At 72.0% G+C, this 54,956-nt stretch carries 52 protein-coding genes and 1 pseudogene (1 of these 53 running past the window's edge); 29 read left to right on the top strand and 24 right to left on the bottom strand.

Features of this window, described 5'->3' with window-relative positions:
* The first annotated feature begins 111 nt into the window (after positions 1-111).
* On the top strand, positions 112-1,137 hold the full coding sequence (locus tag ACTWPW_RS36580) for an inositol-3-phosphate synthase (protein WP_443171331.1): 1,026 nt from the start codon (positions 112-114) through the stop codon (positions 1,135-1,137).
* A gap of 27 nt (positions 1,138-1,164) precedes the next feature.
* Here the strand turns inward: ACTWPW_RS36580 and ACTWPW_RS36585 are convergent, their stop codons facing one another.
* The gene (locus ACTWPW_RS36585; protein ID WP_443171332.1) at positions 1,165-1,869 is read right to left on the bottom strand and encodes a TetR/AcrR family transcriptional regulator; all 705 of its coding nucleotides are present in this window, start codon (positions 1,867-1,869) and stop codon (positions 1,165-1,167) included.
* 150 nt (positions 1,870-2,019) lie between these two features.
* On the opposite strand from ACTWPW_RS36585, the gene ACTWPW_RS36590 reads away from it, so the two are divergent.
* The 3 genes from ACTWPW_RS36590 to ACTWPW_RS36600 all read left to right on the top strand — a co-directional run bounded on the left by ACTWPW_RS36590 (position 2,020) and on the right by ACTWPW_RS36600 (position 3,846).
* The gene (locus ACTWPW_RS36590; RefSeq protein ID WP_375117641.1) at positions 2,020-2,607 is read left to right on the top strand and encodes a sugar O-acetyltransferase; all 588 of its coding nucleotides are present in this window, start codon (positions 2,020-2,022) and stop codon (positions 2,605-2,607) included.
* Complete coding sequence (locus tag ACTWPW_RS36595) at positions 2,604-3,161, top strand: TetR/AcrR family transcriptional regulator (protein ID WP_375117640.1); 558 nt, start codon at positions 2,604-2,606, stop codon at positions 3,159-3,161. The genes ACTWPW_RS36590 and ACTWPW_RS36595 overlap by 4 nt, the downstream gene beginning before the upstream one ends.
* A gap of 115 nt (positions 3,162-3,276) precedes the next feature.
* Positions 3,277-3,846 carry a GNAT family N-acetyltransferase gene (locus ACTWPW_RS36600; RefSeq protein WP_443171333.1) on the top strand — a complete coding sequence of 190 codons (570 nt, stop codon included), beginning with the start codon at positions 3,277-3,279 and terminating at the stop codon, positions 3,844-3,846.
* A gap of 74 nt (positions 3,847-3,920) precedes the next feature.
* On the opposite strand, the gene ACTWPW_RS36605 is transcribed toward ACTWPW_RS36600, so the two are convergent.
* From ACTWPW_RS36605 to boxC, 3 genes are read right to left on the bottom strand one after another with little or no spacing between them, the layout of a single operon-like run.
* Entirely contained in the window at positions 3,921-4,790 is an 870-nt protein-coding gene (locus ACTWPW_RS36605; RefSeq protein ID WP_443171334.1) for an amidohydrolase family protein, read from the bottom strand.
* Between the two features lie 49 nt (positions 4,791-4,839).
* On the bottom strand, positions 4,840-6,417 hold the full coding sequence (locus ACTWPW_RS36610) for a benzoate-CoA ligase family protein (protein ID WP_443171335.1): 1,578 nt from the start codon (positions 6,415-6,417) through the stop codon (positions 4,840-4,842).
* 2 nt (positions 6,418-6,419) lie between these two features.
* A complete protein-coding gene (gene boxC / locus ACTWPW_RS36615; protein ID WP_443171336.1) occupies positions 6,420-8,060 on the bottom strand; it encodes a 2,3-epoxybenzoyl-CoA dihydrolase in 1,641 nt (546 codons plus the stop codon).
* A 201-nt stretch (positions 8,061-8,261) separates the two neighbouring features.
* Here boxC and ACTWPW_RS36620 point away from each other — a divergent pair, with 201 nt between their 5' ends.
* Positions 8,262-9,146, top strand: coding sequence for a PaaX family transcriptional regulator (locus ACTWPW_RS36620; RefSeq protein ID WP_375117635.1), 885 nt, complete (start codon positions 8,262-8,264; stop codon positions 9,144-9,146).
* Here the strand turns inward: ACTWPW_RS36620 and boxB are convergent.
* A complete protein-coding gene (gene boxB, locus ACTWPW_RS36625; RefSeq protein ID WP_443171337.1) occupies positions 9,143-10,621 on the bottom strand; it encodes a benzoyl-CoA 2,3-epoxidase subunit BoxB in 1,479 nt (492 codons plus the stop codon). The two genes, ACTWPW_RS36620 and boxB, sit on opposite strands and share 4 nt — an antisense overlap.
* A 288-nt stretch (positions 10,622-10,909) precedes the next feature.
* Between boxB and ACTWPW_RS36630 the strand changes: the two genes are divergently transcribed.
* From ACTWPW_RS36630 to ACTWPW_RS36655, 6 genes are all read left to right on the top strand, one after another.
* Entirely contained in the window at positions 10,910-12,109 is a 1,200-nt protein-coding gene (locus tag ACTWPW_RS36630; RefSeq protein ID WP_375117633.1) for an ABC transporter substrate-binding protein, read from the top strand.
* A complete protein-coding gene (locus ACTWPW_RS36635) occupies positions 12,109-12,981 on the top strand; it encodes a branched-chain amino acid ABC transporter permease (protein ID WP_375117632.1) in 873 nt (290 codons plus the stop codon). Before ACTWPW_RS36630 ends, ACTWPW_RS36635 begins: the two co-directional genes overlap by 1 nt.
* A 55-nt stretch (positions 12,982-13,036) precedes the next feature.
* Entirely contained in the window at positions 13,037-14,059 is a 1,023-nt protein-coding gene (locus tag ACTWPW_RS36640) for a branched-chain amino acid ABC transporter permease (protein ID WP_443171338.1), read from the top strand.
* Positions 14,056-14,832 (top strand): ABC transporter ATP-binding protein, encoded by a 777-nt coding sequence (locus ACTWPW_RS36645; RefSeq protein WP_375117630.1) that lies wholly within the window; start codon positions 14,056-14,058, stop codon positions 14,830-14,832. The genes ACTWPW_RS36640 and ACTWPW_RS36645 overlap by 4 nt, the downstream gene beginning before the upstream one ends.
* Positions 14,829-15,533: an ABC transporter ATP-binding protein gene (locus ACTWPW_RS36650; RefSeq protein WP_375117629.1), complete on the top strand. Its 705-nt coding sequence runs from the start codon at positions 14,829-14,831 to the stop codon at positions 15,531-15,533. Before ACTWPW_RS36645 ends, ACTWPW_RS36650 begins: the two co-directional genes overlap by 4 nt.
* 134 nt (positions 15,534-15,667) lie before the next feature.
* Positions 15,668-16,201, top strand: a complete 534-nt coding sequence (locus ACTWPW_RS36655; RefSeq protein WP_375117628.1) for a hypothetical protein — start codon at positions 15,668-15,670, stop codon at positions 16,199-16,201.
* Positions 16,202-16,225: 24 nt separating this feature from the next.
* On the opposite strand, the gene ACTWPW_RS36660 is transcribed toward ACTWPW_RS36655, so the two are convergent.
* On the bottom strand, positions 16,226-16,630 hold the full coding sequence (locus ACTWPW_RS36660) for a VOC family protein (protein WP_375117627.1): 405 nt from the start codon (positions 16,628-16,630) through the stop codon (positions 16,226-16,228).
* 121 nt (positions 16,631-16,751) lie between these two features.
* Between ACTWPW_RS36660 and ACTWPW_RS36665 the strand changes: the two genes are divergently transcribed.
* Entirely contained in the window at positions 16,752-18,152 is a 1,401-nt protein-coding gene (locus ACTWPW_RS36665) for a hypothetical protein (RefSeq protein WP_443171339.1), read from the top strand.
* A gap of 95 nt (positions 18,153-18,247) precedes the next feature.
* Positions 18,248-18,712, top strand: a complete 465-nt coding sequence (locus ACTWPW_RS36670; protein WP_375117625.1) for a cupin domain-containing protein — start codon at positions 18,248-18,250, stop codon at positions 18,710-18,712.
* Positions 18,713-18,839: 127 nt separating this feature from the next.
* On the opposite strand, the gene hutI is transcribed toward ACTWPW_RS36670, so the two are convergent.
* From hutI to ACTWPW_RS36695, 5 genes are read right to left on the bottom strand one after another with little or no spacing between them, the layout of a single operon-like run.
* Entirely contained in the window at positions 18,840-20,054 is a 1,215-nt protein-coding gene (gene hutI / locus ACTWPW_RS36675; protein WP_443171340.1) for an imidazolonepropionase, read from the bottom strand.
* A complete protein-coding gene (locus ACTWPW_RS36680) occupies positions 20,051-21,397 on the bottom strand; it encodes a formimidoylglutamate deiminase (RefSeq protein ID WP_443171341.1) in 1,347 nt (448 codons plus the stop codon). Before ACTWPW_RS36680 ends, hutI begins: the two co-directional genes overlap by 4 nt.
* The gene (locus ACTWPW_RS36685) at positions 21,388-22,611 is read right to left on the bottom strand and encodes an allantoate amidohydrolase (protein WP_443171342.1); all 1,224 of its coding nucleotides are present in this window, start codon (positions 22,609-22,611) and stop codon (positions 21,388-21,390) included. The genes ACTWPW_RS36680 and ACTWPW_RS36685 overlap by 10 nt, the downstream gene beginning before the upstream one ends.
* Positions 22,611-24,266, bottom strand: a complete 1,656-nt coding sequence (gene hutU / locus ACTWPW_RS36690) for a urocanate hydratase (RefSeq protein WP_443171343.1) — start codon at positions 24,264-24,266, stop codon at positions 22,611-22,613. The genes ACTWPW_RS36685 and hutU overlap by 1 nt, the downstream gene beginning before the upstream one ends.
* Before the next feature lie 19 nt (positions 24,267-24,285).
* Positions 24,286-25,713, bottom strand: a complete 1,428-nt coding sequence (locus ACTWPW_RS36695; RefSeq protein ID WP_443171344.1) for a purine-cytosine permease family protein — start codon at positions 25,711-25,713, stop codon at positions 24,286-24,288.
* 166 nt (positions 25,714-25,879) lie between these two features.
* Between ACTWPW_RS36695 and hutC the strand changes: the two genes are divergently transcribed.
* Entirely contained in the window at positions 25,880-26,641 is a 762-nt protein-coding gene (gene hutC, locus ACTWPW_RS36700; RefSeq protein ID WP_375117619.1) for a histidine utilization repressor, read from the top strand.
* 32 nt (positions 26,642-26,673) lie between these two features.
* Here hutC and ACTWPW_RS36705 read toward each other — a convergent pair whose 3' ends face one another.
* Positions 26,674-28,329: an FAD-binding oxidoreductase gene (locus ACTWPW_RS36705; protein ID WP_443171345.1), complete on the bottom strand. Its 1,656-nt coding sequence runs from the start codon at positions 28,327-28,329 to the stop codon at positions 26,674-26,676.
* Between the two features lie 102 nt (positions 28,330-28,431).
* A complete protein-coding gene (locus tag ACTWPW_RS36710) occupies positions 28,432-29,091 on the bottom strand; it encodes a hypothetical protein (protein ID WP_375117617.1) in 660 nt (219 codons plus the stop codon).
* A gap of 367 nt (positions 29,092-29,458) precedes the next feature.
* Between ACTWPW_RS36710 and ACTWPW_RS36715 the strand changes: the two genes are divergently transcribed.
* Positions 29,459-32,608 (top strand): amidohydrolase family protein, encoded by a 3,150-nt coding sequence (locus tag ACTWPW_RS36715; protein ID WP_443171346.1) that lies wholly within the window; start codon positions 29,459-29,461, stop codon positions 32,606-32,608.
* Between the two features lie 288 nt (positions 32,609-32,896).
* On the opposite strand, the gene ACTWPW_RS36720 is transcribed toward ACTWPW_RS36715, so the two are convergent.
* Positions 32,897-33,496, bottom strand: coding sequence for a TIGR03086 family metal-binding protein (locus ACTWPW_RS36720; RefSeq protein WP_443171347.1), 600 nt, complete (start codon positions 33,494-33,496; stop codon positions 32,897-32,899).
* A 111-nt stretch (positions 33,497-33,607) separates the two neighbouring features.
* On the opposite strand from ACTWPW_RS36720, the gene ACTWPW_RS36725 reads away from it, so the two are divergent.
* Positions 33,608-34,036, top strand: a complete 429-nt coding sequence (locus tag ACTWPW_RS36725) for an MmcQ/YjbR family DNA-binding protein (RefSeq protein ID WP_375117614.1) — start codon at positions 33,608-33,610, stop codon at positions 34,034-34,036.
* 82 nt (positions 34,037-34,118) lie between these two features.
* Here ACTWPW_RS36725 and ACTWPW_RS36730 read toward each other — a convergent pair whose 3' ends face one another.
* Genes ACTWPW_RS36730 through ACTWPW_RS36740 form a run of 3 tightly spaced genes read right to left on the bottom strand, consistent with a single transcriptional unit; the run spans position 34,119 to position 36,147 of the window.
* Entirely contained in the window at positions 34,119-34,556 is a 438-nt protein-coding gene (locus ACTWPW_RS36730; protein ID WP_443171348.1) for an SRPBCC family protein, read from the bottom strand.
* A gap of 59 nt (positions 34,557-34,615) precedes the next feature.
* Positions 34,616-35,494: an AraC family transcriptional regulator gene (locus tag ACTWPW_RS36735; protein ID WP_375117612.1), complete on the bottom strand. Its 879-nt coding sequence runs from the start codon at positions 35,492-35,494 to the stop codon at positions 34,616-34,618.
* A 23-nt stretch (positions 35,495-35,517) separates the two neighbouring features.
* Positions 35,518-36,147, bottom strand: a complete 630-nt coding sequence (locus tag ACTWPW_RS36740; RefSeq protein WP_375117611.1) for a TetR/AcrR family transcriptional regulator — start codon at positions 36,145-36,147, stop codon at positions 35,518-35,520.
* 42 nt (positions 36,148-36,189) lie between these two features.
* Here ACTWPW_RS36740 and ACTWPW_RS36745 point away from each other — a divergent pair, with 42 nt between their 5' ends.
* Positions 36,190-36,978 (top strand): SDR family oxidoreductase, encoded by a 789-nt coding sequence (locus ACTWPW_RS36745; protein ID WP_443171349.1) that lies wholly within the window; start codon positions 36,190-36,192, stop codon positions 36,976-36,978.
* 24 nt (positions 36,979-37,002) lie between these two features.
* Here the strand turns inward: ACTWPW_RS36745 and ACTWPW_RS36750 are convergent, their stop codons facing one another.
* The 4 genes from ACTWPW_RS36750 to ACTWPW_RS36765 all read right to left on the bottom strand — a co-directional run bounded on the left by ACTWPW_RS36750 (position 37,003) and on the right by ACTWPW_RS36765 (position 40,663).
* Positions 37,003-38,052: an alpha/beta fold hydrolase gene (locus tag ACTWPW_RS36750; RefSeq protein ID WP_375117609.1), complete on the bottom strand. Its 1,050-nt coding sequence runs from the start codon at positions 38,050-38,052 to the stop codon at positions 37,003-37,005.
* Complete coding sequence (locus tag ACTWPW_RS36755) at positions 38,049-38,540, bottom strand: MarR family winged helix-turn-helix transcriptional regulator (protein ID WP_443171350.1); 492 nt, start codon at positions 38,538-38,540, stop codon at positions 38,049-38,051. Before ACTWPW_RS36755 ends, ACTWPW_RS36750 begins: the two co-directional genes overlap by 4 nt.
* A 171-nt stretch (positions 38,541-38,711) precedes the next feature.
* Complete coding sequence (locus ACTWPW_RS36760; protein ID WP_443171351.1) at positions 38,712-40,061, bottom strand: protoporphyrinogen/coproporphyrinogen oxidase; 1,350 nt, start codon at positions 40,059-40,061, stop codon at positions 38,712-38,714.
* Positions 40,058-40,663 carry a TetR/AcrR family transcriptional regulator gene (locus ACTWPW_RS36765; RefSeq protein WP_443171352.1) on the bottom strand — a complete coding sequence of 202 codons (606 nt, stop codon included), beginning with the start codon at positions 40,661-40,663 and terminating at the stop codon, positions 40,058-40,060. Before ACTWPW_RS36765 ends, ACTWPW_RS36760 begins: the two co-directional genes overlap by 4 nt.
* Positions 40,664-40,780: 117 nt before the next feature.
* On the opposite strand from ACTWPW_RS36765, the gene ACTWPW_RS36770 reads away from it, so the two are divergent.
* From ACTWPW_RS36770 to ACTWPW_RS36785, 4 genes and pseudogenes are all read left to right on the top strand, one after another.
* The gene (locus ACTWPW_RS36770) at positions 40,781-41,521 is read left to right on the top strand and encodes an MBL fold metallo-hydrolase (protein ID WP_443171353.1); all 741 of its coding nucleotides are present in this window, start codon (positions 40,781-40,783) and stop codon (positions 41,519-41,521) included.
* A pseudogene (locus tag ACTWPW_RS36775) lies at positions 41,518-42,515 on the top strand (IS5 family transposase). The gene ACTWPW_RS36770 and the pseudogene ACTWPW_RS36775 overlap by 4 nt, the downstream one beginning before the upstream one ends.
* 40 nt (positions 42,516-42,555) lie before the next feature.
* On the top strand, positions 42,556-42,738 hold the full coding sequence (locus ACTWPW_RS36780; RefSeq protein ID WP_443171354.1) for a hypothetical protein: 183 nt from the start codon (positions 42,556-42,558) through the stop codon (positions 42,736-42,738).
* A 49-nt stretch (positions 42,739-42,787) separates the two neighbouring features.
* Positions 42,788-43,630, top strand: a complete 843-nt coding sequence (locus ACTWPW_RS36785; RefSeq protein ID WP_443171355.1) for an endonuclease/exonuclease/phosphatase family protein — start codon at positions 42,788-42,790, stop codon at positions 43,628-43,630.
* 38 nt (positions 43,631-43,668) lie between these two features.
* On the opposite strand, the gene ACTWPW_RS36790 is transcribed toward ACTWPW_RS36785, so the two are convergent.
* A complete protein-coding gene (locus tag ACTWPW_RS36790) occupies positions 43,669-44,250 on the bottom strand; it encodes a TetR/AcrR family transcriptional regulator (RefSeq protein ID WP_443171356.1) in 582 nt (193 codons plus the stop codon).
* A gap of 94 nt (positions 44,251-44,344) precedes the next feature.
* On the opposite strand from ACTWPW_RS36790, the gene ACTWPW_RS36795 reads away from it, so the two are divergent.
* The 6 genes from ACTWPW_RS36795 to ACTWPW_RS36820 all read left to right on the top strand — a co-directional run bounded on the left by ACTWPW_RS36795 (position 44,345) and on the right by ACTWPW_RS36820 (position 49,788).
* Positions 44,345-44,824 carry a hypothetical protein gene (locus ACTWPW_RS36795; RefSeq protein WP_375117602.1) on the top strand — a complete coding sequence of 160 codons (480 nt, stop codon included), beginning with the start codon at positions 44,345-44,347 and terminating at the stop codon, positions 44,822-44,824.
* A 127-nt stretch (positions 44,825-44,951) separates the two neighbouring features.
* On the top strand, positions 44,952-45,917 hold the full coding sequence (locus ACTWPW_RS36800; RefSeq protein WP_443171357.1) for an NAD(P)H-dependent flavin oxidoreductase: 966 nt from the start codon (positions 44,952-44,954) through the stop codon (positions 45,915-45,917).
* A 14-nt stretch (positions 45,918-45,931) separates the two neighbouring features.
* The gene (locus ACTWPW_RS36805) at positions 45,932-46,480 is read left to right on the top strand and encodes a hypothetical protein (RefSeq protein WP_443171358.1); all 549 of its coding nucleotides are present in this window, start codon (positions 45,932-45,934) and stop codon (positions 46,478-46,480) included.
* Positions 46,481-46,588: 108 nt separating this feature from the next.
* On the top strand, positions 46,589-47,266 hold the full coding sequence (locus ACTWPW_RS36810; protein ID WP_375117599.1) for a response regulator transcription factor: 678 nt from the start codon (positions 46,589-46,591) through the stop codon (positions 47,264-47,266).
* Positions 47,263-48,666, top strand: a complete 1,404-nt coding sequence (locus ACTWPW_RS36815) for a sensor histidine kinase (RefSeq protein WP_443171359.1) — start codon at positions 47,263-47,265, stop codon at positions 48,664-48,666. The genes ACTWPW_RS36810 and ACTWPW_RS36815 overlap by 4 nt, the downstream gene beginning before the upstream one ends.
* A gap of 69 nt (positions 48,667-48,735) precedes the next feature.
* A complete protein-coding gene (locus tag ACTWPW_RS36820; RefSeq protein WP_443171360.1) occupies positions 48,736-49,788 on the top strand; it encodes a serine hydrolase domain-containing protein in 1,053 nt (350 codons plus the stop codon).
* A 412-nt stretch (positions 49,789-50,200) separates the two neighbouring features.
* Here the strand turns inward: ACTWPW_RS36820 and ACTWPW_RS36825 are convergent, their stop codons facing one another.
* Positions 50,201-51,166: an OmpA family protein gene (locus ACTWPW_RS36825; protein ID WP_443171361.1), complete on the bottom strand. Its 966-nt coding sequence runs from the start codon at positions 51,164-51,166 to the stop codon at positions 50,201-50,203.
* A gap of 7 nt (positions 51,167-51,173) precedes the next feature.
* Here ACTWPW_RS36825 and ACTWPW_RS36830 point away from each other — a divergent pair, with 7 nt between their 5' ends.
* Positions 51,174-51,299, top strand: coding sequence for a hypothetical protein (locus ACTWPW_RS36830; protein ID WP_443171362.1), 126 nt, complete (start codon positions 51,174-51,176; stop codon positions 51,297-51,299).
* A gap of 780 nt (positions 51,300-52,079) precedes the next feature.
* On the top strand, positions 52,080-54,737 hold the full coding sequence (gene rph / locus ACTWPW_RS36835) for a rifamycin-inactivating phosphotransferase (RefSeq protein ID WP_443171371.1): 2,658 nt from the start codon (positions 52,080-52,082) through the stop codon (positions 54,735-54,737).
* A gap of 180 nt (positions 54,738-54,917) precedes the next feature.
* Here rph and ACTWPW_RS36840 read toward each other — a convergent pair whose 3' ends face one another.
* Positions 54,918-54,956, bottom strand: the end of a protein-coding gene (locus ACTWPW_RS36840) for a GNAT family N-acetyltransferase (RefSeq protein ID WP_375117594.1). Its footprint extends 438 nt past the window's final position; 39 of the gene's 477 nt are visible here — the last part of the coding sequence; the start codon falls outside the window, past its right edge — the gene reads right to left on this strand; it ends in the stop codon at positions 54,918-54,920.

Below are 54,956 nucleotides of genomic sequence, written 5' to 3' on the forward strand. Positions count from 1 at the left end.
GCCCGCCACCGACCGGCCCGCCACCGACCGGCCCGCCACCGACCGGCCCGCCACCGACCGGCCCGCCACCGACCGGACCGCCACCGACCGGCCCGACGTGGACACCTCGACGTGGCATCCCCCCGCCCCGGCATCGGGGACCTGGTCTTCGGCGGCCACGACATCTCCTCGATCCCCCTGGGCAAGAAGGCCGCCGCCCTGGCCGAGGCGGGAATCGTCCCCGCGCAGCCGGCCGAGGCCGTACGCGACGCGCTGTCCGAGGTCGAGCAGGACGTCCGGCCCCTGCCGGTCCACGACACCCAGGCAGAGACCGCCGACGCCATCGGCGCCGACCTGGACCGTTTCCGCCGGCGGCACCGGCTGGACCGTGTCGTCGTGATCAACGTGTCGACCACCGAACCGGCGCGGCCACCTCATCCCGCCCACACCGATCTCGACGCGCTGCGCGCCGCGCTGGCCGGACCGGAGCCCGTCCTGCCGCCCAGCGCCCTGGCCGCATACGCCGCCCTGCGAGCCGGCTGCCCGTACGTCGACTTCACGCCCTCCACCGGCGCCCGCCTGCCCGCCCTCGACACCCTGGCCCGCAGGGAGGGGCTCCCGTACGCGGGCCACGACGGCAAGACCGGCGAGACCCTGGTCAAGTCGGTGCTCGCCCCGATGTTCGCCCTGCGCAACCTGAAGGTGCGCACCTGGTCGGGGATCAACCTGCTGGGCGGCGGCGACGGCGCGAACCTGGCCCAGCCGGCGGCCAACGCGGCCAAGTCCGCCAGCAAACAACGCGTGCTCGCCGAGACGCTCGGCTACGTCCCGCAGGGTGACACCCGGATCGACTTCGTCGAGGACCTCGGCGACTTCAAGAGCGCCTGGGACCTGATCTCCTTCGAAGGCTTCCTCGGAACCCGCATGCGCATGGAGTTCACCTGGCACGGCTGCGACTCGGCGCTGGCCGCGCCGCTGATCCTGGACCTGGCGCGGCTGACCGCGGCCGCGCACCGGGCCGGGCGCACGGGCCCGCTCACCGAACTGGCCTTCTTCTTCAAGGACCCCCTCGGAGACGTACCGCACGGGCTGGCCGAGCAGTGGCAGGCGTTGCGGGCCGCCGTGGACGCACTCGGCGCGCGAGGGGAGGGGCGGTGACGACGCGATGACGGCGCCCGGACCCGGCTAGGAGGCGGGCGGAGCTCCGGGCACCCCCAGCAGCGGCAGCCACACCTTGTCCACGATCTCGACGATCGACTCGTCCGGCACCGCGCGCATCGTCATGAACATGTCGTGGCGCAGCAGGTCCAGCGGCAGGTTCACCACGCGGGACGGGCGTGGCACGTCGGGCAGCTCGCCGCGCCCGACCGCGCGGGCGACGATCATCTCGAAGGCGGTCGCCCGGCCCGGCGGCACGAGGGTGTCGCGCAGCTCCCCGAGGCTGGTGCCGGTGTCCTGGAAGTAGCCTGCCAGCTGCACGCTCATCAGCGTGATCGTGCCGGCACGGTCGGCGTCGGCGTTGCGCAGGAAACCGATCGCGTCGTCGCGGAGGTTGCCGGTGTCGGGCACCTCGATCGGCTGCCAGAACCTGGTGAGCGTGGCCAGCAGCAGGTCGTCGCGCTGCGGCCAGCGCCGGTAGAGCACGGGACGGCTGGTGCCGGCGCGGGCGGCGACCGCTTCGTAGGTGAAGCCGTGATATCCGTGCTCGACCAGCACGTCCCATGCGGCGTCGAGGAGCGCGTCCTCGAGTTTGGAGCCGCGTCTACGGGCTGCGCCGCTGTCACGGATCGTGTCGCCGTCGGTACGACGTTCCGCCGCCTGCGCCCCGATCGCCCCGATCGCGCCGCGCTCTCCGCGCTCGCCCGTGATCCGCTCGTTCTTACGATCCACTCGCGTATCTTATCGCGGGGACCTGCGGTGTCCACCGAGCTCCGCGGCGGACCCCGGCGGCCTCGAGCAGGCCCTGGTCCGCTGGTTCGGCCCCCGCCAATGGCCGGGCCGATACGTACAAGCGTACGTAATATGTGTACGGTTGTACGTATGATGCCCAACCTTGACGGCCGTTCGATGCGGGAGCGGATGCTCGCCGGTGACCTGTACGTAGCCGACGACCCGGAACTGGCCGAGCACCTGCTGCGCGCCGCCGACCTGATGGACGCCTTCAACGCCACGTCGGCCCGCGACCCGCGGGAGCAGCGCCGGCTGCTCGCCGAGTTGCTCGGCGCGGTCGGCGAGGGCACGATGATCCGGCCGCCGCTGCGGGTCGACTACGGCAGCCACCTCCGCATCGGCGCCCGCTCGTTCGCCAACTTCGGCCTCGTCGCCCTGGACGTCGCGCCGATCACCATCGGCGACGACGTGCAGATCGGGACGAACGTGCAGCTCCTGACGCCGACCCACCCGGTGGACCCGGAGCTGCGGAGGGCCAAGTGGGAGGCCGCCCGGCCGATCACCATCGGCGACAACGTGTGGCTGGGCAGCGGGGCGATCGTCCTGCCCGGGGTGACGATCGGGGAGAACACGGTCGTCGGCGCCGGCGCGGTGGTCACCCGCGATCTCCCGGCGAACGTCGTCGCGGCCGGCAACCCGGCCCGGGTGATCCGTACGATCGAGCCGGGCACGGCATGAGCACTCCCGCCACCCCGCGGAGGCGGCGGCACGACCCCGGGCGGCGGGACCGGCTGATCGACGCCGCGCTCACCGTCATCGCCGAGCGCGGCGTCGCCGGGACGACGCACCGGGAGATCGCCCGCGCCGCCGACGTGCCGCTGGGCTCGATGACGTACCACTTCGCGTCGCTGGAGGAGGTGCTCGCCGAGGCGTTCACCCGGCACGCCGACGCCGTGGCCCGCGTCTTCGACGAACGTCTGAGCGCCGCCCGCGACCGTGACGAGGCCGTCGAGGCGGTCATCACGCTGGTGGCGGACGACCTGCTCGGCTCCCGGCACGACCTCGTCCTCACGGCGGAGCTGTACGTGGCCGCGGCCCGCAACCCGGCCCTCCTGGCCGTCACCCAGGCGTGGATGGCGCGCAGTCGGCAGGCGCTGGAACGCCACTTCGACGCCACCACCGCCCGCGAGCTCGACGCGCTCATCGAAGGGCTCACGCTGCACAGCGCCCTGTCGACCGACCCGATGACGCCGGAGCAGATCCGCCACGCCATCCACCGGTACCTGCGCTGACCCCCCTCCCCGCACCCACCCGCCAGGCAGGTGCCGGGAACCGGTGACCGCGTTCCTGCGCGGCCGGACCGAGAATTGAGCCGGATCCGATGGGGAACGAGACAAGGAGTGCCTGATGATCGTTGTGCGGGAGTTCGGGATCCGGCGGCTGCCGGCGGGTGCCGCGGCCGATGACGGGCTGATGGCCGAGCTCGCGGATCTGGTGAACGAGGTGTACGCGGTCGCCGAGGAGGGTTTGTGGGCCGATGGCGTCGCCCGTACGTCCGTGGCGGAGGTCGCCGGTTACGTCAAGGCGGAGGAGATCGCCGTGGCGCTCGTGGACGGGCGGATCGCCGGGTGCGTGCGGGTGCGGGAGGTCGACGGCGACACGAGCGAGTTCGGGATGCTGGCCGCCTCGCCCCGGCATCGGGGCTCGGGGCTGGGGCGGGAGCTCGTACGCTGCGCCGAGCGGCTCGGCCGGGCGGAGGGGCGCGGGGTCATGCAGCTGGAGTTGCTGGTGCCGCGGGACTGGCAGCACCCGTCCAAGGAGTTCCTGGCCGCCTGGTACGGCCGGATCGGCTACCGGCCGGTCGCCACGGGGGTGGTGGAGAGGGACTACCCGCACCTGGCGCCGTACCTGGCCACGCCCTGCCACTTCGTGATCTACCGCAAGGACCTGGAGGCGGATCAGTCCACACCGGTCTAACACGTCGTCAGGAGTATGTGGCATATGTGAGGCCGGTGACCCGGAGGCGGGGATCGCCCGGTGGCGGGTGTGGGTCAGCGCGCCTCCCCGATCGGGGGCAGACCGGCGTACACGTTCCCGGCGTTCCCGGCGAGGACCGCCGCGGCCACCTCGCCGGGCACCAGCCCGGCGACGGCACGCGCGTTGGCGGCGGTGCCGGGCACGCCCGGCCAGTCGGTGCCGAAGATCCACTTGCGGGCGAGGCGGGCCAGGTCGAACTTGGCGTAGTACTCCGGCAGCCGTTTGGGCGGCAGGCCCGACAGCTCCAGCCAGACGGTGTCGTGGGACAGGGCGAGGAAGGCGGCGGCGTCGTACCACCAGCCGCGCCCGCCGTGCGCGAGCACGACGTTGAGCCCGGGGAAGTCACGGATCACCGGGATGAGGAAGCGCGGGTCGGCGTTCTCGTTCGCGGCGCCGGGGAAGGAGCTGGTGCCGCAGTGGACGACGAGCGGGACGGCGCGTTCTTCGAGCACGTGGTACGCCCGGTACAGCGCCGCGTCGTCGCAGCGGAAGCCGCCGTGCACGGGATGCAGCTTGAGCGCGGCGGCTCCGAGGTCGAGTTGCCGGCGCACCTCGGCGGCGACCGGGAAGTGCAGGTGCGGGTTGACGTTGGCGACCGGGCGGAAGCGGGCCGGGTTGTGCTCGACGATGGGCAGCAGGTCCTCGAACGCCTGCGTGCCGGTCGCCTTGGGGCTGTACTCGCAGAACAGCAGCGCGACGTCCACGCCCTCGGCCGTGAAGATCTCGTCCAGGCGAGCCGGGCGCGGCCGCCCCTCGCGGTCCCAGGCGTCCTCCATGACGCCGTCCGCGCCGAAGTCGCGGGCCCACCGCCGCCAGGCCGGCTTGAGGGTGCCGAGCAGCGGCACGTGGACGTGCGCGTCGATGAGCGGGAGGCCGTCGATCACGGCACGGCCTCCGCGGTGACCCGCCCGTGCGCGCCGGCGTCGCGGGCGCTCATCCGGGCGGCTCCCCGCCGGCCAGGTCCGCGACGATCTGGCGGACCTTGAAGCGCTGGATCTTGCCGGTCGCGGTCTTGGGCAGCCGGTCGAGGAAGATCACCTGGCGGGGCCGCTTGAACGCGGCCAGGCCGTCGCGGCACCACTGGACCAGCTCGCCGGCGGTGACCGGGCTCCGGACGACGACGCAGGCGACCGGTTTGTCGAGCCCGTGCTCGTCCGCCAGGCCGACCACCGCGGCCTCCTCGACCTGTGGATGCTCCAGCAGGCGGCTCTCGACCTCCACCGGCGAGACCCAGATGCCGCCCGCCTTGAGCAGGTCGTTGCTGCGGCCCAGGCAGGTGTAGTAGCCGTCGGGGGAGCGGACGTAGGTGTCGCCGGTGTTGAGCCACCCGCCCGCGAACACCGCCCGGCCGGCGTCGGCCCGCCGCCAGTAGCCCAGGGCGACGGACCCGCCCCGCACGTGCAGGGAGCCGGGCCGCCCGTCGGGCACGGGGGCGCCCTCCGCGTCACGCAGCTCGATGTCGTAGCCGGGCACCGGCCGGCCCGTGGTGCCGGGGCGTACCTCGCCGGGCCGGTTGGACAGGAAGATGTGCAGCGCCTCGGTGGAGCCGATGCCGTCGATGATCTCCACGCCGAAGCGCCCGGTGAAGCGCTCCTGCAGGGGCGCGGGCAGCGCCTCTCCCGCCGAGGCGGCCAGCCGTACCGACGTGAAGGCGTCCTCGGGCAGGCCGGCGCCGAGCAGCGCGGCGTAGAAGGTGGGGACGCCGAAGAACAGGGTCGGCCGGTCGGCGGCCAGGCGCTCGGCGGTCACGGCGGGGCTGGGGCGGCGCGGTTCGAGCAGCGTCGCCGCGCCGGCCGCGAGCGGGAAGAACATCGAGTTGCCGATGCCGTAGGCGAAGAAGAGCTTGGCGACGGAGAAGCAGACGTCGTCGGGCCGGATGCCGAGCACCTGGTCGCCGTAGGTCTCGCAGACGTACCGGATGCCGGCGTGGCGGTGCATGGCGCCCTTGGGGGCGCCGGTCGTCCCCGAGGTGTAGAGCCACAGCGCCCAGGAGTCCTCCAGCGTGCCGGCGGGCTCGCGCAGCCCGGCCGGCGCCCGCTCCCCGTCCGCGAGGAGGTCCTGCCAAGTCAGCGAGGTGATCCCGGCGGGCGCGGGCAGCGGGTCCGGGCCGTCGCACACCAGGTGGCGCACCTCGGGCGCCATGGCGAGCGCCTCCTGGACCTGCGGGCCGTACTCGGTGCCCGCCACCACCACGCTCGCGCCGGAGTCGGCGATGATCGTGCCGAGCTCCTTGGCGCCTAACATCGTGGAGACCGGTACGGCGACGAACCCGGCGCAGAAGGCCGCCAGGATGCCGGTGAACATGGGCACGCCGTCTCCGGTGACGAACAGCACCCGATCGTCGCGCCGCAGGTCCAGCCCGCGCAGCCCCGCGGTGGCCGCGGAGACCAGGGCCGACAGCCCGGCGTAGGTGAGCGTGGTCCCGGCGCGGACGGCGACGCGGTCGCCCCGGCCTTCGCGCACGTGGCGGTGGCAGAGCCAGACTCCGGCGTTGAACTCGCTCCCGCTCATGGTCACACCCGCTCGAGGTCGTAGTCGCCCTTGCGGCCGGTGCCGTAGCGGCGCAGGGCGCCGTCGGGGCCGGAGGCGTTGGGGCGGATGAAGATCCAGTTCTGCCAGGCGGTGAGCCGGCCGAAGATCTTGGTCTCCACGGTCTCCGGCCCGACGAAGCGGTGGTTGGCCTCCATGCCGGTCAGCGCGTCCGGCGAGAGCGAGGCGCGCTCTTCCAGGACGATGCGGAGTTCTTCCGCGAAGTCGATGTCGTCCATGGCCACGGTGACCAGGCCGAGCTCCAGCGCGGCGGCGGCGTCCAGTGGCTCGCCGAGCCGGGCGCGCACGGCTTCGAGCGCGGCGTCGTCGCCCCAGAAGCGGGACCGCAGGCGCGACAGGCCGTTGCCCATCGGGTAGTCGCCGTCGTTGGACGGGCTGAGGGCGACGGCGGCGGGGCGGTCGTCGTCGCGGTCCTCGTAGACGCCCTCCAGCATGTACTGCCGGTCGGCGGCCAGCGCCAGTTCGGCCAGCAGCCCGGCGAAGGCCGTGCCCGGGTCGATGACGGCGATGAGGCTGCGGCTGGTGACGTCGAGGCGTTTGAGCGTGCGTTTGTAGTAGTGGCGCACCTCGTTGGCGAACCAGTCGCCCGCCTCGTGGAGCTGGGCGTCGTAGGCCAGCACCCGTTCGGGGTCGCCGACGGTGCGCAGCACCCAGATGCCGAGGTCCAGCTCGTTGGTGCGCAGGTGCAGGATGAGGTCGTCCAGCGCCCGGGTCATGGCCAGCGGCCAGTAGTCCGCGCCCCGGGCGGTGGGGTCGGCGGGCGGGGCGTCGTGGGGGCCGGACACCGTGATCTCGACCCGGCGGTTCGCCCGGTCGATCCGGGCGGACACGTACGGGTAGGTGATGGCGTCGCCCTCGTCCCTGCGGTCGAGCGGCGTCAGGACGACGCCCTTGGCGTCCGAGGGGCGCCGGGACGCCCGCACCGCCTCGCCGGCGCGCCTGGCGACCTCCTCGGTGAAGGCGTTGCGCGGAACGGTGGCGTCGACCAGGCCCCATTCGCGGGCGGTCTTGCCGCGCAGGCCCTCGGACCTGGTGGCGAACACATCGGCGCGGTCCTTGCGTACGTGCCGCTTGTCCACCACGCGGGTCAGGCCGCCGGTGCCGGGCAGCACGCCGAGTAGCGGCACCTCGGGCAGCGAGACGGCCGAGGAGCCGTCGTCGATGAGGACGATCTGGTCGCAGGCCAGCGCCAGCTCGTAGCCGCCGCCCGCGGCGGTGCCGTTGAGCGCGGCGATCCAGGTCTGGCCGGAGTGCTCGGTGGCGTCCTCGATGCCGTTGCGGGTCTCGTTGGTGAACTTGCAGAAGTTCACCTTCCACGGGTGTGAGGACTGGGCGAGCATGCGGATGTTGGCTCCGGCGCAGAACATCCGGTCCAGGCCGCCGGTCACGACGACCGCCTTGACCTCCGGGTGCTCGAAGCGCAGCCGCTGGACGAGGTCGTACAGCTCGATGTCGACGCCGAGGTCGTAGGAGTTCATCTTGAGCTCGTAGCCGGGGACGAGGCCGCCGTGCTCGTCCACGCGCAGGGTGACGGTGGCCACCGCGCCGTCCACCTCGAGCGTCCAGTGGCGGTAGCGGTCCGGCGAGGTCGCGAAGCGGACCATCGGTGAGGTTTCAGCGGTGACAGTCAATGCGTGCTCCGAGGATTCGGGACCTTAGCCCCTCATATTCGACTTGATATAGGAGTAGCGTCAAGGCTTTGTAGTATTTACTGATGCGCTTCCGTGACCCCGGTCCGGATTACGGGCAGGCGTGCCTGACCTGAGAGAATGCGCGTCACGGAGATTCGGACGAGGGAGGGAGCGGTGGCCCCGAGCGAACCGCGCACGCCCGATGGCGGCCGGTCGGCCGTGTCCGCGGAACGCCCGCAGGACAGGACGTCCGCCAGCGCCCGGTCCTTGCTGCTGACCATCCTCGGAGAGTTCGTCATGCCCCGCCGCGGCGAGATGTGGACCGGCAGCCTGATCGAGGCCCTCGCGTCCCTCGGCGTGGAGGAGAAGTCCGCCCGGCAGGCCCTCTCCCGCACCGCGGCCGAGGGGCTGCTGCAGTCGGAGCGGCACGGCCGCAAGGTGCGCTGGATCCTGTCGGAGGCGGGGGACCGGCTGCTGCGCGAGGGCGCCGAGCGCATCTACGGCTTCATGCGCCGGCCGCACACGTGGGACGGCCGCTGGCTCGTGCTCACCGCGGGCGTGCCCGAGACCCAGCGTCAGCTCCGCCACCGGCTGCGCACCAAGCTCACCTGGCTGGGCCTCGGCTCGCCGGCTCCGGGGCTGTGGGTGGTGCCCGACGCCTCCAAGGAGGCCGAGGTGCGCGAGGTCGTCCGGGAGCTCGACCTCGCCGACCGGGCCTACGCCTGGACCGGTCCGTCGGCGGGCATCGGCGACACCACCAAGATCATCACGGCCGCCTGGGACCTCGACGACGTCGAGAAGCGCTATCTGAGCTTCATCGAACGCTTCGAACGCCGCACGGTCTCCTCCGACCGCGCGGCGTTCGTCAACCAGGTGCTGCTCATCCAGGAGTGGCGGCGCTTCCCGTTCCTCGACCCCGACCTGCCCGCCGAGCTGCTCGACCACGCCTGGCCCGGCACCCGGGCGGCCGCCGTCTTCCACGATCTGCACAACCGGTGGCATCGGCGCGCCCAGTCCGAGTGGGACCGCATGGAGGAGGAGGCCGCCGCGCGGCACTAGAGCAGCCCTTCGTCGGCCAGGTGCACGTAGTCGAACTCGACCGGCTGGTCGTTGATGCCGGTCTTCGGCGGGGCGATCCAGCCGGCGAACTCGCCGTACTCGTACTCGGGGACCATGAGGGAGGCCACCTTCTCGCGGTCCTCGGCCGTGGGGAGCCAGGTGCGGGCGCTGGCCTGCCACGTCGCCTCGTCCACGACCTCGCCGTGCGGGGTGACGTGGTGGCCGGCGTAGACGCCGACCTTGCGGTTGAAGCCCTCGTGCGGCAGGTAGAGCCGCTCGTCGAGGCCGGCGTCCGCCAGGGCCTGGTTCCAGCGGCGCACGCCGTGGGCGCAGTCGGTGGCGTACTCGTCGCGCAGGTCGAGGTTGAGGGCGCTGAGCATGGGGACGGTCCTGGTCGTGATCCGGCCGTCCTGGACATGGCGCAGCTCGCGGGTGGCCTCCAGCAGGACGTGGTCGTCCTTGCGCCGGGTCTCCATCCAGCGGCCCTTGAGCCCCGAGGTGTAGTAGTTGCCGGCGTTGGTGGACTGCTCGGAGCCGAACAGGTCCATGGAGACGGAGAACTGGAAGTTCAGGTACTTCTGGATGATGTCGAGCGGGATGCCCCCGTGGGGCAGGATGTCGGCGGTGCCGTGCCGCCTCATCAGCTCGGCCGTGCGCTCCAGCGTGCGCTGCACCCCGGTGGTGCCCACGAACATGTGGTGGGCCTCCTCCTTGAGCATGAACTGGCAGGTGCGCGCGAGGGGGTCGAACGCCGACTCCTTGAGCGTGCCGAGCTGGTACTTGCCGTCGCGGTCGGTGAAGTAGGTGAACATGAAGAACTGCAGCCAGTCGGTGGTCTCCTCGTTGAACGCGCCGAGGATGCGGGGCGCGTCGAGGTTGCCGGAGTTGCGCTTGAGCAGCTGCTCGGCCTCCTCGCGGCCCTCCCGGCCGAAGTAGGCATGCAGCAGGTAGACCATGGCCCACAGGTGGCGGCCCTCCTCCACGTTGACCTGGAAGAGGTTGCGCAGGTCGTAGATGCTGGGCGCGGTGTTGCCGAGGACGCGCTGCTGCTCCACGCTGGCGGGCTCGGTGTCGCCCTGCACGACGATCAGCCGCATCAGGTCGGCCCGGTGCTCGCCGGGCACCTCCTGCCAGGCGGGCTCGCCCTTGTGCTTGCCGAAGCCGACCGTGCGGTCGGGGTCGCGCTCGGCCAGGAAGATGCCCCAGCGGTACTCCTCCATGGGGACGTGGTCGAAGTGCGCCCACCCGTCGCGGCCGACGGCGACCGCGGTGCGCAGGTAGACGTCCTTGGTCGGCAGGGCCGGGCCGAGCGTCTTCCACCAGTCCAGGAACTTCGGCTGCCAGCTCTCCAGCGCGCGCTGCAGGCGGCGGTCGCTCGCCAGGTCGACGTTGTTGGGGATGCGCTCGCTGTAGTCGACGCGGCTGAGCGGGCCAGAGGGTGAGGGTGCGGCGCCGGTGCGGGAGTCAGTGGACATGGCTACTCCTTGCTGATGGACACATCCCTCAACATGCCACATTCTCATCGCGACACAGAAGGTATATGTAGCAAGTATTGTGCGGCCGGGGCGATAACGGCAGCTCAGGGTACGGATCGCCGCCGCGGATCCGGCCGGGGCCGGGACCGCGCCGGGGCCGGCCGTGATGAGCGGGCGTCGAAGGTCTCGATTGGTTACACGCTATTGACGTCACAACAGGCGTCTGTAGATTCTGGGCGCACCGTCTCAGCACGGGGGCGCGCCGAGCCATCTCCCTGGAGTGTTGCCATGCACGTTCTCTCCATCGATCTGCGCACGTTACGCACCAGCACGGCCGTCCTCGCCCTGACGACGGCCGCTGTCGTGCTCGCGGGTTGCGCCGGCTCGAGTCTCGACCAGTCCGGCGGTGGCCAGTCCGGCGACGCGGTGAAGATCGGGTTGCTGGTGCCGCTGTCGGGCGTCTACGCGCCGCTCGGCGAGGACATGCGCAACGGCTTCCAGCTCTATCTCGACCAGCACGCCGGCAAACTCGGCAACCGCACCGTCGAGGTGGTCAGCGCCGACGAGGGCGAGGGCCCGCAGACCGGCGTGCCGGCCGCGCAGAAGCTGGTGACGCAGGACCAGGCCACCGCGGTGGTCGGCGTCGTCAACTCCGCCACCGCGCTGGGCCTGCGCGACTTCTTCCACGAGTCCAAGAAGCCGCTGCTGGTGGCGAACGCGGGCGCGGACGACATCACCGGCGCCCGCAAGTCCGCGTACGTGTGGCGCACCAGCTTCGCCAACGGAAAGGTCGCGGCCCCGCTGGGCCCCGCCGTGGCCAAGGAGGTCAAGGGCGGCGTCTACCTCATCGCCGCCGACTACGCCGCCGGCCGGGAGATGGTCGCCGGGTTCCGCAAGACGTTCGAGGCGGCGGGCGGCAAGGTGGCCGGGGAGAAGTACACCCCCTTCGGCAAGACCCAGGATTTCCAGCCCTTCCTGTCGGCGATCCGCGGCTCCGACGCCAAGGCCGTCTACGCCTTCTACGCCGGCGCGGAGGCCGTGAGCTTCGTCAAGCAGTACCAGCAGTTCGGGCTGGCCGACAGCACACCGCTGTACGGCACCGGCTTCCTGACCGAGGGCGGCGTGCTCGACGCCCAGGGCGACGCCGCGGTGGGCGTGAAGACCTCGCTCCACTACTCCTCGGAACTGGACACCCCGCGCAACAAGGAGTTCGTGGACGCCTACCGCAAGGCCTACGACGAGGCGCCGACGGTGTACGCGGTGCAGGCCTACGACGCCGCGTCGGTGCTGGACAAGGCGCTCGCCAAGGCCCCCGGCGGCACCGGCGACGAACTGGTCAAGGCGCTGGGCACGGTGGGGACCGTCGACAGCCCCCGGGGCGGGTGGAGCTTCGACGCCGACCACGACGCCCAGCAGAAGTACTACCTGCGGGAGGTCCGCTCCACCGGCGGCACCGTGGTCAATGCCGTCCTCAGCGAGCTGAGCTGATGGTCACGTACCTGGTGAGCGTGCTCAACGGCCTGGCGATGGGCTCTTTGCTGTTCGCCATCGCGCTCGGACTGTCGCTGGTGTTCGGCATGATGGACGTGCTCAACCTCGCCCACGGAGCGGTTTACCTGGTCGGCGCGTACATCGTGGTCGCGCTGACCGCCGACGAGGGCGGCCTGCCGGCCTTCGTGCTGGCGGTGCTGGTCGCCGCCGTGGTGGGGGCCGTGCTCGGCGGCGTGCTGGCGGGCCTGTCGCGGGCCACGCCGCACCACCTCGACCAGGCCCTGCTCACCCTCGGCGTCTCGCTGGTGGTCGCCGAGACGCTGTCGGCGGTCTTCGGCAACGAGGTGCACTCCGTCGCCGCGCCCGCGCCGGTGGCGGGGAGCGTCTCCGTGTTCGGCCAGGCCTACCCGGTCTACCGGCTGCTGGTGATCGGCTTCGGGGTGGTGCTCGCCGTGGGCGTCTACGTGCTGGTCGAGCGGAGCCGGCTCGGCTCGCTGATCCGCGCGACCGTCGCCGATCGCGGCATGGTGTCCGCGCTGGGCATCAACACCGGCAGGGTGCTCGTCGGGGTCTTCGCCGCGGGAGCGGGGCTCGCGGCGGTCGGCGGCGTGCTGGCCGGGCCCATCCTGGGCGCCGCGCCGGGCCTGGACGAGAAGGTGCTGCTGCTCGCGCTGGTCGTGGTGGTCATCGGCGGGCTGGGCTCCGTTCGCGGCGCGCTGCTCGGCGCCGTGCTGATCGGGCAGGTCCAGGCCCTCGGCACCGCGCTGCTGCCCGAGTACGCGTCCTTCCTGATCTTCGGGGCGATGGGCCTGGTGCTCCTGGTGCGCCCGGCGGGCCTGCTGCCCGCGCGGACGGCGGTGCCCGCGTGAAGGCGGCCTGCCGGACCGCGACGCCGGCGGCCGATGGGACGGAAGCGGTGGGCGCGTGAAGGCCACCTACGAGACCGCGACGCCGGCGGCCGATCGGACGGGAGCGGTGGACGACAGCCGGCCCAGGCGGATCGCGCGCAGGGCCCTCGTGGCCGTGCCGGTGCTCGTGCTGCTCGCGGCGGCGCCGCTGGTGCTGGGCGTCTACCCGGTGTCGACCATGACCCGCATCCTCGCCTTCGCCGTGCTGGTGCTCAGCGTCGACCTGCTGACCGGGGTCACGGGGCTGCCCACCCTGGGGCAGGCGGCCTACTTCGGCGCCGGCGCGTACACCGCCGCGCTGGTGGGCATCCACCTCACCTCCGACGCGGCCGTCCAGGCACTCGCCGGCCTGGCCGCCGGTCTGATCACCGCAGCCCTCACCGGTTGGGTGGCGGTCCGTGCCCGGGGCATCGTCTTCCTGATGCTGACGCTCGCCATCGGCGAGTCGGTGCACCAGGTGGCCGAAACCTGGCCGGCCGTGGGCGCCGGGAACGGGCTGGCCGGGATGCCGCCGATCAGCCTGTTCGGCGGCCCGCCGCTCACCGCCGCCGGGTTCGTCTACTGGTGGGTGCTCGCGGTGGCGGTCATCGTCTTCGCGGCGGTCGCGCTGGTCGTGCGCTCCCCGTACGGCAGGACGTTGCGCGGCGTCCGCGACAACGAGCCCCGGCTGCGGGCCCTGGGCTACCGGCCCGCGCTCGCCCGGTACGGCGTGTTCTGCCTCGCCGGAGCCGTCGCGGGCACCGGCGGGGCGCTGTGGGCGGCGCAGGCCCGGTTCGTCTCGCCCGGGGACCTGGGCTTCGAGGTCGCGGCGCTCGCCCTGCTCAGCGTGGTCATCGGCGGCGCCGGCAGCCTGTGGGGCCCCTGCCTGGGCGCGGCCCTGGTGCTGCTGGTGCGCGACAACCTGTCGGCCTCCATCGGCGGCCACGGCCCGCTGGTGCTGGGCCTGGTCTTCGTGGCCGTCGTCTTCCTGCTCCCGGGCGGCCTCGCCGGTGCCACCGCCGGCCTGCGCCGCCGTCATCGGAAGGAGCCGATCCCGTGACGCCTCTGCTGGAGCTGCGCGGCCTCACCCGCGCCTACGGGTCGCTCCGGGCCGTCGACGGCGTGGACCTGTCCGTGCTGCCGGGGGAGCGGCACGCTCTCATCGGGCCGAACGGGGCCGGCAAGTCGACGCTGTTCGCCACCGTGGCCGGAACGTTGCCGGCCACCGGAGGGAGCGTGCTGTTCGACGGCGACGACATCACGGCGCTGCCGGAGCCCGAACGTGCCCGGCGTGGCCTGCTGCGCACCTACCAGCACGCCAGCCTCTTCCTGAACTGCTCCGTCCTGGACAACGTCGCCCTCGCCGTCCAGCGCGTCCACCGCGTGGCGCACCGCTTCGACCGGGCCGCGCGCCGCTTCCGCCGTACCGAGGCCGAGGCGCGCCGCCACCTGGAATCGGTCGGGCTGGCCGGGCGGGCGGAAGACCGGGCCGCCGCGCTGTCCCACGGCGAGCGCAGGCAGCTCGAGGTGGCGATGGTGCTGGCCGCGCGGCCCGCCCTGGTCATGTTCGACGAGCCCACCGCGGGCATGTCCGCCGCCGAGACCGAACGCTTCGCCGACCTGGTCGAACGCCTGCCGGACAGCCTGACCCTGCTCATCGTCGAGCACGACCTGGACGTGGTCTTCCGCCTGGCCGGCCGGGTGACCGTGCTGCACCTGGGGCGAGTCCTGGCCTCCGGCTCTCCCGAGCGGATCCGGGCCGACGACGAGGTCCAGCGGGCCTACCTCGGCTCGGCCAGAACCGACGACCTCTTCACCGGAGACTCCCGATGACGGACGTGCTCACCGTACGGGAGCTGCGCGCGGGCTACGCGGGCACCACCGTGCTCGACGGCGTCGACCTCACCGTGCCCGAGGGCGGTGTCGTGGCGCTGCTCGGCCGCAACGGCGCCGGCAAGACCACCTTCGTCCACACCGTCATGGGCCTGCTGAAGCCGTACTCCGGCAGCGTCCGCGTCGGCGACCGCGAACTCGCCGGGGCCGCCGCGCACACCGTCGCCCGCAGCGGCGTCGCCATCGTCCCGCAGGGCCGCCGCGTGTTCGCACCCCTCACCGTGGCGGAGACCCTGGGCCTCGCGGCCCGCCGCGGACGGCCGGCCTGGACGGTGGAACGCGTCTACGAGCTCATGCCGCGCCTGGCCGAGCGCCGCGCCCACCGCGGTGACCAGCTGTCGGGCGGGGAGCAGCAGATGCTGGCGATCGGCCGGGCCCTGCTGCGCGCTCCGCGCCTGCTCCTGCTGGACGAGCCGTCCGACGGCCTGGCGCCCGCCGTCGTCGACCACGTCGCGGGCCTGCTGGAAGGGCTGCGCGGCGAGGGTATCGCGATCGTGCTCGTGGAGCAGGACCTGCACCTGGCCTTCCGCCTGGCGGACGAGGTGGCGGTCATGCAGAAGGGGCGGATCGTGCACCGGGGTTCGACCGCCGACTTCCGCGCCGATCGCACCCGCGCCCACGCCCTTCTCGGCGTCGGCTGACCCGCGGCATTGGAATGCCCGTGGGATGAGAATGGGGGCTTGTTTGCCGATGACTCCGTGCGCCGGCGTGCTGATCTGGGCAAATAGGGCTAAGGGCATTCCAGCCTGTCGGTGCATTGATCGGATGGTAAGTCATGAATTCTGGCAATTTCCCTAGCTCGTCAGCTCCGTTGCAGCTGGCCGCCGGAGAGTCAAGCCAATTCATCGACCTCGAGACGACCGACTCGAACCGGACGATGCTGGTACGAGTCACGGCCTTCGCCCCCGACGGCCACAATGACGGCGGCAGGCCGCCGCTGATCCACCTCGCGGCCGGCACGGGACCCGTGGTGGAGGTCACGGAATTCCCCGAGACGCAGCAGGTCGCCGACGCCGAGAACCACATTGCCGGCTCGGCGACCTGGATGCGGAAGAACCTCGACGTGTACCTCGTACGAGTAGCTCTCGATCGCCCCGGAAGTAACTGGCGCATTCAGATCGTCAATGACGATTCCGACACACGTACTTTTCAGTTCATGAGTCTCGGCGGTGCGAAGATTCGTGACGAGAGCGACTGGCCGGATTCCGACCTGATCTATTGCGGTTCGTTCCCGTGCGCATGCACCCGTCATGAAGGCAGCCTCACGACGGAGTGCCCTTCCTGCGGTCACAAGAGCCAGCCGGCGTGAGGTGGCCGGACCGCCTGCGGCGCGTCAGGCGAAATCGGCCGCCGTCATGCCGGCCGGATGGCCGGGCGGCCACTGCACGAGCTCGATCCGGTAGCCGTCGGGGTCGGTGAGCCATGACGTCCGGATCCCCGGCCCCGGCTCCGCCGGCGGCTCGGCCGTGACGCCCTTGGCCGCGAGATCGGCGATCGTGGCGTCGAGGTCGTCCACCTGGACGACGAGGTGGTTGACGGCGCTGGTGTCCTCGACCGGTCTGGCGGGGTCGTGCACGAGCTCGAGGCTGACGAACGGGTCGTCGGGCAGCTGGAGCATGGTCAGGCTGCCGAACTCCGTGTCGGGGACGCCGCCGAGCTCGGCGTACCCGAGCGCGGTGTAGAAGGCGAGCGAGCGTTCCAGGTCGGTGACCCGCAGCCCGAGGTGCAGCATGCGCATGATCGGCAGGGTAGTGCCGGCGGGGACGGGGGCACCACTCCCCACCGCGGCATACCGGCGGCATACCCGCGCTCACTACGCTGACGGGCCTGCCGCCTGATCATGTCCTAAGGAACCCCTCGTGATCCGTCTCGTGCTCGTGACCGTCCTCTCCGTGCTGCTGTCGCTGATCTCCGGCGTGTCCCACGCCGAGGTCCCCGCCGTGGTGGGCACGGCGGGCAACCTCATCCGGGAGGAGGAGCCGCGGGCCGACGGGATCAGGCACGTGGACACCAAGGCGATCCTCGCGGGGCTGGCGGCACTCAACGCGAACACCTACGTCTACCCGATGGCCGGCGACAACGTGCACTGGACCGACCTGCGGGACGAGTTCCTGCCGGCGGCCAGGCAGGCCGGGATCAGCGTGTGGGTGCTGGTGTACGCGCCGAGCCAGGCAGCCGTCTCCCGGCCGTTCAAGGACGACTACGTCGCCTGGTCCCGCGAGATCGCCACCCTCGCCAAGAGCTCTCCCAACCTGGTCGGCTGGACGGTGGACGACTACGCCTACGATCTCGCGACGTTCACCCCCGCCTACGTCGGGCAGATGCGCGCCGCGGCCGAGGCGGTCAGCCCCGCGCTGAAGTTCGTGCCGATCGTCTACTACAGCCAGTTCACCGACGCGTTCATCGCCGGGCAGGTCCCGCTCCTCGACGGGGTGATCTTCCCCTTCCGCGACGAGCCGTACCGGGACACCTCGTGGACGTGGAGCCTGTCGTACCAGGTCAAGCAGCTCGCCGCGCGGCTGCCCGGCACCGAGGTCCACCTGATGCCGTACGCCCATCCGCTGAGCCACGCCGCCCAGAAGCCGACGGTCTCCTACGTCGAGGCGATCACCAGGAAGGGGATCGAGCTCGTCCGTACCGGGGAGCTCGCCGGGGTCCTGCAGTACAAGCTTCCGTTCGTGTCCCGCGACCAGGGCTGGACGCGCCCCGCGACGGACAACCTGGCCCGCACCGGCAGCGGACGGCTGAGCTTCGTCGTCCAGACCGGCACCGCCACCAAGCCCGGGATGGCCTGCGGGGCGACGCGGACCGCGGCCCTGACCCCGGGCGCGGCCACGCGCGCGGTGAGCTTCTGGCACCGCGACACCAGCGGCGCCACGGGCCCGTCCGGCTACCACAGGAAGCAGCTCCTGCTCAACGGCCAGCTGATCTGGGACCGGGACGTCACCGCCGACGCGGCGAACGTCTGGCAGAAGGTGACGGTCGACCTGACGGCCAGGCTGGCGGGGGCGGCGAGCGCGAAGCTGCAGTGGCGGCTGTACGAGCGCAAGGGCGTAAGCAACTACTTCATCGACGCGAGCGTGGACGACATCGCGCTCACCGGCCTGCAGCTGAGCGACCCCGGCGTGGAGAACGCCACCACCTGGACGGCCGGCCTGGCGCGGACGGGCGGGCCGGTCTACTGCTCCGCCCAGGTCTACCACCAGAACTACGGCGCCGATCTCGGCGCGCGCCTGGCCAGGCTGTACGCCGCCGGGTAGCCGCGGACCCCCGCCGACCGGTTCCCGCACCCGCCGTCCACGCCGGTGCACGCGTGGTCAACGCCGCCGCCCCGGCCTGCCGCGAGACTGTCGGTATGACATCGAACGCCGCGCGAATCCGGAACCCGGCGATCACCACGCCGGACACCCAGCAGACCGTCTCGTTCCTCGGCGAGCTCTATCACCTGCGCGTCACCGGCCACGACACCGGCGGTGCGTTCGCGGTCATCGAGTCCCGGGGCCGTCGCGGGCACGGCAGCCCGATGCACGTCCACCGGGCCGACAGCGAGACCTTCGTGGTGCTGGAGGGGGAGCTGCGGGTGGTGGTGGACGGCCAGGAGCACCGGGCCGGTGCCGGCTGCGCTGCCGTGCTGCCCGCCGGGCGGCCACACGGGTTCGTGGTGACGAGCGACTCCGCCCGCTACCTGACGCTGCACCACGGCCCGGGCTTCGCCGACTTCGTGATCGACGCGGGCGGCGCGACACCGGACCCGGCCGCGCTGAGCGAGATCGCGGCGCGGCACGGGATCGACATCGTCGGGCCGCCCCCGTTGCCGTGACCCGCGTGGACGGGCCCCGGCCCCTGGGGCCGTCCGCCGGAGGAGCTGGTTCGGCGCCGCCCTTGCGTGCGTGAGCAGAGACGGCGCCGCATGGTTCGTTCCCACCCACCCCAGGGCCTTACACCAGTCACGCCCTACCGGTATGGAACGGCTGAACCGCGGACGCCTCGCGGACCCCGTGCCGCCACACCGCGGACACGAGGGGGACGCCCGGGCGGTAGGCCAGGTGGACGTGGCTCGGCGCGTCGAGCAGGACCAGGTCGGCGCGGGCGCCGGGGGACAGGCGGCCCACGTCGTCGCGGCGCAGCGCCCTGGCTCCGCCCAGCGTGGCGGCGACCACGGCCTCGTCCGGGCTCATGCCCATCTCGCGTACGGCGATGGCCACGCAGAACGGCATCGAGCTGGTGAAGCTCGACCCCGGGTTGCAGTCGGTGGACAGCGCCACCGTCACGCCGGCGTCCAGCAGGCGACGCGCGTCCGGGTACGGCGCCCGCGTGGAGAACTCGGCGCCGGGCAGCAGGGTCGCCACCGTCGAGCCGCTCGCGAGGGCGTCCACGTCGGCGTCGTCGAGATGCGTGCAGTGGTCGGCGGAGGCGGCCCCCAGCTCCACCGCCAGCCGCACGCCGGGACCGGGGCCGAGCTGGTTGGCGTGCACCCGGGGCACCAGGCCCGCCCGCGCGCCCGCCGTGAGCACGGCGCGCGCCTGGTCGCCGTCGAAGGCCCCGCGCTCGCAGAAGACGTCCACCCACCGGGCGTACGGCGCGCAGGCTTCGAGCATGGGCCCCGTCACCAGGTCCACGTACGCGTCCGGCGCCGTGGCGTACTCCGGGGGCACCACGTGCGCGCCCAGGTAGGTGACCTCGTCGGTGTGCGCGGCCGCGATGCGCAGCGCCCGCGCCTCGTCCTCGACGGTGAGCCCGTAGCCGGACTTGCACTCGATCGTCGTGGTCCCCTGGCGCAGCGCCTCGGCCACGTAGCGCGCCACGTTCGCCGCCAGCTCGGCGTCGGAGGCCGCCCGGGTGGCCGCCACGGTGGTACGGATGCCGCCCGCCGTGTACGGCGACCCCGACATGCGGGCGTCGAACTCCGCGGTGCGGTCTCCGGCGAACACCAGGTGCGCGTGCGAGTCCACGAAGCCGGGGATCGCGGCCCGCCCGCCGGCGTCCACGCGTTCGTCGGCGTCCGGGACCCGGGAGGCCGGCCCGGCCCAGGCGACCCGCCCGCCGTCGAGGACCACGGCGGCGTCGGTGATCGTACCCAGCTCGGGGTCGTTGGTGAGCAGGCTGCCGATGCCGGTGATGGCGACGGACACGGGGCGGATCTTCCTTCCGGAGGCGGTCATGGACGGGTGAGGCGGGCGATCGTCCGGGAGAGCGCCCCGGGCACGTCGCGTACCAGGAGGTGGACGCCGTCGCGGACGACCGGGCGCCCGCCCACCACGACGTGCCGCACGTCGGCGGCGGTGGCGGCGAACACCGCGGTCTCCGCGCCGAGGGACGGGGGCGGGCCGGCCGTGCGCACCGAGTCGAGCGCGACCGTGGTCAGGTCGGCCGGCGCCCCCGCCTCGATCCGGCCCGCCTCGGGCCAGCCGAGCGAGGCGTGCCCGTCCTCCGTCGCGGCGCGCAGCAGCGCGGCGGCGCTCCAGTGGCCGCGCCGCAGGGTGCGCAGCCGCTCGTCCAGCTCCACGGCGCGCGCCTCCTCGAACAGGTCCACCACGGCGTGGCTGTCGCTGCCCAGGCTGATCGGCGACCCGGCGCGGGCCAGGCCGGACGCCGGGCCGATGCCGTCGGCCAGGTCCCGTTCGGTGGTCGGGCACATGCAGATCGTGGTGCGCGAGTCGCCGAGCAGGCCGATGTCCTCGCCGGTGAGGTGGGTGGCGTGCACGGCGGAGGTACGCGGGCCGAGCGCGCCGTGGTCGGCCAGCAGCCTGGCGGGCGTGCGCCCGTGGGCGGCCAGGCAGGCCTGGTTCTCGGCGGGCTGCTCCGACAGGTGCGCGTGGAGCGGTGCCTCGCGGTCGGCGGCCCACCGGGCGACGGCGGCGATCTGGCCGGCGGGCACCGCGCGGACCGAGTGGACGGCCGCGCCGATCCGGGCGTGCCCGCGCTCCTTCAGCGCCGACGCCCGCACCGCCCAGGCGTCCGCGTCGCCGTCGGTGAAGCGGAGCTGGTGCCGCTCCGGTGGCGCGCCGAAGCCGGACGACAGGTAGCACGCGTCCAGCAGGGTGATCCGGATCCCGGCCTGGGCGGCCGCCTCGATCAGCGCCTCGCCCATGGCGTTCGGATCGGCGTACGGGGTGCCGCCCGGCGCGTGGTGCAGGTAGTGGAACTCGCCGACGCAGGTGATCCCGGCCAGCGCCATCTCGGCGTAGACCGCCCGCGCCAGCTCCAGGTAGGTGTCGGGGTCGAGCCGGCCGGCGACGTCGTACATGCTGTCGCGCCAGGTCCAGAACGTGCCGGAACCGCGCTGCGCGATGCCGCGCAGGGCGCGGTGGAAGGCGTGCGAGTGCGCGTTGGCCAGCCCCGGGAGGGTCAGCCCGCGCAGCACCTCCGCCCCGGGCGGCGGCACGGCGACCCCCGTCCGGACGGCGGTGATCCGCTCCCCGGCGGTCTCGATCACGACTCCGGAGGCGACCGTCCCGCCGGTCCAGGCGTGCTCGGCGTGGTAGGTGACGGGCGTCACCGGCATGCCAGGCCCTCCAGCACGTCGGTGAGCGCCTCGACGCCCGCCAGGCAGTCGTCCTCGCGGGCGTGTTCGGCGGGGGAGTGGGACACGCCGGTGGGGTTGCGGACGAACAGCATGGCCGTGGGCACCTTCGCGGCCAGGATGCCCGCGTCGTGCCCGGCGCCCGTCGGCAGCACGGGCACCTCGTACGGCCGGCGCGCGGCCAGCAGCCGGACCAGCTCGTCGCGCAGCGCGGGCGCGAAGTCCACCACCGGGGTGAAGGACTCGCGGGCGAGCGTGACCTCCACCCCTTCACGGGCGGCGTGCTCGCGGGCGGCGCTCTCGATCCCGTCGACGACCAGGCCGAGCGCGTCCTGATCGGCGGCGCGGGCGTCCAGCCAGGCCCGCACCAGGCTCGGGATCGCGTTGACGCCGTTCGGTTCCACGCTCAGCTTGCCGAACGTGACCCGCGCGCCCGCCGCGGCGGCCCGTTCCCGCGCGGCCAGGACGGTGGCGGCGTAGGCGGGCATCGGGTCGCGCCGGTCCTCCATCCGGGTGGTGCCGGCGTGGTCGGCCTCGCCGCGGAAGTCGAACCGCCAGCGCCCGTGCGGCCAGATCGACGAGGCCACGCCCACCGGGGAGGCCGTGTCCGCGAGGTGGCGCCCCTGCTCGACGTGCAGCTCGACGAAGACCCCGACGCGGGCGAGCCGCTCGTCGTCCGCGCCGATCGCCTCGGGGTCGTGACCGGCCCGCTCCATCGCCTGCGGCAGGGAGATCCCGTCCGCGTCCCGCAGCCCGGCGGCCCGCTCCGGGGTGAGCTCACCGGCGCTCAGCCGCGAGCCGGCGCAGGCGAGCCCGAAGCGCGCGCCCTCCTCGTCGCCGAAGTTCACGACCGCGATCGGGCGGGAGGGCCGCGCGCCGCGCGCCCGCAGCTCGTCGAGCGCGGCGAACGCCGACACGACACCGAGCGGCCCGTCGAACGCCCCGCCGTCCGGCACCGAGTCCAGGTGCGATCCCGTCACGACCGCGTCGCCCGCCGCCGGATCGCCGAGCCAGGCCCACTGGTTGCCGTTGCGGTCGACCTCGCAGGTCAGGCCGCGCGCCGCCGCCTGCTCGCGGAACCAGTCCCGGCACTCGGCGTCCGCCGAGGTCCAGGCGAAGCGCCGGTAGCCGCCGGAGCCGGAGTGCCGCCCGACCGGCAGCAGCTCCGCCCACATCTCCTGGAACGACGGCGGCATCAGGACTCCTTCATCGGCACGCGCACGCCGCTGTCGAGGGCGACCTGCTCGGCGCGCTCGTAGCCCGCGTCCACGTGCCGGATGACGCCCATGCCGGGGTCGTTGGTGAGCACGCGGCGGATCTTCTCCCCGGCCAGCGCGGTGCCGTCGGCCACGGTCACCTGGCCGGCGTGGATGGAGCGCCCGATGCCGACCCCGCCACCGTGGTGGATCGACACCCAGGAGGCGCCGGAGGCCACGTTGACCATCGCGTTGAGCAGCGGCCAGTCGGCGATCGCGTCGGAGCCGTCGAGCATGCCCTCGGTCTCCCGGTACGGCGAGGCCACCGACCCGCAGTCCAGGTGGTCGCGGCCGATGACGATCGGGGCGCGCAGCTCGCCGCCGGCGACCATGTCGTTGAACCGCTCGCCGGCCCGGTCGCGCTCGCCGTACCCCAGCCAGCAGATCCGCGCCGGCAGGCCCTGGAAGTGCACCTTCTCGCCGGCCAGGCGGATCCAGCGGGCCAGCGGCTCGTTGTCGGGGAACAGCTCCAGGATCGCGCGGTCGGTGGCGGCGATGTCGGCCGGGTCGCCGCTCAGCGCGGCCCACCGGAACGGGCCCTTGCCCTCGCAGAACAGCGGCCTGATGTAGGCCGGTACGAACCCGGGGAAGTCGAAGGCGCGCCCGTAGCCGGCCAGCTTGGCCTCGCCGCGGATGGAGTTGCCGTAGTCGAACACCTCGGCCCCGGCGTCCATGAACCCGACCATGGCCTCGACGTGCCGGGCCATCGACGCCCGCGCCCGCTCGGTGAAGCCGGCCGGGTCCTTGTCGCGCTCGGCGGACATGTCCTCGAACGCCATCCCGAGCGGCAGGTACGCCAGCGGGTCGTGCGCGCTGGTCTGGTCGGTCACCACGTCGATCGGGGCGCCCGCGGCGAGCATGCTCGGCAGCACCTCGGCGGCGTTGCCGAGCAGGCCGATCGACAGCGGGCGCCGGGCGTCCCTGGCCTCGGCCGCCAGCCGCAGCGCGTGCCCCAGGTCGTCGGCGCGCACGTCGAGGTAGCCGTGGTCGAGGCGGCGCTGGATGCGGGACGGGTCGCACTCCACGCAGATCGCGACGCCGCCGTTCATGGTGACCGCCAGCGGCTGGGCGCCGCCCATGCCGCCGAGCCCGGCGGTGAGCGTGATCGTCCCGGCCAGCGAGCCGCCGAACTTCTTGGCCGCGACCGCGGCGAACGTCTCGTACGTGCCCTGCAGGATGCCCTGCGTGCCGATGTAGATCCACGAACCGGCCGTCATCTGGCCGTACATGGTGAGCCCGGCCGCCTCCAGCCGCCGGAACTCCTCCCAGTTGGCCCAGTCGCCGACCAGGTTGGAGTTGGCGATCAGCACGCGCGGCGCCCACTCGTGGGTGGTCATGACGCCGACCGGCCGGCCCGACTGGACGAGCATCGTCTCGTCGGCCTTGAGCGTGCGCAGCGTCCGCTCGATCGCGTCGAAGGAGCGCCAGTCGCGGGCGGCGCGGCCCGTACCGCCGTAGACCACCAGCTTGTCGGGATGCTCGGCCACCTCGGGGTCGAGGTTGTTCTGCAGCATCCGCAGCGCGGCCTCCTGCTGCCAGCCCAGGGTCGTCAGCTCGGTGCCGCGGGCGGCCCGGACCGGGCGTGCGCCTTCCATCGTGTCGGTTTCCTTTCGGTCAGCGGATCGGGGCGGGCTCGGTGGAGGGGTAGATCATCTCGGCGGGCGGGTTGGAGGTGCGCCTGGCCCAGGGGTAGTAGAGGGCGGCGGTCGCCAGCAGGCCGACGATCCAGGAGATGTCCGCGCCGCCGAGCAACTCGGTGATCGGGCCGGTGTAGAGCTTCTGGGCCAGGAACGGGATCTGGATCAGCACGCCGAAGGCGTAGCAGGTCAGCGCGGGCACGTTCCAGCGGCCGTATCGGCCGGCCGGGTCGTACAGGGCGGGGATGTCCACCCGCTCCTTGGAGATCCGGTAGTAGTCGGTGAGGTTGATGGCGCTCCACGGCGTGAACACCATGAGCAGCACGAGCACGAAGTTCTTGAAGTTGTTCAGGAAGTCGGCGCTGGCCATGATCGCCACCGCGACCGACACGGCCGTGAAGCCGACGATGTAGAGGGCGCGGGCCACCGGTGAGACCCGCGTGCGGCCGTTGAACGCCGTCACGGTCGTCAGCAGGCACATGAAGCCACCGTAGGCGTTGAGCGTGTTGACGGTCAGCTTGCCGACCACGATCACGATGTAGATCAGCAGCGCGACGGCCGCGGGGCCGGCCAGCTCGCCGACGAACCCGACCTGGTCGCCGACGAACGCGCCGCCGGAGACGGCCGCGATCAGCGCGCCCAGCGTCATCGCCCACTGCGAGCCGATCACGCTGCCCGCGAACGTGCTCCAGAACGTGGCGCGCTCGCTGGTCCGGCGGGGCAGGTAGCGCGAGTAGTCGGCGACGTAGGGGCCGAACGTGAGCTGCCAGGCCGCGCCGAGCCCCACGGCCAGCAGGAACGTCGGCGCCTCGAACGGCTTGACACCGACGACCGACCCCACGTCGTACGTGGTGAACACGGCGATCAGCAGGTAGCCCAGGCCGCACACGCCCACCACGGTCGCGATCCTGCCGACGGTGTGGATGAGCCGGTAGCCGGTCACCGCGACGATCGCCGTCAGCGCGCCGAAGATCAGGATGCCGGCGGTCGCGGGCACGTCGAGGATCCGGCCGAGCGCCTGGCCGGCCAGCACGCTGCCGGTCGCGGCGAAGCCCAGGTACATCAGCACGACCAGCACGAGCGGCACGACCGCGCCGAGCACGCCGAACTGCGCCCGGCTGGAGATCATCTGGGGCAGGCCGAGCCGCGGGCCCTGGGCGGAGTGCAGCGCCATCACGATGCCGCCCAGGACGTTGCCGATGAGCAGGGCGATGATCGCCCAGAGGGCGTCGGCGCCGAAGACGACGGCGAGCGCGCCGTCCACGATCGCCGTGATCTGCATGTTGGCACCGAACCAGAGGGTGAACTGGCTGCGCGGCGTGCCGTGCCGCTCGGCGTCGGGGATCACGTCGATCGTCCGGCGCTCCACGGCGGGGCCCGCGCCCGGGGGTTGGTCGTGATTCATGGCGGTCCGCCTCTCGCGCGTCATGCGCCCTGGGGGATCAGGGGTTGGAGGAAATGTACAGTCCTGTATATACAGCTCGCTACCCTGAGGGGAAGATAAACTTCGGGCCATCGGCCCGGAGACCTCCTCCGTCCCGCCGTCCCCCTACCCCGAGGATCGCCAGGCCATGGTGCCCATCACGGTGGTCGAGGCCGAACTCGCCGCCCAGTTCCAGCAGGTCGGCCCCGCCTCGGCGCCGGCGTACGAACGGGTCAAGAACCTCATCGCGGCCGGCGTACGGTCCGGGCGGTGGTCGGACGGCCAGCAGCTCCCGTCGGAGCACCAGCTCGTCAGCGCGCTCGGCCTGTCCCGCATGACGATCAACCGGGCGCTGCGCGAGCTGACCCACGAGGGCCTCATCGTGCGGCGGGCCGGGGTGGGCACGTTCGTCGCCACTCCCAAGGCCGCCTCGGCGCTGCTGCAGGTCAGGAACATCGCCGACGACGTGCGCCGGCACGGGCACCGGCACCGCACCGAGGTCGTCCACGTGCGCGAGGAGCCCTCCGAGGTGGCCGACCCGGCGCTGCGCGCCGTGGCGGGGCCGACCGTGTTCCGCTCGCTCATCGTGCACTTCGAGGACGACACGCCCATCCAGCTCGAGGATCGCCTGGTCAACCCCGCCGCCGTCCCCCACTACCTGGAGCGCGACTTCACCCGGCAGACCCCGCACGCCTACCTGAACGAGGTGGCCCCGCTCACCCGCGGCGAGCACATCGTCGAGGCGGTGCTGGCCGACCCCACTGAGCGCCGCCTGCTGCGCATCGCCCGCCACGAGCCGTGCCTGCTCGTCCGCCGCCGCACCTGGTCCCACGACGTCCTGGTGAGCTCGGCCCGCCTCCTCCACCCGGGCTCCCGCCACCGGCTCGAAGGCTCCTTCGGCGCCGACTGAGCGCTCGCCACCGGCACCCGTTGACGGTGCTGTCAGGAACCCTGGGCGCGCACCGACAGCGCGTGACGGAAGACGTCGCGCGGGTCCCAGCGCGCCTTCACCCGCTGCAGCCGCGCGTAGTTCGCCCCGTAGTAGATCGTCGACCAGGGTACGCCGGAGGTGTTCCACCGCGGGTCGGCGTGGTCGGTGTCCGGGTAGTTGACGTACGCGCCGCCGCAGTTGCCGCCCGGCACCGGCACCCCGCCCGTGGCCGCGAACGTCCGCTGGTGCAGCCGCCGTACCCACTCCAGGTGCGCCGCTCCGTCCTGGTCCTCCGGCCAGCTCACCAGGTGGATCATCTTGAGCACCGACTGGCGCTCCACGGTCGCGGTCGCCTCCGGCCTGACCCGGTTCACCTGCCCCCCGTACGACAGGAGCCAGAGCAGGCCGGTCGAGGAGATCTCCCCGCCGGTGGTCAGAGCCTCGTACGCCACGTCCGCCTGCTCGTCGGTCAACGCCTTGCGCAGGTAGGCCGACTTGCCCTTGTACCGGCCGCTCTCCGACTCCGCGCCCAGCGACAGCGTACGAACGGCCTGGAACCACGGGTCACGCTCCAGCGGCGGCACGAAGACCTCGGGCGTGACCCCCTCGGCCACGGCGGCGAAGTGCTCACGCAGGAGCCGCTCGGCGCCGGGCACGTCCGCGTCGATCTGCGCCGGCAGGATGATCCCGCCCGGATCGGCGCCGGTCTGGCGGCCGGGCACCAGCAGGGAGCCCCACAGGGAGGCGTGCGGGCTGCCCGGGGAGCTGTTGCGCTCGTGCCACCCGGCGTAGTTGCCCAGCAGCCGGCGGAACGACTCCTGGGTCATGCCGTTCCAGGACCAGACGGCCACGCCCGACAGGACGGTGGCGGGCGGCCGGGGAAGCAGCTCGGCCGGGTCGTCGTCGCGGGCGCCGGGATCGCGCAGCCAGTAGCGGGTCACGATGCCGAAGTTCCCGCCGCCGCCACCGGTGTGCGCCCACCACAGGTCGTGGTTCGGGTCGGCCGGGTTCCTGGTCGCGACCACCGCGCGGGCCCGGCCGGTACGGTCGACCACCACGACCTCGACCGCGTCCAGGTAGTCGACGGTCAGCCCGTCGCGCCGGGACAGCGGCCCGTACCCGCCGCCCGCGATGTGGCCCCCGGCGGCCACGCCCCCGCACTGGCCGCCGGGAATGGTGACGCCCCAGCCGAAGTAGAGCGTGCGGTAGGCCTGCATGAGCGTGGCCCCGGCCTCGATGGCGAACGCGCGGCGCCGCTCGTCGTAGTACACCTCCGACAGCTCGCACAGGTCGATCACCACCTGCGTGCCGTCGCCCACGAAGTTCTCGTAGCAGTGGCCGCCGCTCCGCACGGTGACACGCCGGCCGGCGCGGACCGCCTCGTTGACGGCGGCCACGACCTGCTCCGTGGAGCCGGGGACGCAGAAGTAGTCGGGCTCGGCGCGGAAGCGCTGGTTCGTCCGGCGTACCGCCAGGTCCTCGTAACGGGGGTCGCCGCGTCGTACGATCACCGGGCCGAACTCCGGGGCTCCCGCGTCGGCCGGAGCGGCCCACGCGGTGCCCACGGCCGGCGTGAGCCCGGACGCCACGGACGCCACGGACGCCACGGTCGCCCCGCCGACCGCCGCCGCCCCGCCGAGGAGCCCGCGACGTGTGATCTCGCTCATGCTGATCCTCGATCCCCTGGTGTGAGTCCAAAACATGCACCCACGACGCTAGAAGTGGGGATATGGCGGGACAATGCAGGCAGCCGTACGGCAGGGGTGGACCTAGGTACACCGCGGCTCTTCACCTGGCCGGGGGCGGGTGAGGTGGTTCCAGCGCTCCAGGCGGATGCGGTAACGGCGGCGCTGGTAGGCGTAGAACAGGCCGAAGTGGAGCGCGGCCGCGCCGAGGCCGAGCACGACGGCGAGCGGGACGGCGCCCCCGAGCACCGAGGCGAGCAGGGCGGTGCCGGCTCCGGCGACGACGCTGTTGATGGCCGCGACCATGCTGGCGATGGTGAACAGGCCGACGAGCCTGTCGTGTCGCGGCACCGGGACGAGGTCGGCCATCGCTTCGGCGGCCTCGCCGGCCTGGTCGTCCCACATGAGGATGTAGCGCGGCGCCTGCGGGCTGAGCCCGCGGTAGTAGGCGCGGATGCGGGCGATGGCGCTGCGCAGGTGCATGTTCTGCAGGCCGGTGTCGACGAGGCGGACAGTGGTGAACAGCCCGAGGACGAACACGACGGGCAGGACGGTGGCGGCAAGGGGGGTGAAGGCGCTGGTCCGGGCGGTGAAGCCCATCGCGACCAGCGAGCTGGACAGGGCCATCACGTAGAGGGTGGCCCGCGAGGATTCCTCGCTGGTGGCGGTGGAGGCCGCGGTTTGCAGGACGAAATGTTCGGTGGTGAGCGCGGTCATGAGTGCTGCGGGGTCGTCGTCCTTCATGCGTCCTCTCTCCCCCGCGGGCGACGCTCCTGTCAAGGGCCGGCGGGAAGGGGCGCCGTCGGCCGGCTGCCTCCTGCGCCGCACCGGCTCCGGGCCCCTTGACCAATCATCTTGACCAACGTATTAACGCCCTATGCGAAGATCCGCGTCAGGGCGCGATCTCCTGTTGATCGCGTCCGGCTCGGATCCGAGTCCGCGACGACATCCCGCGGCGCCCTCGCGGCATGCGCGCAGCACAGGCGAGCGGCCCCGCGCCGGCCCGCACCCGGTCCGGCGGCCCTGCGCCCGGCCCGCACCCGGTCCGTCACGGTGGCCACGCCGGATGATCTTCCAGGCCGAAGCGTGAACCAGTGGAGGGAAATCCCCGATGTCGCGCCCCCCGATTCCTCCTGACGCATTCGCATCGATCTCCCGCCGGGCCGTCCTGACGGGCGGCGCCGGTGCCGCCCTCGCCGCCGCGATCACCCCGGTCACCGCGTCACCGGCGCGGGCCGGCGCAGCGGGCGGCAGGGGCCGGGCGTCCGTCACGTCCGGCACCGGCTTCGCCGTCGCGCCCTCGCCCGACGGCCGCCGGCTGGCCCTCGACCTGCTCGGCGTTCTGTGGGTCTGCTCCGCCTCCGGTGGCACCGCCCGCCGGCTCACCAGCGACCTGTACGACATCGCCCAGCCCGACTGGTCCCCGGACGGGTCCGCCATCGTGTTCCAGTCGTACCGCGACGGCGTCTTCAACCTGTGGACGATCCGCCCCGACGGGTCCGCGATCAAGCAGCTCACCACCGGCCCGTACGATCACCGCGAGCCCCGGTACAGCCCCGACGGGCGCACCATCGCCTACTCGTCCGACGCCGGCGGCAGCTACGGGATCCACCTGCTCGACGTCGCCACCGGAGCGACCCGCGTCCTGGCGGACACCTCCAGCGAGGAGTACGAGCCGGCCTGGTCACCCGACGGGACCAAGCTCGCCTTCGTCGTCGCCGACACCAGGATCGACGTCATCGACGTCGCCACCGGCGCGCGCGACACCGCGGTCACGGTCCCCGCCGGCCAGGTCATCCACCAGCCGTCCTGGCTGCCGAACGGGACAGACCTCGCCTACCATCTCTTCCACGCGGGCAGGAACGACCTGGCCGGCACCGCGGGCACGCTCGTCACCGGCGAGGAGGTCTTCCCGTTCCGGGCCCGGTTCGCGCCTGACGGGCGCTACTTCTACACCTCCGCCGGCACCATCCGGACCCGCCGCCTCGGCTCCGCCTCCGCCGGCACCGTCGGTTTCACCGCCGCGCTGACCACGACCACGCCGAAGTACGAGAAGAAGGTCCGCGTGTTCGACGCGCCCGGGTCGTTCCCCGTCGTCGGGATCGGCAGCCCGGTGGTGTCGCCGGACGGGTCCACCGTCGCGTTCCGCGCGCTCAACGACATCTACCTGATGCGCATCGGCGACACCCCTCGGCCGCTGTTCCGTGACCGGTGGTGGAAGGCCGACCCGGACTTCTCCCCGGACGGGCGGCGGCTGGCCTTCGTCACCGACCGCACCGGCACCCTGAACATCTGGGTTCGTGACCTGGGCACGGGCACCGACCGGCAGCTGACCCACCTGACCGACTCCGCCGCCCTGTCGGTCCGGTGGTCGCCTGACGGGACGGAGATCGCCTACCTGGACCAGGACGGCGCTCTGTGGGTGCTGGACGTCGCCACCGGCGACCTGCAGAAAGTCTTCGACGCCACCTTCGAACCGGGCAGGCCGACGTGGTCACCCGACGGCAGGACGATCGCGCTGGCGGCGGTCGTGCCGTACTCGCGCCGTTACCGCGAGGGGCTGTCCAAGATCCTGCTCGTCGACCGCGCCACCGGCGCCGGCACGTACGTCGACCCCGCGCCGCACCGGTCCTTGCAGACCCGTGGTGACGACGGGCCTGTCTGGTCGCCGGACGGCACCATGCTCGCCTTCGCCATGGAGTCGCTCCTGTGGGTCCTGCCGGTGGACCGGGCCGGGCGGCCCACCGGGCGCGCCCGTCAGGTCACCCGGGAGGTGTCCGACGCCCCGGCCTGGGCGGGTGACTCCCTGGTCTATCTGAGCGGCGGGCGGCTGCGCAGCGTACGCGTCGGCGGCGGGTCCGCCCGCTCCATCCCGGTCCGGCTGACCTGGCGCAACGACACCGGCCCCGACCAGGTCGTGATCCACGCCGGGCACATGTGGGACGGCGTCTCCGCGACCGTCGCCCGTGACGTCGACATCATCGTACGAGGCCAGCGCATCGCCGCGGTCGAGCCGCACCGGGAAGGACGGCGCGGCACCCTGGTCGACGCCAGAGACAGGTTCGTCATGCCCGGCCTGATCGACATCCACCACCATCGGGAGATGCAGGGCTACGCCTACGGCTCGCGGCAGGGCCCACTGTGGCTCGCCCTCGGCGTCACCACGACCCGCTCGCCCGGCTCGCCCGCGTACCACATGGTCGAGGAACGCGAGTCGGTGCAGTCCGGCGCCCGGCTCGCGCCGCGTTACCTGGGCACCGGCGAGGCCATCGACGGGGCCCGCGTCTACTACAACTTCATGCGGCCGACGTTCTCCCACGACCAGTTGCGGCTGGAGCTCGAGCGGGCCGCCGGCCTCGACTACGACCTGATGAAGTGCTACGTACGGCTGCCGGTCGCCTGGCACAAGGAGGTCATCGACTGGGCCCACCGCCACGGCAAGCCGGTCAGCTCGCACTACCACTACCCGGCGATCGCCATGGGCGGCGACCAGACCGAGCACATCGGCGCCACCAGCCGGTTCGGGTATTCACGCACCGTCACGAACGTCGGCTCCGCCTATTCGGACGTCATCGCCATGTTCAACGCCTCGAAGATGGCCAGAACCCCCACCCTGTTCAACTCCACCGCCCTCTACCGGGACGACGCCTCGCTGGCCGGCGACGAACGGGTCCGCCGGCTCTACCCGAACTGGCGGATGGCGCAGCTGAGGGCAACGGTCGCCTCGGCGCAGAACGCCGACCCGGCGGTGATCAAGGTGACCCTCACGAACCTGGCCAACCAGGTCGCGCAGCTGGCGGCGATGATCCGCGGCGGCGGCGTCGTCACCGTCGGCACCGACGCACCCATCGATCACCTCGGGGTCAGCCTGCACATGAACCTGCGCGCCATGGTCAGGTACGGCCTGACCCCGCGGGAGGCGCTCACCGCCGCCACCAGCACGACCGGCACCCACCTCGGCCAGCCGCTGGGCAGGATCGCCAGAGGCATGTACGCCGACCTGGCCATCGTCGACGGCGATCCGCTGTCCCGCATCGAGGATGCCGCGAACGTCACCGCCGTCGTCGTCGGCGGGAGGCACCACACCGTCGAGCAGCTCCTCGCGCCCTACCCGTCCGCCACCACCACCGACCAGCCCGCCCCCGCCCCTTCCGGCAGGGTCAAGGCCCGTGTCCCCGTCCACCCGAGCACCGCGGGCCATTGGTGGAACAACCCGGACGAGCTGGGGAGAGCCCGTACGTCCTGCTGCCACGACCACTGAGGCGCGCCGCGGCGGGACCGGCAGGAGCCGGGCGACGCGGCGGCCCGGTGGGCCGCCGCGTCGCGGCGCAGGTGCATGCGGCGGGAGCGGCCTTTCCGGTCGTTCCGGTCTGTGCGGCGGGAGCGGCCTTCCCGTCTTTCCCGTCCTTCCGATCTATACTCCCAGTCGGACTCCGCCAGCTCGCCGGTCAGCTCCACCCTCGGCCCCTGCCCCTCCGGATCCGGCAGATCGACCTCCGATCCTAGGCAAACCATCCCCGACCGCCCGAACCGGCCGTCGCCCGGGTGGTCACGCCGACTTGGGGGTCCATCCGGGGTCGCGACCGGCGAGGCCGAGCGCGCGGTCGAACGGTGGTGCGTCCTCGGGGACCTCGACCACCGGTCCGAAGAGCCCTTCCCGCCCGGCCGCCTGCTCCGGTGCGGCGGCCGCCGTGGTGAACTCCAGGACGGCCGCGGTGTCGGCCGGGCTGCACGTGAACGGCTGGCCGGTCGCGCGGGCCAGGTCCCAGCCGTGCAGGACCAGCTCGTCCAGGGCGACCACGGCGATCTGCGCGGCGGGCATCGTCACGCCGCCGGCCTCGGTCATCCCCTCCCAGGCCTTCGGGTCGCGCCAGGACTCCACCAGCTCATCGAGCCGCTTCGGGAGCAGCGTGCGCCACTCCGGATCGAGCTGCGCGGCACCCGCCGCGCCCTGCCCCGACCCGGCCTCGGACGGGGTGGTCTTGCGGGCCGCCCACGTGAACGCCAGCGACAGGCCCATGATGTGGTCGAGCAGTCCGGCGACCGGGGTGCCGGCGCACGGCGTCGGATCGCCCAGCCGATCGTCGGTCACGCCGTCCAGCAGGCGCACCACCTCGCGGGCCGCGGACTCCAGATCGATCTTGGACATGGTGGTTCCTCTCCGTAGGGCATCGCTCCACCGTGGAGACTCCTCAGGATCGGAAAAGTAATCGACGGCTCCGACAATTTCCCCCGCGTGACGCCGCCTACGCTGGGTGCTGTGATCGACGATGACGGAAACCGGGCCGCCCGCGTCGAGGACGTGCACGAGCTGGCATCGGCCATGCCGCACGTGACCGTCGAGCACGGGACCGGCGACAATCCGATCTACCAGGTGGGCGGGAAGTCGTTCGTCTTCTTCCGCAACCCACGGCCGGACGCGGCCGACCCGGACACCGGTGAGCGCTATGCGGACGTGATCGTTTTCTGGGTCGAGTCCCAGGCGGACAAGCAGGCGCTGGTGCAGGACGAGACATCCCCGTTCTTCACCACCCCGCACTTCGACGGTCACCCGTCGGTGCTGCTGCGGGCGAGCCGGATCGGCGAGCTCACCCGCGACGAGCTGGCCGAGGTGGTCCAGGACGCGTGGCTGTCCCGCGCGTCGGCGCGCAGGGCGACAGCCTGGCTCCGCGCACATCCGCCGCGGTGACGTGGGCGCTGCCCGCCCCGGGCCGCGCCGTCGTCATGAGGGGCTGGTCACACGGTTCCGCCCTCGCCATGGGAGAGGCCGATCACACGGTTCCGCCGTTCGCGTACGCGGCGAGACCGTCGGCCATACGCTGCATGAAACGGGTCAGGTACCACCGCCAGAAGCCACCCGAGAGCGGCAGCTTGGGGTCGAAGGTGGCGTACCAGGAGATGTCGGTGCCCCCTCCGGGTGCCGGCGCGAGATCGATGGTCCCGCGGTAGGAGCGGAAGGGCCCTCCCAGGGTGTCGTAGACGAACCGCCGGTCGGTGACCAGTTCGACGATCCGCTCCCGGGCGACGTTGCGGCCGGTGCGGAAGATCCTGGTGTCGCCGACCTGCTGCCGGTCCCCGGGGTCGCCGTCCTCGACGTCGGCGGAGTCGATCGGCGACCACAACGGCCAGGTGGCCGCATGGGTGAGCGCCGCGAAGACGGCATCGGGAGCAGCCTGCGAGCGCGCGGTCACGTCATAGGAGTACGGCATGTGCCCCAACGTAGGCACCGCCGCCCACCAGGGACATGCGCGCGATTGCCGAGGATCGATCAGTTCTTGCGGTACGCCGAGGGCCGGACGCCGGTCTGCCGCAGGAATGCCGACGACAGCGCTCCCGGACTGCCGAACCCGCACCGCCCGGCGATCTGCTCGATGCTGAGGGAACTGGTGGACAGCAGCCGCCGCGCCCGCTCGATCCGCAACCGGGTGAGGTACCGGTGTGGTGTCTCGCCGGTGGCCTCCCGGAAGACGCGGACGAAGTGGTACACGCTCAGGTGGACCTCGGCGGCGACGGTGGCCAGCGTCAGAGGCTCCGCCAGGCGCTCCCGCATGATGGCGACGGCCGCCCGGACGGCGGCGTGCTCGGGACCGGGCAGGCGCTCGTTCCTGCCGCGGGTCAGCAGGTGCGTGGCGAGGAACGCCGCGGCGGACTCCGCGTACAGGTCGCTGAGGCCGCTGGTGCCCGGCAGCGAGCGCAGAAGCTGTTCGACCACCGGGTCTCCCGCCATCAGGGCGGCGGACAGCGCCTCGAAGTCGGGCTCGGGACCGCCCAGCGCTCCGGCGGCCTGCCGGACGGTCGGCGAGGGGATGTGCACCTGGACGGTGCTCAACCCGGACGCCGCCCGGTAGCTGAGCGCGGCGGCGCGGCCGGGGACCATGAGCTCCAGATGCCCCGGGACCCAGCGACGCCGGACGGGTTTGCCGCCGGCGCGCATCCGTATGTCCGCGTTCCCGGCGACACAGAGCACGAGATGCAGGTCGGACACCGCGGGGAGCGGAAGGTGCTCGGCCTCGGGCGCATGGGTGAAGCTCTGCACGAGCAATGCTCGCCAATCCGACTCGTCCCAGCTGTTGTACGTGTGCCGCACGTACGCCGGTGTGTCGAACTCGGCATAGGGCGCCAGATCGAAGCCGGGCGAGTCGAACACCCTGCGAATCTAGCCGGGGACTCTCAGGCGGTGGCGCCGCCGCGGATGTCATCGCCGAAGGCGGCGGCCAGTGCCTTCGCGATCAGGCCGGGCAGGTCGGTCCGCCCGTCGTCCTCGGCCCAGCGCATCAGCGCCGTGTGCAGGGCGGCCAGGCAGGCGCTGGCCGCCACCTGGACGCGGAACGCCGTGCCGGGGTCGGTGGCATCGCCCCCGAGGGCGTCGGCGATCGCCTGCTGAAGGGCGTACTGGTTGTCCAGGTGCCTGGCCCGCAAGGCCGGGGTCGAGATCATCAGCCGCAGGCGGGCGAGCAGGAACTGCTTACCCGCCGGGTCGTCCCCCTGGCCGTCACCGGTCAGCGTCGCGGCTGAGTCGATGAGCGCGCTGCCGATGCGGCGGACCAGGGGCTGCTCGGCGGACGAGGCGACGATCCGCTCGGCGACGAGCCGGGCGTGCTGGTCGACCAGCACCAGGTCCTCCTTCGTGGGGAAGTGCCGGTAGACGGTCATGGGGGACACGCCCGCGGCTTCGGCGACGTCGGTCATGGTCGTGGCGTCGTAACCGCGCTCGGTGAACAGCCGCACGGCGTGCAGCTGGATCGTGCGCTGCGTCTCGGTTCGCCGCTGCGCTCGCAACGTTGAGTGTTGATCGGGCATGTGGTAGACACTACCGCATTGATATAGATTACCAATTCGGTAGTGACTAACAGAATGGTGGTGGGCATGAGCGACCTGACCGGCAGGACGGCCCTGGTGACCGGAGCGTCGCGCGGCATCGGGCGGGCGATCGCGGTCCGGCTGGCGGCGAAGGGGGTGACGGTCATCGTGCACTTCGGCACGGACAAGGACGGCGCGACGGCCACGGTCGGCGAGATCGAACGTGCCGGTGGCGCCGCGTTCGCCGTCGGGGCGGAGCTGGGCGTGGACGGCGACGTCGAGACGCTGTTCACGGGAGTCGAGGCCGGCCTGGCCGGGCGGCCGCTCGACATCCTGGTCAACAACGCGGCGGCCCCGCCCGCCGGCCCGCTCGGAGCCACGACGCGGGCGGAGTTCGACCACCTCTTCGCGGTCAACGTACGGGCGCCGTACTTCATCGTCCAGCGAGCGTTGCCGCTGCTCCGCGACGGTGGGCGCATCGTCACGATCTCGTCCGTGGCCACCCGCATGGCCAACCCCGCCCAGACCTCGTTCGCCATGACGAAGGGCGCGGTCGAGACGATGAGCATGACCCTGGCCAACGAGCTCGGGGCCCGCGGGATCACGGTGAACGCGGTCGCTCCCGGCGCCACCCGGACCGCCACCAACGGACCGGCCTTCGAAGCGCCGGGCCTGGCCGAACTCATCGCCGGGTCGACGGCGCTCAACCGCCTGGGGGAGGCCGACGACGTGGCCGACGTCGTCGCGTTCCTCGCCTCCGACGCCGCCCGCTGGATCACCGGCCAGGTCATCGACGCCAGCGGCGGCCTGTTCCTCGGACCACGCGCCTGATCCCTTGACTTGACCTGGTCTTCTCTAGGCGCGTCGAGCACCGTCCTCCGCAGGAGTCGTATCCAACAGGAAGGTCTCGACCGCGTCCACGAATTGGCGTGGTCTGAACATGTGGATCACGTGGTTGGCGTGAATCTTCCTGTACTGGCTGTGCGGCACCAACTGCTTGATCCGGGTCGCGTCGTCGTCGTCCATCGCGCCGATGAGACCGTGCGCGGGCAGGCGGCGCCAGTCGGCGTGGAGCACCAACAGCGGGCAGGAGACGCGGGAGAGGGCGTCGGCGTGGTCGAGCCCGTCGTAGAAGCGGCCGTCGACGAAGGCCCGCGCGAAGTCCGGGTCGAACATGGACAGCGACTTGAACAGGAGGCGTAGGTTCCGGGGAAAGAAGCGGATGTCCACCGGCCGGCCGGGATGGCGGGTCTGGAAGGCCCGGATGCGTCTGGACAGGAACGATACGAACCAGTCCGGGACGCTTCGCTCGCGCGTCTCGGAAACCGGCAGGGTCAGGCCGCGAAGGTAGTCGGCCAGGTCGCGGTCGCGCAGGTTTCCGAGGGTTTCCACGAGGTGTCGCAGTCCCTGGTACACGTAGCGATCGCGGTCGCGGAAGCGGGGCATCTCGGCCGAGAAGACCGGGGCATCCTCAAGGATCACGGCGGCGACCCGATCGGGGATGTTGGCCGCGCACCAGAGTGCGACCAGCCCGCCGGAGGAGTTGCCGGAGATGACGGCCGGGGCCCGTACGACCTCGGTCAGGAAGGCGGTCATGTCCGCGCCGAGGTGCCGCCACGAGTAGGCGCCGGGGGTCCAGGTCGACTTGCCGTGGCCACGTACGTCGACCGCGTAGACCCGCCACCGGCGTGACAGCGGCCGCAGGACCCGCTGGTAGCTTTCCCAGGTCCCGGTCTGCGCCGGCACCAGGACCAGCGGGGGACCCGTGTCCGGACCCTCGACGTAGTTGATCCGCAGAGTCCCGGTGTCGAACTGGCGCTCGTGGAAGCCGGCGTCCCGGACGGCTCGGATGCCGATCGTCCCGGACTGGTCCTCGTAGGGGTTGCGGTACTGCTGCGTGTTCATGGTCGCTCCTCGTCGGTACGGCCTGGAGTGGCGGTGGCTGCCGGGCTCTGCGGGGTCCCGGACGACATGAGCTCAATCAGTTCCAGCAGGGCAGTGGTCAGCGCGTCGCGTCCCTGCGGGCTCATCCGGCCCAGGATCGCGGCGAACCTGTCCGTCGACCTCCGGTCCACCGCGCTCAGCATCTGCTCGGCGTCGTCGGTGAGTTCCAACCGGACCCGCCGGCGATCCTCCTGGTCGGGCACGTGCCGCAGCAGCCCGGCGCGGACCAGCCGGTTCGCCAGGGCGGAGGCCGCCGCGAGTCGCTGTCCGAGGCTCTCGGCCAGCTCCGACACCGTGCAACCGGATCGCCGCCGGACGGCGAACAGGGCACGCAGTTGCGGCATCGTGAGGTCGAGTTCCAGCCAGGCGTCCTGCTGCTGCAGGACCAGGCCGCGCAACTGTCCCGCGAGCCGTGCTACGTCGAGATCACGACCATCTTTACTCTCCATAGGGAAGATAGTCTACATCGCGTTGAGTATTCTGCTCCATGCCTCCACACCGCCGACAGTCGCGGCTGGACAGCAGGCGGGCAGGCACGCAGGCGGGCGACCGCGGCCCGCGGCCCGCGGCCACTGCCAGGCGTGCGTGCCACGGGCGAGGCCGGCCAGGTGACGGGCCGGTCAGATCGGATGCCGGGTGGTCTGCCCGCGGGGAGCGCCGTGGGCGAGCAGCCGGTCGGCGGCCCACCGGCCGTTGAAGGCCGCCGAGTCGGTCCAGGGGAAGCCGAGGTAGTCGCCGGCCAGCAGCACCGCGTCCGCTGGGCTCACCCCGGCGCGGTACGCGGTCACCGCCCGCGTGTGTCCGACCGGGACCGAGGGCATGGCCTGGTCCCACCGGACGACGCGAGCGTCGGTGACCCGGCCGGCCAGCCCCGGCAACAGGGGTGCGAGGGCGTCGACCGCGGCGCCGCGGACCATGGGGTCGGCGGCGGCTCGCAAAGCTCTGGCGGCGGACGGGCGAAGCATCACCGTGAGCACGTCACCGCCGGAGGTGCTGGAGTCCGCCCGGGACAACACCGCGACCGCGGCCGGCGCGCTCGCCTCGTGCGGGTCGGCGAGGATGCCGTAGGCGCCGCCGAGTTCCTCGGGGGAGAGCGGTTCGCGCAGAGCCAGTCCGACCAGCAGCCCAGGGCTGTAGGGCACGGCCAGGACGGACCGTTCTCGTGGGGTTGGGGCGGCGAGGATCGCCGCGGTCGGGCGTGCCGGGGTGGCCAGGACGACGGCGGGGACGCGCAACCGTCCCCGGGAGGTGTCCAGGACGGCGCCGGCGCCGTCGTCGCGCGCCACCCGTTCCACCCGCACGCCGTACTCGACGTCCAGGCCGGACGCCAAGGCCGACGTCAGGCGGCCGAGGCCGCCGCGCACGGTCATGGCCCGGGCGCGGCGCGCGGTGAAGCCCGTCAGCGAAGCGGCGAGGGCGGCGCCGGTTCCGGCCAGGTCGAGGAAGTACAGGCCCAGTACGGTCGGGGCGAGCAGCCGGTCGGTCAGCCCCCTGCCGAAGTGGGCCACGGCCCACGCGTGACCGTCGAGGCCGTCGAGGTCGGCCCAGTGTCCCAGGTCCTCGAGGCGCCGGTCGGCCAGTCGCCGGGTCCGCATCGCACCGCGGACGGCCGGGGGGATGTCCCGGGCTCGCAGCACGCCGCCGCTGAGCAGCGACGCGGGGCGGTCGGTGGCGAAGCCCCGCAGCCGGCCGCCGGTGAGGATCGCCGTTCGCCCGGACACCGGCACCACCTGGCCGGCGAGGCCGGAGGCCGCCAGCAGGTCAGGGATGACGGCGTACCCGGTGGACAGGAACTGCGCGCCACACTCCATCGGCCCCGCGTCCAGGTCCAGCGTGGACATCCGGCCACCCGGCCGGCGTTCGGCTTCGAGCACGGTCACCTCGATCCCGGCGCCGGCGAGCCGGTGGGCGGCCGTCAGCCCGGCGATGCCGGCACCCACCACGACCACCCGTCCGGTATCGCCGGTCATCCGTGCGCGCCTTCGGCCCGTCCCGCTGGTCCGGCCGGCGGCGGGAGCCGGTTCACGAGATCGTCGTCCTCGACGCGCAGGGTGTCGATGGCGGCCCGGCTTCCTGCGGTGAGGTCCACCCCGAGCGCCTGCAGCATCACCACGAGCGCGCCGTCGGCGAGGTTGCGCGCCAGGCCGTCCGTCCCTGCGTCCGTCAGTCGTGCGGCTTCCGCCAGGACGCCGGAGATGACGGCGCGGCAGCGCGCTGCCACCGTCTCGTCCCTGCGGGCGGTGGCGCATGCCTGCAACCACAGGCCGGTGATGACTCCGTCGGTGAGCATCCTCCGGAAGCCGGTGCGCATCGCGGGCAGCGGATCGTCCGGGGAGGTCGCCGCGGCCTGCCGGAAGACCTCCCGTACCTGTCGTTCCAGCTCGTCGAGGCAGGCCAGGAAGAGTGCTTGCTTGCTGCCGAACAACCGGAAGACGTACGGCTGCGACACCCCGATCTCGTCGGCGACCTGTTGGATCGACGAGGTCGTCAGCCCGTGGTCGGCGAAGACCCGCATGCCGGCCGCGATGGCCTCCGCGCGTCGTTGGTTCGCGGTGCTGTGTCGCGCTTTCATAGCCACATCATCACACAGTAACCACTTACTAACAGCAGCGCCACCGGCCTTTCATTGAGGTCTATGTCACTCTGCAGAATGTTGTTAGTAAGTACTTAATAGCTTCATGATGCACCCATGGGAGCCATGCGGGTACACCACCTCAACTGCGGCACGATGCATCCCGCCGGCCGACGCCTGACCAACGGGACGGGCGGCCTGTTCGCGGCGGCGACCCTGGTCTGCCACTGCCTGCTGGTGGAGACCGACCAGGGGCTGGTCCTGATCGACACCGGATTCGGCACGAGCGATCTCCAAGACCCGGTCGGGTCACTGGGCACGCGGTTCCTCCGGTTCACCCGGCCCGCGTTCGACCCCCGCGAGACGGCGGTGCGCCAGGTGACCCGGCTCGGCTACCAACCGGCCGACGTGCGGCACATCGTGCTCACTCACCTCGACCCCGATCACACCGGCGGGATCAGCGACTTCCCGTGGGCCACGGTGCACCTGCACGCCCGCGAGCACGAGGCGGCCATGCTCCGCCCGACCAGCGGTGAGCGGCGCCGCTACCGGCCGAACCAGTGGGCGCACGGGCCGGCCTGGGAGACCTACGACGAGATCGGGGGCGAGGACTGGTTCGGCTTCACGGCGGTACGCCGGCTCACCGGCCTGCCTCCGGAGATCCTGCTGATCCCCCTCGCCGGGCACAGCCGCGGGCACTCCGGCGTCGCGGTCGACATGGGTGAGACCTGGCTGCTGCACGCCGGGGACGCCTACTTCTTCCACGGCGAGATCGATTTAGGGCGTGTATTTGGTTGTGATCAATCTGCGGGATCCGCCCTCGTTTCGGGGTCCGATCCGGTAGATCGTTTTGCGTGACGCGAGTGCAATTGACGGATGTGGAGTGGGAGTTCATCGAGCCCTACCTGCCGATCGGTGGGTTCGGCCCGTACCCCGAGCGGCTGCGGCAGCAGTTCGAGGGCGTGATCTGGCGGTTCCGGACGGGCGGGCAGTGGCGGGAGATGCCGGTGGAGTTCGGTGCCTGGTCGACAGTCCACAACCGCTTCCGGCAGTGGAGGGACGCCGGTGTCTTCGAAGCTCTGCTGGAGGGCATGATCGCGGAAGCCGCAAAGCGGGGCGAGGTGGACTTGTCCCTGGTCAGCGTGGACTCCACCACCGCGCGGGCTCACCACGACGCTGCCGGGATGCACCTCGACCCAGATGTCGTCACCGCCCTGGAGAAGGCCGCCGAGGAGGAGAAGGCCCGGCAAAAGGGGGCGGCTCGGAAGGAGACGGGCAGAGCAGCGCAGAGGACCCCGAGAGGGAAGAACGACGGCGCATCCGGTGCCGGCGCAAGCTCCGGTTGAAGGCCGCCCTGCTCGGACGATCGAGGGGCGGGCAGACCAGCAAGGTCCACCTCGCCGCCGATCGCAGGTGCCGTCCGCTGGCGTTCGTGCTGACCGCGGGACAGGCCGCCGATAGCCCGCAGTTCATCCCCGTGCTCAACAAGGTACGCATCCGCGGGCCCATCGGCCGTCCGCGTACCAGGCCTGACCGGGTCGCCGCGGACAAGGCCTACTCCTCCCGCGGCAACCGCGCCTACCTCCGCAAACGCCACATCAAAGCCGTCATCCCGGAGAAGAAGGACCAGGTCGCCAACCGGAAGAACAAGGGTGGCAGGGGCGGCCGGCCGGTCAGCCACGACGCAGAGGTCTACAAGGATCGCAACACCGTCGAGCGTCTGATCAACAAGCTGAAGGCCTGGCGAGGCATCGCCACCCGCTACGACAAGACCCCTGAGAGCTACATCGCCGGCCTCCACCTTCGTGGCGCGATGATTTGGATCAAAGACCTCACACGACCCACCCCTTGATCACAACCCAATACACGCCCTAGTCCGCCCACGTTGCCCCGTGGGGCTGCGCCTGTTCGAAAATCTCGTGCAGGTCGACGGTCCGGCCCGGCGCGCCAACCAGATCCGGCTGCGCGAACTTCACGCCTCGCACCCGCCTCGGCTTGAGGTGTTCTGTGCCCACGACCCGGTCGAGCTGGCGCGCTACGACCAGAACCCCACGGAGGACCTGTCATGCCCATGATCGACCTCACCACCGGCAAGGGTGCGCTGACCGAAGCGAACGCACGGAGATGAGCAGTTTGATCCGGATACTGACCTGGAACGTGTGGTGGCGATTCGGCCCCTGGCAAGCTCGGCGGCAGGCGATCGCGGCCACCCTGGAGAATGCCGGTTGCGACCTCATCGGCCTGCAAGAAGTCTGGGCGGACGCCGGCGAGAACCTGGCCGAATGGCTCGCCGACCGGCTTGGCATGCACTGGACCTGGGCGGCCTCGGACCGGCCCGGCCGCTGGCGGGAACGGCTCGGCGACGCGACGGCCGACGTCGGCGACGCCATCCTCAGCAGGTGGCCGATCACCGACCGCGCGACGCTTCGGCTGCCCACCGCGGGCGGCCGCGACGATGGCCACCAGGCCTTGTACGCCCTGGTGAACGCTCCCGTCCATCCGGTCGCCTTCTTCACCACCCACCTCAACTCCGCCCCGCACGAATCGGCGGTCCGGTGCGCCCAGGTCACCGCCTTGGCCCGGTTCGTCGCCGCCCAGCAGGGCCGCACGGTCTTTCCCGCCGTGGTCACCGGCGACTACAACGCCCTGCCGGACTCCGACGAGATGCGGCTGCTGGCCGGTTACAGAACCGCCCCCACCGTCCCCGGCCAGGTCCTGCTGGACGTGTGGGAGTACGCCGACCCCGCCGCGCCCGCGGTCACGTGGGACCCCATCAACCCCTACGCCAGGCGCACATGTGAACCGCCCGGGCGCATCGACTACATTCACGTCGGCCCGCCGGGCCCCGGCGGCCTCGGCCACGTCCGCTCCGTACGCCGTGCGGGTGATCGCCCCGTCGACGGCGTGTGGCCCTCCGACCATGCTGCCGTGCTCGCCGACCTGGCCACACGGCCGGGCGAAGGGTGATCTCGCCTACGGTGCTGATCACCGCGCGGATCCCAAGGTCAGTCAGGGTCCGGGGCGAACTCCTGCGGGAGGCGGTCGAACAGCAGGTCGGTGGCGCGGGCGAGGACCTGTGCCCGGGTGCGGTCGCCGTGGTCGGCGGCGAGGAAGTGCTCGCCGATCGCTACGCAGAAGGCGAGCAGGCTGCGGGCCTCGACCTCGTCGGCGTCGGAGCAGAAGGTGCCGATCATCTGGCGCAGCAGTGCCATGCGCCGGTTGTCCACTCGTCGCAGGCGCGCGGCGACCGCCTCGTCGCGCCGGGCCCAGTCCCGGATCGCGAGGTCGATCGGGAGCAGGCGGTCGCTGGAGAAGGTGAGCACGCCCGCGCGCTGGATCTTGGTCCGCGGATCGCCGCCCTCGCGCTCGACGCGGTCGATCACCTCGTCGATGCTCTCCCGCTCCCAGGCGTCCAGCATGGCCTCCAGCAGCGCGTCGCGGTCGGCGAAGGACCCGTAGAACCCGCCTTTCGTGACGCCGAGCCGCTTCGCCAGCACCTCCACGCGGACGGCATCGGGGCCGCCGGCGGCCAGCGCCCGTAGGCCCTCCTCGATCCACCTGTCACGCGGCGTGCGAGTCGCTCCCATGATGTGTCTCACCCCACCTCCCCTATATACGCCACCGTATAAATGGGCTAGCCTGGTTTTATACGGCATCGTATAGGTGAACGGAGGCAGTGGGATGTCCGTCGGCTCTGTCGTCAGTGCGGTGGGGACGCGCAACATCCCCGAACCCGTCCGCGCGCTCACCTCGTTGCCCGGCATCGACTACGCCGACCGATTCACCCTCTCCGCGGACGTGAACGCGACACCGGAGGAGTGGGCTCGGGCGATGTTCGGCGACGTTCCCAGCGTCGCGGAAGTGCTGATCTGGCGAGGTCTCCTCGGCCTCCGGCTCAGCCGGGGACGGTCGCCGGCCACCGTGGGCGGATGGCGGATCGGCGAACGTGGCGAGGATTGGATCCGGCTCGAGGCCGCTTCCTGGTTCCTGGGCGGCAACTTCCTCGTGCAGACAGCCGATGGCCGGGTGTCGCTGGGGACCTTTCTGCACTACGACGGGCTCCTGGGCCATGGCTGGTGGCCCCCGTTGTCCGTCATCCACCGCCGGCTGATCCCCGGACTGCTCCGCGACGCCGCGGCGAGGATTCGAGCGTCCCGATGACGGTGGCCGCCGAACCGGTCACGGGGGCCGGTCCGGTGGTGGCCGTTTCGGCGGGCGGGGCACAGCCGGACGCGGCGGGCCGGTTGGCGCTGCCTGAGGTCCTGTCCCTCGAAGTCGGAGATGAGTGGTGAAGGTGTTGTCGACGCGGTTCACGAAGTTGTTCGGGGTGCGGCATCCGATCGCGCTGGCGCCGATGGGCGGCTCGGCCGGCGGTGCGCTGGCGGCGGCCGTCTCGCGGGGCGGCGGGCTCGGGATGCTGGGTGCCGGGAACGGGGACCGGGCGTGGCTGGACCGGGAGGTGTCGATCGTCGCTTCGAGTACCGATCGACCGTGGGGTGTCGGTTTCCTGACATGGGCGATCGAGGTCGATGCGGTGAAGCGCGCGCTGGAGTACGCCCCCCGGGCGGTCATGCTGTCCTTCGGCGACCCGAGCCCGTACGTGGAGCCCATCCGTCACGCGGGCGCCGCCTTGATCATTCAGGTCACCGACGTGGAGGAGGCGCGGCGGGCCGTGGACCTGGGCGCCGATGTCATCGTGGCGCAGGGCACCGAAGCGGGTGGCCATGGCGCCCGGTGCGGGCGGTCCACGTTGCCGTTCGTACCCGTCGTGGTGGATCTCGCGGATCCGGTGCCGGTGCTGGCGGCCGGCGGGATCGCCGATGGCCGCGGTCTGGCCGCGGCCCTGGCCTTGGGCGCGGCCGGAGCCCTGATCGGCAGCCGCTTCCAGGCCACCGTCGAGGCTCTGGTCGACCCCGCGATCGCCGAGGCGATCGTCGAAGGACGGGGGGAGGACACCGAGCGCAGCACCGTGCTGGACATCGCGCGCGGCTCCCGATGGCCGTCGCAGTACCCCGCCCGTACCCTCGGCCACCCCTACCTTGACCGATGGCGCGGCCGCGAGGCGGAGCTCGCCGACGATTCCCAGGCCAGACAGGAGTACCAGAACGACGTGGCGCGAGGCGCCATACCCCCGCTACCGGTCTGGGCCGGCGAGGCCATCGACCTCATCACCGACCTGCCTTCAGCACGGGGCCTCGTCACCGCCTTGGTCACGCAGGCCGAGGACGCCCTGGCCAGGGCCGGAAGGTGCTGACCGGCGATCACCCCGTGCTGCGATCGCTGACAGCGAGGGCAGGCCTGTCGGAGAACGCTTCCCTGGCGGAGGTCGTGGAGGCGGTGCGCTCGATGCCCTACGGGCGTCCCACGGAACGAAGCGCGCAAGGGGCGCTCGCCGAATGGCGAGGGACGTGCTCGACGAAGCATGCGCTGCTGGCAGCCCTCCTGGCGGAGCACTGGCCGCACACGGAACCGCGGCTGGTCCATCGCGTCTACCGGTGCACGCCCGCGGACGCCGCCCGCCGCTTCGGCCCGGCCGCAGCCGCCGCGGTGCCCGAGGAAGGCTTGTGGGACGTGCACCGGTACCTGACCATCGACCTGAACGGGAACCGGGTCGTCATCGACGTCACCTTTCCGTCCGGCCCGGGCTGGGACGGAGCCGGCTCGATGCAGGTCGCGTGCGGGCGGGGCACCGACCACGCGGCCGGGTCCGACCCCGACGCGGACAAGCGAGCCTTGGAGGAGGCCCACTGCGACCCCCGCGTCCGCGAACCCTTCATCGCCGCCCTGGGGGGCTCATCCGGGCCAGGGCCGCGGTGACGATGACCATCTGGGGCTCGGCGCCGCAGTCGCGGCAGGGCGATCGGCGCCGCAGTCATGGCAGGGCGATCGGCACCGCAGCGGGTCTGACCCGCATAAACTGCGGCGATGACGGCGTATCGGATCCTGGCCGTGGACGACGATCCGGCCATCCTGCGCTCGCTCCGCCGTGGCCTGCGGCTGGAGGGTTTCGCCGTGGACACCGCGGAATCGGGGCGGCAGGCGCTGGAGCGGGCGGCCGGGCGGCCCGACGCGATCATCCTCGACGTATCCATGCCGGAAATGTCGGGTATCGAGGTGTGCAGCCGATTACGTGAGTCAGGGTCGCAGGTGCCGGTGCTGATGCTGTCGGCCATGGAGGAGGTGGCCGACCGCAGGGCCGGGCTGGCGGCGGGGGCCGACGACTACGTCGTCAAGCCCTTCGACCTGGGCGAACTGGTCCTGCGCCTGCGCGCCCTGTTGCGCCGCGCCGGACGCGCCCCGGGCACGGCGGTACGGGTCGGGCCGCTGGTCGTCGAGCCGGACGCGCGCCGGGTCACGTTGCGAGGCCGCGAGGTGGAGGTGACGAGGCGGGAGTTCGACCTGCTGGAGGTGCTGACCAGGAACGCCGGCGTCGTGCTGTCCCGGCCCGTGCTGCTGGAGCGCGTCTGGGGCTACGACTTCGAGGTGACCGACAACGCGGTGGACACGTTCGTCGGCTACCTGCGGCGCAAGCTGGAGGCGGGCGGCGAGCCGCGCATGCTGCACACAGTGCGCGGCGTGGGGTTCGTGCTGCGAGAGCCATGAAGCTGTCCACGCGTTTCGCGCTCTGCTTGGCGGTCGCCATCCCGCTGCTGGTCGCGCTGGCCGGGCTGGTCGTGCTGGGGCTGGTCGCGCGGGACCTGCGCGACCAGCGTGACGAACAGCTCACGTCGCAGCTCAAGGCGCTCAGCCCGATGGCGGGGTCGTTCGCGTGGCGGGCTCGCGTGCTGCCTGCCGTACCACCCGACTTCCTCCAGCAGCGGCTGGCCGCGGCTGCGGGCGCGGGAGGGGTGTGCGTCGCGGTCGACGGGGAGAAACTCCTGGTCATCGGGGATGTGCCGGACAGGCTGCCGTCCGGTGCCGGTCCCGGCGACCACGCCGAAGGGGCGCGGCATTGGCGGTTCGCGGCCGTCGGACTGGGGCGGCAGGGGGACGCGCGACTGATCCTGTTCGAGCCGCACGAGCGCCTCAGCGACCAGATCGCGCTGCTGGCCCACCGGCTGGTGTCCGTCACGCTGGCCGCCGCCGTCGTGGGCGTGGTCGCGGGTCTGGTCCTCGGCAGATTCGCGGTCCGGCCGCTGTCGCGGCTGGGCGGTCAGGCTCGGGCGATCGACACACCCGCCCGTACGGAGACACGCCTGGCGACCACGGCCGGCGTCGCCGAGATCGACGAGCTGGCCCGCCTCCTCAACGACCTCCTCGACCGGCGCGACGCGGCCGTGACCCGCACGGGCGAGGCCCTGGAGACCTCGCGCGCCTTCACGGCCACCGCCGCGCACGAGCTGCGCACGCCGCTCACCAGCATGGGCACCAACCTCACCCTCCTGGACCACCCCGAGCTCGGCCCCGCGGACCGCGCCGAGATCGTCGCTGACCTGGTCGCCGAACACGGGCGCATCCAGCGCCTGATCACGATGCTCAGCCGCCTCGCACGAGGCGAGCTGCTCGACGCCACCTCCTTCGCCGAGACCGACCTGGCGGCGATCGTCGAGGAGGCGGTCGAGGACGCCAGGCGCCGCCACCCCCACGCCACGATCAGCGCCCGCACGGCTGAGCGCGCCCGGGTACACGGCTGGGCGGAGGGGCTGCGCCTGATCGTCGACAACCTCCTCGACAACGCCGCGGTCCACGGCGCCGACGCCTCCGGCCGCGCCGCGATCACCGTGATCCTGGATGCGGGGGAGGAGATCACCCTCGCCGTCCAGGACACGGGCTCCGGCATCGCGCCGGAGCAGCGCGACGCGATGTTCGCCCGCTTCCGCCGCCGCTCCGGCAGCCCAGGCTCCGGGCTCGGGCTCACGCTGGTCAGGCAGCAGGCGGCTCTCCACGGCGGCATCGCCACGCTGGGCGCCTGCCTCGAAGGGCCGGGGACACGCGCTGAGGTACGCCTGCCCATGACCGGCCAGGAACCCGCGCGACCCGCCGTACGGTCCTGGCTGGAGTAGCCCGCTTGCCAGAGAGATGCCAGAAAGGTGCGTCACCATCCGCCGGAGCGATCCTTCGGAGGAGACGACATGCGCATCATCCATTACGCGGCCGCGCTGGCGCTCATGCTGGCGGCGCCGGGTGCGAACGCGGCCTCGGCCAGGACCGCCGACGTGCTGAGACCGTCGGCACATCCGGTCGAGCTGCGTACCGCCCCCAGAGAAATCTCGGTGACCTACACCTACAAGGGCCAGGAACGAACCTTGGACGACTTCCTCGGCCGGACGAAGACCAACGGCTTCCTCGTGCTCGACGGCCAGGACATCGTCGTCGAACGCTACACCGGTGCCGGCCGGGCCACCCGGTTCCAGTCGTGGTCCGTGGCCAAGTCGTTCACCTCGGCCGCCGTCGGCATCGCGCTCGGCGAGGGGCGCATCCGCTCGATCGACGACCCCGTGGACAGATATCTGCCCGAGCTGGCCGGCTCCGGCTACGCCGGAGTGCCCATCCGCGCGTTGCTGCGCATGTCCTCGGGCATCGACTGGGACGAGGCACGCGACGCGCCGCGCCTCCAGGTCGCCGCCAACAAGGGTTACCCGATCAAGAAGATGGCCGCCCGGCAGGAGCGCGGGTGGGACTGGGGCGAGAGGTTCGAGTACACGAGCATGAACTCCTTCGTCCTGGCCCGGCTCGTCACCAAGGCCACGGGGGTTCCGTACCACGACTACGTGGAACGGAAGCTCTGGCAGCCCGCCGGCATGGAGTCCACAGCGACCGTGGGCAACGACTCGCACGGCGACAGTCTCGGCTACTGCTGCTACTACGCCACCGGCCGCGACTTCGCCCGCTTCGGCCTGCTCTACCTGCGCGGTGGCAAGGCCAACGGCCGCCAGGTCGTGCCGGCCTCCTGGGTCAAGGCGTCCACCAGGCCGTCCCCTGCCAACCCCCGGTACGGCCTGCACTGGTGGCTCGGCGAAGGCGGGGACTTCACCGCCGCCGGGTTCGGCGGCCAGTACATCTACGTCTCTCCCCGACATGGCGTGGTCATCGTAAAATCGTCCACCGCCGCAGTTCGCCCCGACCAGGAAGAGGCCCTGACCGCCTTCCGCGCCGTGGCCGCCGAGGTGGCCAGAACCCGCTGACGCCCTGCTCTCCCGCTGTCACGCGGGCAGGGCCACCGCACTACCTTGATCGCCATCTGGATGCTCCACGGACGAGCCCGGCCGGCCGGCTCACCGGCCGGCCGGCTCACCGGCCGGCCGCCCGGGATGATCAGCGTCGCGGTGCTGGCAACTCCTGCAAGCGGCCCCTCCGGATGCCGCCTCCGCTGTCACGCTGAGTGCGTACGGGCAGGCTGCCGCCGACCAACTGCCTGCGGACCTGCACCACGCGCTGCCCGCGCTGCCCGCGCTGCACGGGCACGCGCTGCACGACTCGAAGCCTGCTACGACGAACACCGGCCGCATCGGGCTCCCCACCAGCCGGCTCCACTCCAACCGCTTCCCGACCCCAACGCTGACCCAGCCCGGATGGTCGGCCGGCACCCCGTAGGGCTCAGGTTGTGGTGGAAACGACCACCCGGCGGTTCTTGGCGCGTCCTGCCGGATCGTCCGAGCCGTTCGGCTTGGTATTCGGCGCGACCGGCTTGGCCTCACCGTATCCTCGCGCCTTGAGCCGTGACCGCGCCAAGCCGCCCTCAGCGGCCAGCCACTCGACGACCGCCTGGGCTCGCCGTTCGGACAGCGGCTGATTGTAGGAGTCCTCGCCCTTGGTGTCGGTGTGCCCATCGACGGCGATCGGCGCGCCTGCCGCTGCCTTCTCCTCGATCTCCTGGGCGATGCGCCTGAGCTCGGCGGCGGCCGCCGGCTTGATGGTCGCCTTGTCGAAGTCGAACAGCACGTCGGCCTTGATGCTGAAGGCGATCGAGTCGTCCCCCTGCAGCACCTCGCTTTTGCCGACCTCGTACGACTTCAGTTCCGCGGCCGGAATCTCCACCGCGCCCACCTCCACCGCGCCCACCTCCACTGCGGGCACTTCGACCGCGGGCACCTCGACGGCGGGGACGCATTCGTTGCGATCGTTGCAGGCACCCGGGCGGATGAGGAAGGGCCGGATGAGAAACGGTCTGATGATGAACGGGCGGATGATGAACGGCCTGATCACGTACGGCACGGTGCCCCCGGCCTTCGGTTTGACCTGGCACACCTCGGGCGTCGACACGCCTTCGGCGCGCTGCTCCTCGGCCCGTTTGCCGTCGGCCCGTACCGGGTCGAGCTTGATCCCACCCGCGTTGACGCCGGGTATCTCGACCGGCGGAATCTCCACGGCGGGAATCGACACCGGTGGGATCGACGCCGCGCCGAGGCAGCCCCCGGGGGCCGAGGCGATCTCGGTGCACTGGGCGGGAATGTGCAGGGCGGGGATGTCGACGCCGGGGATGGTGACGGCGGGAATGACCGTGCCGCCGACCTTCGCCTCCGGGATGACCACCGGGTCGGCATGCACCGCTGGGCTGTCCACCGCCGGGATGAGCTTCCCGTTCGGGCAGCTCGCCGGCTCGGCTCCGGTCGGCGTGGGCGCCGGCGCGGTCGGGCTCGTCGGCGGATCGGTCGTCGTGGTGGCACTTCGGGAGATCGCGTTCGCCGGCGTCTGACGCTCCTCCCCGCCGCCACCGGTCGTACCAACGCCACACGCGGCCATCACCAGTACCAGCAATGGTGTCAAGAGCCATGTTCTCGTCATGATGGACCTCTCCGATGCTGCCCACATGACCCTCGACGGTAGAACATCCACCTTCAGAATTTGCATAGCGCCTTAGAATCTGGCCTCGGACCAGGGCCGAAGTATTTTGCAGGTGCTGACGACGGTGTGCGGCGCGCCGGCGATGTCAAGAGCCGCCCTGTGATCAGTCGCCCGGAAATGCCCCGGAAGGCGATCTCGCTCGGCAGCGTCGTCGTTGAGGATCGTGCAGCAGTCGTGCCGTGCCAGCGCTTCGGTTCGTCAACGAATACGCCACGTCCCCCACGTCTACGCCAAGCTCGGTGTCGCCAACCGCACCGCACTCGCCGCGCTCGCTACGGCTCCGTCCGGCGGAGTGGCGGCACTCGCCGACGATCGGCTATCGAGAACGACGCACCGGAAAGGGGCCACGGGGCCGGGCGTTGATCGTTAGGGCGAATTGCCTGTCACGCCGGCCACCAGCGGACGGCGCCCGTCCAGGTGCCGACCAGCGGCGGGTTCGCACCGGTCGACGCCGGGAGTTCGGTCAGGGTGCCGGGGGGACGGGGGTCAGGCCGCGCAAGCGGCGCGCACCTTTCCTCTCCATTTTCACTGTATATCAGATTCGCGCGCCTCATGAGGCGCCAGAAAGTGCTTCATACTTGCCCGTTGCGAACCGACCCCAACGAACGATGGAGCAACGCAATTGGGCTACGTGCTGGGTTTCGAGCAGATCGACTCGACGAATGTCGCGGACGTCGGCGGGAAGGGAGCGCATCTGGGCGAGCTCTCCCGAATCGATGGCATCCGCGTGCCGGACGGCTTCTGCGTCACGACGGACGCCTTCCGGCGGGTCCTGGCCGAGGTGCCGTTGATCGACGCTCAGCTTGATCTGCTGTCGCGCGTGGAACCCGACGACCACGCGGCGATCCGCACCCTGAGCGCCGATGTCCGCAGCGCCGTCGAAGGTGTCGCGGTGCCCGACGATCTCGTCGCGGCGATCAGCGAATCGCTCGCCCGGCTCGGGGAGCAGGCCTCCTACGCGGTACGTTCCAGCGCGACGGCCGAGGACCTGCCGACCGCGTCCTTCGCCGGCCAGCAGGATTCATACCTGAACATCGTGGGCCTGGCGGCGATCCTCCGGCACGTCCGGCGGTGCTGGGCCTCGCTGTTCACCGAGCGGGCAGTGACCTACCGGCGCCGCAATGGCTTCGACCACCGGAAGGTACGGATGGCCGTGGTCGTACAGCGGATGGTGTTCCCGGACGCGGCCGGGATCCTGTTCACCGCGGATCCCGTGACCTCGAACCGGAAGATCGCCACCGTGGAAGCCGGTTGGGGGCTCGGTGAGGCGCTGGTCTCCGGTCTGGTCACCGGGGACGTCTACACGGTGCGCGACGATCGGGTCGTCACCGCAGCGGTCGCCACCAAGCAGCGGTTCGTCCAGGCGTCGCCGGGAGGCGGTACCCGGGACGTACCGGTCGAGCCGCAGCGGCAGGCGCGGCCGGCTCTGACGGATGCCCAGGTCGTACGTCTGGTGCGGCTGGGCCGGCGAATCGAGGCGCACTTCGGCCGGCCCCAGGACATCGAATGGTGCCTGGTCGGCGACGACTTCCACATCGTCCAGAGCCGGCCGATCACCACCCTGTTCCCCGTCCCCACGACCGATGACCAGGAGAACCACGTCTACATCTCCGTCGGTCACCAGCAGATGATGACCGACGCGATGAAGCCGCTGGGGCTCTCCCTGTGGCAGCTGACGACTCCACGGCCGATGCACGAGGCGGGCGGACGGTTGTTCGTCGACGTGGCCCCCGCCCTGGCGACGCCCGCGGGTCGCGCGAACATCCTCGGGACCCTGGGGAAGTCCGACCCGCTGATCCTGGACGCGCTGCAGACCGTCCTCGACCGCGGCGACTTCATCCGCTCGCTTCCGGACGAAGACTCCGGCGCCGCTCCTGCCGGTGCCGCTCCCGCCGGCTCCGCTTCCGCCGGTGCCGCACCTGCCGGCGCCGCTCCCGCCGGTGACTCACCCGCCCCGATCGAGACCGATCCGGCCGTCGTCACCGACCTGATCCGGCACAACCAGGCGTCCGTCGCCACCCTGCGGCGCGAGATCCAGGGCCTGTCCGGGCCGGCGCTGCTCGACTTCATCCTGGCCGACATCGCAGAGCTGCGGCGCATCCTGTTCGATCGGCGGAGCTTCCAGGCGATCATGGCGGGAATGGAGGCGACCTGGTGGCTCAATGACCACCTCGAGGCGTGGCTGGGCGAGAAGAACGCGGCCGACGCGCTCACGCAGTCCGTCCCGCACAACGTCACGTCGGAGATGGGACTGGCGCTCCTCGACGTCGCGGACACGATCCGACCGCACGCGGACGTCGTGGCATTCCTGCACCGCGTCGTGGACGAAGGCCGGGAGGGCGACGGCTTCCTGGACGAGCTGGCCGGGCTGGCGGGCGGACGGGAGGCACGTGACGCCATCCGGGGCTACCTCGACGAGTACGGCATGCGCTGCGCGGGCGAGATCGACATCACCAGGACGCGCTGGAGCGAGGATCCTGTCACGCTCGTGCCCACCATCCTCGGCAACGTCAAGAACTTCGAGCCGGGCGCCGGCAAGCGACACTTCGAACAAGGACTCCAGGAGTCACGGCGGAAAGAGCAGGAACTGCTGACGCGATTGCGCGCCCTGCCCGACGGGGAGCAGAAGGCCGAGGAGACCACGCGGATGATCGACCGCGTCCGCACCTTCGCCGGATACCGGGAATACCCCAAGTACGGCATGGTCAGCCGCTATTTCGTCTACAAGCAGGCGTTGCTGCGGGAAGCCGATCGCCTCGTCCGGTCCGGCATCCTGCGCGAGAAGGAGGACATCTTCTTCCTCCGGTTCGAGGAGTTGCAGGAAGTCGTGCGCACCGACGACGTGGACGCCGAACTCGTTCGGGCGAGGCGGGAGGCGTTCCGGTCGTACGAGGCGCTCACACCGCCCCGGGTCCTCACGTCGGACGGCGAGGCCATCACCGGCCAGTATCGGCGCGAGGACGCCCCGCCCGGCGCGCTGGCCGGCCTCCCGGTCTCGGCCGGGACCGTCGAGGGCCGTGCCCGTGTCGTCACGGACATCGCCCGGGCGGACCTCGAGGCGGGCGACATCCTGGTCACCGCCTACACCGACCCCAGCTGGACCCCGCTGTTCGTCACCGTCGCCGGGCTGGTGACGGAGGTAGGCGGGCTCATGACGCACGGGGCGGTGATCGCGCGTGAGTACGGCTTGCCGGCCGTGGTGAGTGTGCCGCACGCCACCCGGCTGATCCGGGACGGGCAGCGGATCCGCGTGCACGGAACCGACGGCTACGTCCAGATCCTCGACTGAACCGTCCCATCGGACCCCGGGATCCCTCTGTCGGCGGCCTGCCGGCAGGACCGGGGGAACGGCGGGGCCGCCGACCGGACCCAGCCTGGCGAGGTGCCCACCGGCGGCGAGCCGGCCGTCTGGCCCGGCACCGCCGTACCGATGGCATGAGGCAGATTCTCAGTTCCTCGCGAAAGCCCGCTAATCAAGCACCCGGGTGAATCGGATCGCCTCCTCCCG

Source organism: Nonomuraea sp. KM90 (assembly GCF_052246675.1).
GTDB lineage: Bacteria > Actinomycetota > Actinomycetes > Streptosporangiales > Streptosporangiaceae > Nonomuraea.

What these genes read in the sequence shown, in the direction of transcription:
- ACTWPW_RS36590 (WP_375117641.1), top strand. Translation starts at nt 2,020, where the DNA reads ATGATGCCCAACCTTGACGGCCGTTCGATGCGGGAGCGGATGCTCGCC.
- ACTWPW_RS36595 (WP_375117640.1), top strand. Translation starts at nt 2,604, where the DNA reads ATGAGCACTCCCGCCACCCCGCGGAGGCGGCGGCACGACCCCGGGCGG.
- ACTWPW_RS36600 (WP_443171333.1), top strand. Translation starts at nt 3,277, where the DNA reads ATGATCGTTGTGCGGGAGTTCGGGATCCGGCGGCTGCCGGCGGGTGCC.
- ACTWPW_RS36610 (WP_443171335.1), bottom strand. Translation starts at nt 6,417, where the DNA reads ATGAGCGGGAGCGAGTTCAACGCCGGAGTCTGGCTCTGCCACCGCCAC.
- boxC (WP_443171336.1), bottom strand. Translation starts at nt 8,060, where the DNA reads ATGGTCCGCTTCGCGACCTCGCCGGACCGCTACCGCCACTGGACGCTC.
- boxB (WP_443171337.1), bottom strand. Translation starts at nt 10,621, where the DNA reads ATGTCCACTGACTCCCGCACCGGCGCCGCACCCTCACCCTCTGGCCCG.
- ACTWPW_RS36630 (WP_375117633.1), top strand. Translation starts at nt 10,910, where the DNA reads ATGCACGTTCTCTCCATCGATCTGCGCACGTTACGCACCAGCACGGCC.
- ACTWPW_RS36635 (WP_375117632.1), top strand. Translation starts at nt 12,109, where the DNA reads ATGGTCACGTACCTGGTGAGCGTGCTCAACGGCCTGGCGATGGGCTCT.
- ACTWPW_RS36650 (WP_375117629.1), top strand. Translation starts at nt 14,829, where the DNA reads ATGACGGACGTGCTCACCGTACGGGAGCTGCGCGCGGGCTACGCGGGC.
- ACTWPW_RS36655 (WP_375117628.1), top strand. Translation starts at nt 15,668, where the DNA reads ATGAATTCTGGCAATTTCCCTAGCTCGTCAGCTCCGTTGCAGCTGGCC.
- ACTWPW_RS36660 (WP_375117627.1), bottom strand. Translation starts at nt 16,630, where the DNA reads ATGCGCATGCTGCACCTCGGGCTGCGGGTCACCGACCTGGAACGCTCG.
- ACTWPW_RS36670 (WP_375117625.1), top strand. Translation starts at nt 18,248, where the DNA reads ATGACATCGAACGCCGCGCGAATCCGGAACCCGGCGATCACCACGCCG.
- hutI (WP_443171340.1), bottom strand. Translation starts at nt 20,054, where the DNA reads ATGACCGCCTCCGGAAGGAAGATCCGCCCCGTGTCCGTCGCCATCACC.
- ACTWPW_RS36680 (WP_443171341.1), bottom strand. Translation starts at nt 21,397, where the DNA reads ATGCCGGTGACGCCCGTCACCTACCACGCCGAGCACGCCTGGACCGGC.
- ACTWPW_RS36685 (WP_443171342.1), bottom strand. Translation starts at nt 22,611, where the DNA reads ATGCCGCCGTCGTTCCAGGAGATGTGGGCGGAGCTGCTGCCGGTCGGG.
- hutU (WP_443171343.1), bottom strand. Translation starts at nt 24,266, where the DNA reads ATGGAAGGCGCACGCCCGGTCCGGGCCGCCCGCGGCACCGAGCTGACG.
- ACTWPW_RS36695 (WP_443171344.1), bottom strand. Translation starts at nt 25,713, where the DNA reads ATGAATCACGACCAACCCCCGGGCGCGGGCCCCGCCGTGGAGCGCCGG.
- hutC (WP_375117619.1), top strand. Translation starts at nt 25,880, where the DNA reads ATGGTGCCCATCACGGTGGTCGAGGCCGAACTCGCCGCCCAGTTCCAG.
- ACTWPW_RS36705 (WP_443171345.1), bottom strand. Translation starts at nt 28,329, where the DNA reads ATGAGCGAGATCACACGTCGCGGGCTCCTCGGCGGGGCGGCGGCGGTC.
- ACTWPW_RS36710 (WP_375117617.1), bottom strand. Translation starts at nt 29,091, where the DNA reads ATGAAGGACGACGACCCCGCAGCACTCATGACCGCGCTCACCACCGAA.
- ACTWPW_RS36715 (WP_443171346.1), top strand. Translation starts at nt 29,459, where the DNA reads ATGTCGCGCCCCCCGATTCCTCCTGACGCATTCGCATCGATCTCCCGC.
- ACTWPW_RS36720 (WP_443171347.1), bottom strand. Translation starts at nt 33,496, where the DNA reads ATGTCCAAGATCGATCTGGAGTCCGCGGCCCGCGAGGTGGTGCGCCTG.
- ACTWPW_RS36730 (WP_443171348.1), bottom strand. Translation starts at nt 34,556, where the DNA reads ATGCCGTACTCCTATGACGTGACCGCGCGCTCGCAGGCTGCTCCCGAT.
- ACTWPW_RS36740 (WP_375117611.1), bottom strand. Translation starts at nt 36,147, where the DNA reads ATGCCCGATCAACACTCAACGTTGCGAGCGCAGCGGCGAACCGAGACG.
- ACTWPW_RS36750 (WP_375117609.1), bottom strand. Translation starts at nt 38,052, where the DNA reads ATGAACACGCAGCAGTACCGCAACCCCTACGAGGACCAGTCCGGGACG.
- ACTWPW_RS36755 (WP_443171350.1), bottom strand. Translation starts at nt 38,540, where the DNA reads ATGGAGAGTAAAGATGGTCGTGATCTCGACGTAGCACGGCTCGCGGGA.
- ACTWPW_RS36760 (WP_443171351.1), bottom strand. Translation starts at nt 40,061, where the DNA reads ATGACCGGCGATACCGGACGGGTGGTCGTGGTGGGTGCCGGCATCGCC.
- ACTWPW_RS36765 (WP_443171352.1), bottom strand. Translation starts at nt 40,663, where the DNA reads ATGAAAGCGCGACACAGCACCGCGAACCAACGACGCGCGGAGGCCATC.
- ACTWPW_RS36770 (WP_443171353.1), top strand. Translation starts at nt 40,781, where the DNA reads ATGGGAGCCATGCGGGTACACCACCTCAACTGCGGCACGATGCATCCC.
- ACTWPW_RS36785 (WP_443171355.1), top strand. Translation starts at nt 42,788, where the DNA reads ATGAGCAGTTTGATCCGGATACTGACCTGGAACGTGTGGTGGCGATTC.
- ACTWPW_RS36790 (WP_443171356.1), bottom strand. Translation starts at nt 44,250, where the DNA reads ATGGGAGCGACTCGCACGCCGCGTGACAGGTGGATCGAGGAGGGCCTA.
- ACTWPW_RS36795 (WP_375117602.1), top strand. Translation starts at nt 44,345, where the DNA reads ATGTCCGTCGGCTCTGTCGTCAGTGCGGTGGGGACGCGCAACATCCCC.
- ACTWPW_RS36810 (WP_375117599.1), top strand. Translation starts at nt 46,589, where the DNA reads ATGACGGCGTATCGGATCCTGGCCGTGGACGACGATCCGGCCATCCTG.
- ACTWPW_RS36815 (WP_443171359.1), top strand. Translation starts at nt 47,263, where the DNA reads ATGAAGCTGTCCACGCGTTTCGCGCTCTGCTTGGCGGTCGCCATCCCG.
- ACTWPW_RS36820 (WP_443171360.1), top strand. Translation starts at nt 48,736, where the DNA reads ATGCGCATCATCCATTACGCGGCCGCGCTGGCGCTCATGCTGGCGGCG.
- ACTWPW_RS36830 (WP_443171362.1), top strand. Translation starts at nt 51,174, where the DNA reads ATGAGCTTCCCGTTCGGGCAGCTCGCCGGCTCGGCTCCGGTCGGCGTG.